This window comes from Devosia sp. Root685 (genome assembly GCF_001427875.1).
Classification (GTDB): Bacteria; Pseudomonadota; Alphaproteobacteria; order Rhizobiales; family Devosiaceae; genus Devosia.
In genome coordinates, this window is the sequence record NZ_LMHK01000001.1 from 114347 (window position 1) to 172017 (window position 57671).

The following is a 57671-nucleotide window of genomic DNA, read 5'->3' on the forward strand; positions in this document are numbered from 1 at the left end:
GGTGCGGTAGCGGTCGAGGTCGGCTGGGGTCATGGCTGTGCGATAGCGTTCGAAGGGCATGATTGAGGCTTCGATGATGCAGCCGGGAATGGCGGCAATGCTTTGAATATCCTCAGGTTTGCTGGTTGAGGCGAGGGCCGGCATGGGGCGGAGGCGGGACTGCAGCAGGTGGGGTTGCAGGTGGTCGATGTAGACGTTGAAGCCTTCGAAGCCGAGGTCGGCTAGGGCGTCCATTTCTTCAGCGGTCGGGACAGTTTCCTGGCCGGCCATGACGAGGAGGGGGCAGCCGAGTTTGGCGAGTTGTTCGAAGAAGGGGCGCTCTTGTTCGAACGTGCCGAAGGTGGTGCCGGTGGCGCGGTGGTAGGCGTTTAGGTGGGTTTTTAGGGCATAGGCGCCGCCGTCGAGGGCTGCCTTGGCGAGGTCGAGATCGTGGCGGGCTAGGGACACGATGACGGGGTATGCGCCGGAGGTAAGGGCTTGATAGAACTCGGTTTTTTTGTAGGTCATTGGATGCGGAGGCCCGTGGCGGCTTCGAAGAGGTGGATTGCGTTCATGTCGGGGCGGACGTGGATTGTGTCGCCGGGGCGGGCGGCGATGCGCTCGCGGAAGACGCCGGTTATGGTGTGGCCGCCGAGGGTCATGGTGACTTGAGTTTCGGACCCCATGGGTTCGATCAGGGCGATTTTTGCGGGCAGACCATCGGCGGCGAGGGTGAGGTGTTCGGGGCGGATTCCGTAGGTCGCTTTGGTGCCGATAGGGGCCGAGTTGGTTAGCGGAAGGGTAACATCGAGCGCAGCGAACCCCTCGTTCGTGACAACACCCTCGATAAAGTTCATGGACGGCGAGCCGATGAAGCCGGCGACGAAGAGATTGGCGGGTCGATCGTAGAGATCGAGCGGGGCGCCGACCTGTTCCACCTTGCCGCCATTCATCACGACGATGCGGTCGGCCATTGTCATGGCTTCGACCTGGTCGTGGGTGACGTAGACGGTGGTGACGCCGAGGCGCTGGTGGAGCCCCTTGATCTCGCCGCGCATGACGACGCGGAGTTTGGCGTCGAGGTTGGACAGGGGTTCGTCGAAGAGGAAGACCTGCGGATTGCGCACGATGGCACGACCCATGGCTACGCGCTGACGCTGGCCGCCGGAGAGCTGGCCGGGGTAGCGGTCAAGGAGGTGGGTGAGGCCGAGAATGCCGGCGGCCCATTGAACGCGCTCGGCGATTTCGGCTTTCGAGCCGCCGCGGTGTTCGAGCGAGAAGCCCATATTGGTCGCGACGGTCATGTGCGGATAGAGCGCATAGTTCTGGAAGACCATGGCGATGTCGCGGTCTTTGGGCTCAAGGTCATTGACGACGCGGCCACCGATCTCGATGGCGCCGCCGGTGATGGTTTCGAGGCCGGCGATCATGCGGAGAAGAGTGGACTTGCCGCAGCCGGAGGGGCCGACGAGGACGACGAATTCGCCATCGGTAATGTCGATATCGATGCCATGCAGCACGGGCGTGGCGCCATAGCTCTTGGTGACGGATTTGAGGGTAACGGGAGCCATGGGGTCAGCCTTTCAGCCCGGTATGGGCGAGCCCTTCGACGAACTGCTTCTGCGCCACGATGAAGACCAGCAAAACGGGGATGGCGGTCATGGTGGCAGCGGCGAGCTGGATGTTCCACATGGCCCCGCCATAGGCGTCGGTGAACTGGGTCAGGGCCTGGGGCAGGGTGAACATCTGGGTCGAAGAGAGGAATACGATGGGTTCGAGATAGAGGTTCCACGAGTGGAGGAAGGTGAAGATGGCCACGGCGCCGAGGGCGGGTTTTGCCAGCGGCAGGGCGATGGTCCAGAAAATCTTGAACCGGCCGAGGCCATCGACGCGGGCTGCTTCCTCGAGCTCGACGGGGAGCGCGATGAAGAATTGGCGCATGACGAAGGTGGCGAAAACCGAGGGCGCGCCGAAGATGGGCACGAGGATCAGCGGCCAATGGGTGTTGATCATGCCCCAGCCGAGAAAGATCTGGAACAGCGGCACGATGGTGACTTCGGACGGAATAAGCAGGCCCAGGAGCACGACCATAAAGATGGCATTGCTGAAGGGGAATTTGATCCGCGCGAAGGCGTAGCCGGCCATGGAGGAGATCACCATGGTGCCGCCGGTGACGAGGGCGGCGATATAGGCCGAGTTCCAGTATTGCCGGGCGAAGGGCTGCAATTCGAAGACCTGTGCATAGGTCGAGAAATCGAAGCGGCGCGGCCAGAGGTCTGGCGGGAAGGCGAAGATGTCGCTGATCGGTTTGACCGACGAGGTGATCATCCACCAGGTGGGGAAGACGAAGGGGATGAGCAGCACGCACATCAGCCCATAGAGGGCAGTCTTCATGCGGGGGCTGAGATCAGTTTTCATAGAAGACGATCCGCTTGCGCAGCTGCCACTGGGCGAAAGTGAGCAGCGCGACGATGACGAAGAGCAGGATCGACAGGGTCGAGCCATAGCCGAAGAAGTGGAACTGGAAGGCCTGCTGGTAGAGGTAATAGACCAAGACGGTCGTGGTCATGCCAGGGCCGCCCTGGGTGAGAACGGCGATCTGGGCGAAGACTTGCAGCGAGCCGACGATGGTGATGATCGAGGTCAGCAGGATGGTGGGCGAGATCATGGGCAGGGTGATGCGGCGGAACTGCTTGAAACCGCTGGCGCCATCGACCCGCGCGGCCTCGTAGAGTTCCTTGGGCACGCCCTGAAGGGCGGCGAGGAACAGGATCATGTTGAGGCCGACATTCTTGAAGACCTGCACGACGACGACGGAGATCATGGCCGTGGTGGGGGTGCGGAGCCAATTGGGGCCTTCCACGCCGATCATGGCGAGCATGCCGTTGATGCCGCCATTGTTCTGGAGGAGGAAGCTCCAGACGATGGTCCAGGCGACGAGGGAGACGACCACCGGCGAGAAGAACAGGGTGCGGAAGACAACCATGCCTTTGAGCTTCTGATCGAGGAGGACCGCGAGAAGGAGGGCAAGCGTCATGTTGAGGATGACGAGGCCGGCCGAGAAGATGGCGGAGGCGACGAGCACCTGGGGGAGGTTGGGGTCGGCCAGCAGCATCTGGTAATTGGCGGCGCCGACGAAATTGAAGCTGGCGGCCAGGACGTTCCACTCGTGGAGCGAATACCAGAAGACGAGGCCGAGCGGCACGAGCACGAAGGTGATGATGCCGATGAGCTGGGGCGCGATGAAGACATAGCCTGCCGCCGCGTCGCGCCGGGCGATGGTCCAGAAGGGCGGCTTTGGGTTTGGCGAGGCCGAGGCACTCATAGGTTTGGTTCCTTCGTCTCCCTCCTCCTTGTGGGGAGGGATCAAGGGTGGGGGGGCTCCAGGCGCCGGAGCGTGTGGAGAGAAACCCCCACCCTGCTCGATCACGGACTTAGCAAGCTAAGTCCTATCTCGCTTCCCTCCCCACAAGGGGGAGGGTGGGTGCGGTGGTTTGGGCGAGATCGTGCCAAAAGCTCGATCCGGCACCTCCCCCTTGATGGGGGAGGTTGGGAGGGGGTGTTGGCTGGGCGAGATGCCCAAGCCAGCCCTTCCGCCTAGCGTGCCAGCAGCGGGCTGACGCTGGAACACACGTTTGCGAGTACGGCGGCGACGTCGGCTTCCGGTACCCAGAGGGCGTCGAGGCCGGCGCGGATGGTTTGCTGGATCTGGGCGAAGTTGGTGTGGCCCGGCAGCACCGTGCCGTTGGCGATGCCTGCGATCACGACGGTTTCGATCTGCTCGGGAGAGAGCAGGGGATTGGTCGAGGCGAGGGTTTCGGCATTGAGGAGGCTGGCGCGGGCCGGCGGGAAGAACTGGGCCAGCTTTTTGGAATTTTCCGCATTGGTCATATAGCCGAGGAATTCGACGGCGACGTCCTTGTTGGCGCCCTTGGCGAAGGCGCCGACGCCGGCCTGACCGACGACGGAATATTCGCCGGCAGGGCCGGCCGGGAGCGGCACAAGGTCCCAGTCGAAGGGGTTTTCCTTGGGCAACAGCGAGGCGCGGCTGATCTGGGTGATGGTCATGCCGGTTTCGCCAGCGAAGAAGTCGATATCTTCGCCGGGGCCGGGCATGGCCTTATCGGTGAAGACGGCCTTGTGGATGGCGGTCAGCGCATCGACCATCGCGGGTTCGGTGAACGTGCAGGTCTTGCCATCGGCGCTCCAGGGTGTGGCGCCCCAGCCATTCCAGATGGAGGCGAGGTTCTGCCAGGTCTGGAACTTGAAATCGCGGACGACGAGGCCGGTCTTGCCGGACTGGCCGACAGTGGCGGCGGAGGCGAAGGCGTTGTCCCAGGTCCATTCGCCGGCGGCGATCAGCTCGGCAGGGGTTTTGGCGCCAGCGGCCTTGAGCACATCATTGTTCGCGAAGATGGCGAAGGGCGAGGTGGAGAAGGGGTAGGCGTAGAGCTGGCCGTCCTTGGTCCAAAGAGCCGTGGCCTTTTCCGAGACGTCGGCGAGGTCATAGCCTTCGGTTGCGGCAAAGGCGTCGGTCAGCGGGGCGAGGGCGCCGGAATTGACGAAGTCGGCGGCGGTGGTTTCGAGAATCCAGGCGAGATCAGGCGGGTTGCCGCCGGCGATCTGGGTGGTCAGGGTCGTCGTGTAGCTGTCGAAGGGCAGCGGTTCGAAGGTTACCGAGACGTTGGGGTGGGTGGTTTTGAAGCCCTCGGCGATCTCGTTGAACATGGCCAGATGCGCCTCGTTGGCGCTCCAGATGGTCATGCGCAGATTGACCGCGTCCTGAGCCCAGGCCGTGCCGGCGGCGGCAAGGCCCAGGATGATGCCGGCGGATGCGGCCGTGGTTTTGAGTAGATGCTTTGTCATTGGTTCCTCCCTGGATGACATGAGTTGGTTAGTAGCCACGCACGTCGGGCCAGCGGATTTCGATGCCTTCCGCATAGAGACGTGACTGGAAATCGGTGAGCAGGGCGTCGTCGGCCTGCACCTGGTGCGGCGTGAGCCCGTGGTTGAGGCAGTGAGCGGCGAGGAGGCCGGCGACTTCGCCGACGTTCCACTCGACCGGATGCAGGCGGTAGCAGCCATTGGTGATGTGGGTGGTGCCCATGTTCTTACCGCCCGCAAGCAGGTTTTTGACGCGGCGCGGCAGGAGCGAGCCGAGCGGGATTTCGAAGGGTGCGGATTCGACGTCGACGTAGTTGTCGCCGCCCGTAGAGGGGTGGAGGTCGATGCGGTACATGCCGATGCCGACGCTGTCGCGGTAGTGCCTGGAGAGCGCATTGCCGTGGATGACCATCGACACGTCCTGCTCGACGATGCGGGTGACGGGCAGAATGCGGCGGCTTTCGCGGATATAGGGGGCCATGGCGAGGCCATGGTCGGTGCCGGTGATGTCGCCGCGGAGGCGGAGGCCCGGAAAACCCTGGCCGCCATCGACGCGGGGGGCTTCGGTCTGGAGCCAATAAAAGACGGAATAGGAGAGGTCGGCGGCCGATTTAAGGTGCGCGGCCTTTTCCTCTTCGGAGACGTCGATGATGGTGCCGAGCATGTAGTCGATCATCGGCCAGTTCACGAGGCAGATGTCGGAGCCATAGGCGCCAGAGACGAAATTGCGGCGGGCGGCGATGCGGCGGAAGGTCCAGAGATTGCCGTCGCCGGGATTGCGGCGCTGATCGGCGTCGACCAGCAGCGGATCGTCATCGGGATTGGGGGTGAAGCTACGCTCGGTGATTTCGAGGGTGCGCGGATGGGGCGCCTTGAAGCCGAGGAGCGGGCCGCCCCAGAAATCGGGCTGGTACTTGCGCCAAAAATCGTAATTGGCTGGCTTGTCGATGACCTGATTGCCATCGACGTGATCGATGGCGAAGCAGACGGAGACGGCCTGGACGTTGTCGGGCTGGGCGGTTTCGGGGGCGCTGGGCTCGCCGGTGTCGGAGCGGGCCTCGAAACCCTTGGCGTATTCGGTGCCCGTGAGGGGCAGGAGGTCGCCGAGTTCGGTGGCGTCGACGACGTAGGGGGCGGAGACGGTGATTTCGGCGCCGGTGTCGCGATGGCGGAGGGTGACGGCGCGGACGGTGTCGCCCTGCACATCGGCGGCGACGGGCAGATAGGGTTTTAGGACACGGAGTTGGCCGCCGCCGCGCCAGGGGGCGAGCATGGCTTCGATGACGGCGAGGCCGGTGCGCGGCTCGGCGCAGAGGCGGCTGACCCAGCCGGCGCCGGGGTTTAGATCGCCCCAGGCGCGGCTTTCTGCCGTCAGCGGATAGTGGTCGCGATAGTATTGGCGGATGCCGTTGCGGAGGTGGCGATAGGAGCGGGCGACGCCGAACTGTTCCACCCAGGAATGCTCATCGGGCGGCACGGCCTGGCTCGTGAGCTGGCCGCCGAGCCAGTCGAATTCCTCGGTGAGAATGACGGTGCGGCCCGAACGGAGGGCGCCCAAAGCTGCGGCGACGCCACCGAGGCCACCACCCACGACAAGGAGATCAGCGGAAAGTTCTTTGGTCATTTGGTCTTCTTGATTTTGGAGGAGGGAGCGCCGAGGGTGTCACCCTCGAGTGGCTCGCAATGGAGGAGGAGCTGTTCCACGGGGGCATCATGCTCGACGCGGCGGACCAGCATTTCGGTGGCGGCGCGGGCCATGGCCTCGCGCGGGATGGCGAAGGAGGTGAAGCGGCGGCCGGGTTCTTCGGCGCGGATGTGATTGCCGAGGACGACGATGGAGAGATCGTCGGGAATGGAGAGGCCGCGGGTGCGGGCGGCATGTTCGATGGCGATGGCGTCGGCGAGTTCGGTGACGAAGACGCAGGTGGCGCCGGCCGAGAGGAGAATGTCGAGGACTTCGTTGGGCGGGCGGCCGACTTCGAAGATCGAGGTGACGAGTTCGGCTTCGCCGACGGAGCGGGAAAAGCCGTACCAGCGGTCGACGGTGGATTCGGCGCCTTCGTTGAGGCCGACATAGGCGATGCGGCGGTGGCCGTAGGATTTGGCGCGCTCGACAAGGGCCGAGGTGGCGGGGGCATAGTCGCCGCCGACATAGGGGACGGGGCCGCCGGCATCGTCGCGGCGGCCGACGGCGACGAACGGGAAGTCGCCGGCGACGAGCCGGGCAAGCTCGGTATTGTCGAACTTGCGGCCGAGAATGACGCAGCCATCGGCGAGGCGAAGGCGGACATTGTCGCCGAAAATCTTGCGTTGCTGGCCGGCGCCGGTGAGGAGGAGAAGATCGTAGCCGAGGCTCTGGGCGGCTTCTTCGATGCCGAAGAGGAAGGGCGTGAAGAAATCGGCCTGGCCGGAGGGGAAGGCTGGTTCGTAGGTGAAGACGCCGAGGATGCGGTTGAGGCCTTTTACCATTTTCCGGGCGACGGGATCGGCGACGTAGCCGGTGTCGCGGATGACCTTTTCGACGCGTTCGCGGGTTTCGGTGGGAATGCGCGAGCGGCTGAGGGGCGTGCCGTTGAGGACGAGCGAGACAGTGGCCTGGCTGACGCCGGCCAGCTGGGCAATGTCCCGTTGTGTCAGTCGCTTTACGGCGGCCAAATCTCCCTCCCAGAAGTGCTAATGCGTATTAGCAGATAATACGTATTAGCAATGTGGGGAGAACGGAGTCAAGCGGGGTGGGCGCGGATGAAATGCGGGGTTGTGGACACCGCGAGGGCGGGGTGGCTTGAAGTTGCTGGGCGGCCGGGGTATTTTGGAGGACGGTCTGCAGTTCACCGAGGCGTCGCCGTCCCATAAGGGAAGCTAAACCTGCCCTATAAATTACCGACAGGAACGTCCTCGTGCCTCGTCGAAAGCCGGTGACCATCGACACCGCCGAACAGGCGGTTGAGGCATGTACAAGGATGTGACATGTCGCGAGAAATTCACGCACTGACTATTGCCGATGTTTCGGCTTTTGCCCGCGCCCTGCGGGAGGCCCTGGCGCAACGCGAGGCGCCGGGCGAGCGCATTGCGCCGCTGGGGCATGTGGAGATGCTCAATATTCTGAGCAAATCGGCCGGGTACAAGAATTACCAGCATTTCCGGGCCGACAGCGATGCGGCGGAGCCGGTGGTGGTGACGCCGAAGCCTGATTCCGAGTTGATCGAGCGGGTGGCGCGGCATTTCGATGAGCGGGGTGTGCTCATGCGCTGGCCGGCCAAGAACAGTTTGCAGCCGCTTTGCCTCTGGGCGCTGTGGAGCCGGATGGAGGCGGGGCGGGTCTATTCGGATGCGGAAATGACGACGCTACTCAATGCCTGGGCGAGCTTTGACGACCATGCGCTGCTGCGGCGGGCGCTGGTGTCGCTGGGTTATGCCGTGCGGAGCAAGGATGGGCGGATTTATCAGCGGATCGAGCAGAAGCCGCCGGCGGAGCTGTCGCCGTTGTTGCGGCGCGTGAGGCGGGCGGAGGAAACGGCCTAAGGTTTGGGGATTCGGTGATGACGGGCCGCAAACGACGATCTTCTGCGTTTGAGGTGCTCACGTACCCAAACGTACGTTGCGCTCCGGGTCTCGAAGATCACGAGTTTCGCGCCGTCCTGACATGAAGCCCCTCACACCTTAGGCCTTCTTGTTCACGCTGCGCTGGTGGGCCACCTTGGCGACGATATTGCCCATGCCTTGCGCTTCGGACACCTTTATCGAGACCAGGCCATTGGCCTGGCTGCTTTGCGCTTGCATCTGCGCATAGGCGTCCTTCCGCCTGGCGCGGTAGTAGTTCATCTGGTCATGGCGCGACATGCTGGCGATGGTGCTAAGTTTTCCCATGAGAAAAACATGGCAAGAAATGGTTAGCTGCTTGTTAATGCTGCAGGACGACTAGACCCGCCGCCGTGGCCATCATGGCGCCGGCAGTCTTGTTCAGGCGGCCGAGGGCTTTTTCGCTCTTGAACATTTCGCGGGCGGCGGAGGCGAGCCAGGCATAACCGCAGCCGATCAGCAGGAGGACGATGACCACGATGGCGGTCAACTCGATGAAGGCGACGGGGTTCATCTGGTCGAGCGGAATCACCGTGGGCAGGATGGCGAGATAGAAGACGATGGTTTTCGGATTGCCCATGGTGAGGGAGAAGCCGGCGAGGAAGGTTTTCCAGGGGTCTTCGTTTTTGGGCTTCATCTGCTCGGCGCCGGGCTTTGCCGTCCAGAACTTCCAGGCGATGTAGAGCAGGTACGCCGCGCCGGCCCAGCGGACGATGACGAAGACCGGGCCGAACAGGCTCGCAATGGCGGCGAGGCCGAAGACGGCGAAGACGAAATAGACGAGATCGCCGGCCAGAATGCCGAGGACCATGGGGAAAGCGCCCTTGAAGCCGCCGCCGAGGGCGCGGGCGACCACTGCGGCTACGCCGGGGCCGGGCACGAGCACGGCGATGGCATAGGCGAGCGTGAAGGCGGCGAGGGTGAAGAGATCCATGGTGGGCAATCCGCTGAAGAGAGGCGGGACACTACTCCCGGGTTGGAGGATTTGCCAGAGGGCGGTTGACGCTGGCCGCCGCTGCGCTATTTATGGGGCACCGTAACTCGACCGGATGGTGCCTGATGGAACGCTTCTCCAACGCAATGCCGACCTGCTTTGCTCTTGGAGAATTCTCGATCCATGCCTGTTTCCGTAACGATTTCGCATCTTTCCTATACCGGTCCTGACGGCCACAAACTCTTTTCCGACCTCGATCTGACCTTTGGCCCGGGCCGCACAGGCCTTGTGGGGCGCAATGGCGTGGGCAAGACCACGCTGCTGCGGCTGATCGCTGGCGAACTGACGCCGAGTGGTGGCGGAATCAGCGGTATGGGCCGTATGGGCGTGCTGCGGCAACAGGTGCAGCCGGGCGAGGGCGAGACCATTGCCGATCTCTTTGGGGTTCGCGATGGGCTGGTTCTGCTGGCCAAGGCGCTGAGCGGGGAGGCCAGTGTCGATGAACTGGCCGAGGCTGACTGGACGCTCGAGGCGCGGCTTGAGGAGGCGCTGGCGCAGTTGGGGCTGCCGGTGACGCCGGAGACGCTGCTTTCAACATTGTCGGGTGGGCAACGGACGCGGGCGGCGCTGGCGGCTTTGGTGTTTGCCGAGCCGGACCTGATCCTTCTTGATGAACCGACGAATAATCTCGATGCCGACGGGCGCGCGGCAGTGGCGGAGCTGCTGGCCGGGTGGCGTGGCGCGGCCATTGTCGTGAGTCATGATCGCGGCTTGCTCGAACAAGTTGATGCAATCGTTGAACTGACGACGCTGGGCGCGAAGACCTATGGCGGTGGGTGGAGTTTTTATCGCGAGCGCAAGGCGCTGGAATTGCAGGCGGCGGAGCGTGATCGCGACGTGGCCGAGCGGCAGGTGCGCGAGGTGGCGCGGAAGGCCCAGGAGGCGCGGGAAAAACAGGCGCAGCGCGATGCTGGGGGACGGCGGAAGGGCGCCAAGGGGGATATGCCCAAGATCGTCATGGGTGGGTTGAAGCGGCGGGCCGAGGAGACTGCGGGCGGGCTCGATAATCTGGCGGAGAAGCAGGCGAGTGCGGCTGGTGAACAGGCGCGGGCGGCGCGGGAGCGGATCGAGGTTCTTACCCCGTTTGCGGTGAAGCTGGCGCCGAGTGGGCTCCATGCCGGGAAGGTGGTGTTGCGGGCGAGCGGGCTGACGGGCGGCTATGATGAAGCGGCGCCGACGATCCGGAATTTCGATCTCGAAATTATCGGGCCGGAGCGGGTGGCGGTGACGGGGCCCAATGGGGCCGGGAAGACGACGCTGATCAAACTTCTTACTGGGCAATTGGCGCCGTTTGCGGGGTCGGTGCAGATCGGTGGGCCGATGGCGCTGCTCGATCAGCAGGTGGGGTTGCTGGATCGGGGCGAGAGCATTGTCGGGAATTTCCGGCGGCTTAATCCCGAGAGTTCGGAGAATGATTGCAGGTCGCTGTTGGCGGCGTTCAGTTTTCGGGCCGATGCGGCATTGCAGAGGGTTGGGACGTTGAGCGGCGGGGAGATGCTGCGGGCGGGGCTGGCTTGCGCGGTGGGTGGGAAGACGCCGCCGATGTTGCTGGTGCTCGATGAGCCGACCAATCATCTCGATGTCGAGGCGGTGGAGAAGATCGAGGCGGGGCTGCGGGCGTTTGATGGGGCGATCCTGGTGATCAGCCATGATCGGGCGTTTTTGGAGAATATTGGGGTGATGCGGGAGGTGGGGCTGGGGTGAGGCTGGTGCGCGTGGCTCCACCCCCTCCCAGCCTCCCCCATCAAGGGGGAGGTGCCCTATCGAGTTTTGGGGTGCAGCCGGTGGCCTAGCCGTAGATCAAGGCAAACGCGCCAGGCGTTCGGTGAGGAGCTGGTAAAAACCTTCGGCGTTGCCGTGGCGGAGGTAGGTGGCGTTGTGGGGTTTGCCGGTGACTTGCCAATAGTCGGTGACGGTCATGCCGACGGTGAGTTCGCTCGCGGTTTCGATGGTCACGTTGCATTCGCGGCCTTCGAAGAGGGTGGGGTCGATGAGGTAGGCGATGACGGTGGGGTCGTGGAGCGGGGCGCCTTCCCATCCGTATTTCTTGAGGTCGAACCCTTCCGAGAAGGTCAGCATGTCGTAGACGGCTTGGCCGGAGCGGTTGCCGAGGGCCTTTATGGCGTTTAGGCGGGCCGGGGTGGACTGGATTTGATGAGTCACATCAAGCGGTAGGACGGTGATCTTGATGCCGCTTTTGAAGACGATGTCGGCGGCTTCGGGATCGACATAGATGTTGAATTCGGCAGCCGGGGTGATGTTGCCGACTTCGAAATAGGCGCCGCCCATCATGACGATTTCGGCGACGCGCTCGGCGATTTTTGGCTCTTTGACGAGAGCCATGCCGATATTGGTCAGTGGCCCTAGGGTGCAGAGAGTGATGGTTTTCGGCTCGGCGGTAAGAAGGGTTTCGATGATGTAGTCGACGCCGTGCTGGGGTTGCAGCGCGATTTTTGGCGCGGGCAGATCGGGGCCGTTGAGGCCGGTGTCGCCATGGACGTGCTCGGCGGTGACGAGGGTGCGGCGCATAGGGCGGGCGCAGCCGGCATAGACGGGGACGTCCGGGCGGCCGGCGAGTTCGACGATCTTGCGCGCATTGTTGGCGTTGTGGTGAAGGCCGACATTGCCGGCAACGGCGACGACGCCGAGGACATCGAAATCCTCGGGGGAGGCAAGCGCCAGAAGGATGGCGACGGCGTCGTCCTGACCGGGGTCGGTGTCGATGATGATCTTGCGCGGCATGGATAGTCCCTGGAAACCGGATGAAAACGGCGGGACTTTAGCGAGGCGCGACGCGGCGGTCGACTGGGGTGCGCGGGTATTCAGGTGATGCCTGGCTGCAAACGGCACGTTTCTCCGCTTCCGGTCCTCACGTACCAAACGTACGCTCCGCCATAGCCCTGCGAGCGCAGCTCTCCGGGCGTTCTTCGCGGCAAAGGTCCACTGGACCTTTGCTAAGGCGCTCATCACTTCTCGAAAAGCACCGTTTTCGCTCAGTCCTGACCTGAATCCCCACACACCCTCGGCAACGCGCCAAAGGAACGCTCATTGTCAGTCAACGTTGTAGGGGGAGCGTCACCGAGCCCGAAAGCCACCATGAAAGCCCCTTCTGCGCCCGAGGATATGAATGAAAGTCAGTTCGAGCGGGTGCTCGACAACGCCGCGCGGCTCTCGGTGGTGGCGATCGGGGCTGTGGTCCTGCTCTTTGTGCTACAGGCGGGCCAGGTGTTTCTGGCGCCGGTTACGCTTGCCATCGTCATTGGCTTGATGTTCGGGCCGGTGGCTGACCGGTTGGAAGCGGTGGGCGTGCCGCCGGCGCTTTCGGCGGCCGTTGTTGTGCTGTTGCTGCTCGGCGTCATTGGAGCGGGGATCGTCGCCTTTGCCTTGCCGCTCAGCGAGTGGGTGGCGCGCGCGCCGCTGATCTGGGAGAAATTGCAGGGGCAATTGGCCAATCTCAAGGAGCCGCTTGAGACCTTTTCGCAATTTCAATCGCAGTTGAGCGAGGTTTTCGGAGGCGGCTCGGCGGCGATGAACGTCAATGTCGAGGATAGTAGCGCGGTGACCAGCGTTGCGATGCTGGCGCCGGCATTGCTGGCGCAAATCCTGATTTTTCTCGCCAGCCTCTATTTCTTCGTCGCAACGCGCGATCACATCCGTATTTCGGTGTTGTCGCTGTGCGTGACGCGGCGGATGCGCTGGCGCACGGCGCATGTGTTTCGCGATGTCGAGGCCAAGGTTAGCCGCTTTTTGCTGTCCATCACCTTTATCAATTGTTGTGTCGGTGTGGCGGTGACGCTGGTGATGTGGGCGATCGGCATGCCGTCGCCAATCCTCTGGGGGGCGCTGGCGGCGGTGCTCAATTATATTCCCTATGTGGGGCAGGGCACGATGATCCTCATCCTGCTTGCGGTGGGGCTGGGGACGCAGACGCGGATCGAGCAAATCTTGCTGCCGGCGCTATGCTATATGGGCGTCAACTTCATCGAAGGGCAGATCGTTACGCCGCATTTCATCGGCCGGACGATGACGCTCAATCCCTTCATGATTTTTCTCTCCATCACCTTCTGGCTTTGGGCGTGGGGGCCGATAGGCGGGCTTGTGGCCGTGCCGACGCTGCTTATCGCGACCTCCATTCTGACCCATACGCTGCCGAGCAAGCCTGTCATGCCGAAGCGGCCGGTTCGGCGTACGGCCAGGATGACGGATCGGGACGCCCTGTTGGCGAATGCGGCGCAGGCGATCAAGGAGCAGAGGCAGGACGCCGAGGACATTGAGGGGAAGCGCAAACAGGGGCGGCTGGAGCCGCCCGAGGGGACGGCGCCGACCGGGGTGGAAACCTCCAGTTAGTGCCATCGTCGCGCGGGGCACCCTTGCAGTTCCAAGCCTTGACGGAAAGCGCATCTGCCGACCAGTGTCGTTCTGACCAGGACGAGACGGGGAATACGAATCATGGCCGCAGAAGCTGTCATCCATGCCGCCGAGGCCGCGCATAGCGGCGTCGATCTGGTTCCCGTCGTGGCCCTGCTGGCGGCCGGTGTCGTCGCGGTGCCGCTGTTTCGACGGATCGGGCTTGGGTCTGTGCTCGGCTATCTGGCCGCGGGGCTATTGTTGGGTCCCTCGGGGATCGGGCTGATTGCCGATCCGAGTTCGGTGCTGCATCTGGCCGAGCTGGGCGTCGTGCTGTTTCTCTTCATCATCGGGCTCGAAATGGAGCCGAGCAAGCTCTGGGCCCTGCGCAAGCAAATTTTTGGGCTGGGTGTCATTCAGGTCGCGTGCTGCGGGGTGTTGTTGACCGGGGTGGGGTTGCTGCTCGGTTTTGCGCCTGTCGTGGCGTTTATTTTCGGCATGGGTTTCGTGCTGACCTCGACGGCGATCGTCATGCAAATCCTGGCGGAGCGCGGCGAGCTGGCTTCGGAGAGCGGGCAGAAGATGGTGTCCATCCTGCTGCTCGAAGACCTCGCCATCGTGCCGCTGCTGGCGGTCGTGGCGTTTCTGGCGCCGGCGGCGGAAGACCAGTCGGTGGTGACGCGTTTGCTCGGTTTTGGCACGGCCATTGGCGCCATTTTGCTGCTGATCGTCTTGGGGCGGCGGGTGATGAACCCGTTCTTTGCCATTCTCGCCTCGTCGAAGGCGCGCGAGGTGATGACGGCGGCGGCGCTGCTGGTGGTGCTGGGCGCGGCTTTGCTGTTCCAGGTGAGCGGGCTTTCCATGGCCATGGGCGCGTTTCTCGCCGGTGTGCTGCTGTCTACCTCGACCTTCCGGCATCAGATCGAAGCGGATATCGAGCCGTTTCGTGGGCTTTTGCTCGGGCTGTTCTTTCTGGCCGTGGGCATGTCGCTCGATCTGGCGATCGTGGGCGAGAACTGGCAGATCATCGTGATCAGCGTTGTCGCCTTCATGCTGGTCAAGGCGGTGGCGATCTATGTGATTGCGCGCATGTTGCGATCGGGGCACGGGGAGGCGCTGGAGCGCGCCGTGCTGATGGGGCAGGGCGGCGAATTCGCTTTCGTGCTCTATACGACTGCCGTTGCGGCAGGGCTCATCGATGGGCCGAGCAATGCGATCTTTACGGCCACGGTGATCATTTCCATGGTGCTGACGCCGTTCGCCATGATTGGCCTGCGCTATGTCATGCCCAAGCGCGTCGAGTCCATGGATGGTGTCGAGGCGGTGGAGGGGCTGAATAGCCGGGTGCTGATCATCGGCTTCGGGCGCTTCGGCCAGATCGCCAGCCAGCCGCTGTTGGCCATGCGGCACTCGGTTTCGATCATCGACAATGACACGGATATGATCCGCGCTGCAGCGCAGATCGGGTTCAAGGTCTATTACGGCGATGGGACACGGCTCGATATTCTGCGCGCTGCGGGCGCGACGACGGCAGACCTGATCCTGATCTGTACCGACCAGCGCGAACAGACGACGCGCATTGCCGAACTGCTGCGCGATGAATTTCCGCTGGCGCGCGTCGTGGCGCGTGCCTTCGATCGTCCGCATGGCATCGAGCTGATCCGGGCGGGTGTCGAATTCCAGCTGCGCGAGACTTTCGAATCGGCGCTGATCTTCGGTGGCGAGGCCATCACCATGCTTGGGGCGAGCGCGGAAGAGGCCAGTGAAATAATCGAAGGCGTGCGCGAGCGCGACCGGCAGCGGTTCGAACTGCAACTGGGCGGCGAGGACTGGCGCAACCTCAACAGGCTCTTGATCAGCAACGCTCAGGACCAGGCGCGCGAGAGCGGCGTATCGGTTTCCGAAGAGCGCGCCGAGGACGCCGTAGCCCATTCGGTACCCTCTCAGGGGACCTGATCCGCACCTCTCGAAGGGGGCTTTCCGATGCACAAATTAAGTGCAAGAGTGAGCACATTAGAGGGGAACATCGTCATGAACACTGGATTGCGATATGCCGCAAAAGCCGATCGTCTACGATGCTCCTACGCCCGAGCCCCGTGCGACAACTGTTGAAGCCCTTCAGGCGGAAATCCTTGAAAAGCTGATCTATTCGGTCGGTAAGGACCCGATCGTCGCGCGTCCCCATGATTGGCTGCGCGCCACTATCCTGGCGGTGCGCGACCGTATCATGGATCGCTGGATGGAGAGTTCGCGCGAGACCTGGCGTACGTCCAACAAGCGCGTCTATTATCTCAGCCTCGAATTCCTGATCGGCCGGCTCATGCGCGATGCGATGAGCAATGTCGGCCTGATGGAGCCGGTGCAGCAGGCGCTCAGGAATCTCAATGTCGATCTGGGCGACCTGATCAATCTTGAGCCCGACGCGGCGCTGGGCAATGGCGGTCTTGGGCGGCTGGCGGCGTGTTTTCTCGAATCCATGTCTTCGGTGAAAATTCCGGCTTATGGCTATGGTATTCGCTATGTGCACGGGCTGTTTCGCCAGGAAATGAGCGAGGGCTGGCAGGTGGAACTGCCGGAAGACTGGCTCGCCCATGGCAATCCGTGGGAGTTCGAACGTCGCGAAAGCGCCTATGAGGTGGGCTTTGGCGGCCATGTCGAGCCGATTACCGATCCCGATGGGACGGTGCGGCACGAATGGCGGCCGAACGAACACCTGCTCGCGGTGGCTTATGATACGCCGATCGTGGGGTGGCGGGGCAGTCGCGTGAATACGCTGCGGCTCTGGAGCGCGCAGCCGATCGATCCGATCCTCCTCGACAAGTTCAATGCCGGCGATCACATCGGCGCGCTGGAAGAAAGCGCCAAGGCAGGGGCGATCACGCGGGTGCTCTATCCCGCCGATTCAACGCCCGCCGGGCAGGAACTGCGCTTGCGGCAGGAGTTTTTCTTCTCCTCGGCATCGCTGCAGGACATCGTGCGGCGGCATTTGCAGCAATATGGCGATCTCGGCTCGCTGCCGGACAAGGTGGCGATCCAGCTCAACGACACGCATCCGGCCATTTCGGTGGCCGAACTCATCCGCATCCTGATGGATGACAATGGAATGAGCTGGGACGAGGCGTGGAAGCTGACCAAGGGCACGTTCGGCTATACCAACCATACGCTCTTGCCGGAGGCGCTTGAAAGCTGGCCGGTGGCGCTGCTCGAGCGGCTGCTGCCGCGGCATATGCAGATCGTCTACCAAATCAACGCCGATGTGCTGACGGAAGCGCGCGAGTCCGCGAAATTCACCGACCAGCAGGTCGCGGCGGTGTCGCTGATCGACGAGAATGGCGGGCGCCGCGTGCGCATGGGGCAGTTGGCGTTTGCGGGATCGCATTCGATCAACGGGGTTTCGGCTCTTCACACTGAACTGATGAAGCAGACGGTGTTTGCGGACCTCCACAAGCTCTATCCCGAGCGCATCAACAACAAGACTAACGGCATTACGCCGCGGCGCTGGTTGATGCAGTGCAATCCGGGGCTGACCAAGCTGATCAGCGACCGGATCGGGCCCGATTTCCTCGACGATATCGAAAAGCTTCATGGTCTTGGCGCACATGCCGAGGATCCGAATTTCCAGAAGCAGTTTGCGGCGGTCAAGCGCGCCAACAAGGAGCGGCTGGTCAAGCTGATCAAGGAGCGGGTCAATGTGGCGGTGTCGCCGGACGCGCTCTTTGACGTGCAGATCAAGCGCATCCACGAATACAAGCGGCAATTGCTCAACATTATCCATGCCGTGGCGCTTTATGACGAAATTCGCGCCCATCCCGAGAAAAACTGGGTGCCGCGCGTCAAGATTTTCGCGGGCAAGGCAGCGCCGAGTTACTGGAACGCCAAGCTGATCATCAAGCTGATCAATGACGTCGCCAAGGTGATCAATCACGACCCGGCTGTACGGGGTCTCCTCAAGGTGGTGTTCCTGCCCAACTATAATGTCAGCCTTGCCGAAATGATCGTGCCGGCGGCCGATCTTTCCGAGCAAATCTCGACGGCGGGCATGGAGGCCTCGGGAACCGGCAACATGAAGTTCATGGCCAATGGCGCAATCACCATCGGGACCATGGATGGCGCCAATGTCGAGATGCACACGGAAGTGGGCGACGACAATATCGTTATCTTCGGTCTGACGACGGAGGAGGTCGAAGAGAAACGTGGCCGCAGCGAAGTGCCGCGCGGGGCGATCGACAAATCGCCGCGATTGCGTGAGGCGCTGGAAGCGATTTCTTCGGGCGTGTTCTCGCCAGACGATCCGAACCGGTATCGGGACCTGATCGGTGGTCTTTATGACCATGACTGGTTCATGGTGGCGCGCGATTTCGACGCCTATTGGGCGGCGCAGGCCAAGGTCGAAAAGATCTGGCAGGACCGGTCGCGCTGGGACGCGATGGCCATTCGCAATACGGCCAATGTCGGCTTCTTCTCGTCGGACAGGACGATCAGGCAATATGCTGCCGACATCTGGAACGTGCAGACTGCATAAGAAAAACACGAGCGGTCGCGGATCGAATTGGGGTCCGCGACCATTCCGAATTGCGACCACCGACATTCAATCGGTTGGTTATGGGGGGATATGAGGCGTGAGCAGGGAAACTTGGCAGGCCGATAGCCGTGACGTCGAAGAGATCGTGGCCGGTCGCCACAGGGATGCTTTCGGCGTGCTTGGCTTACACGAGATCGACGGGCAGTGGGTGCTGCGCGCCTTCATTCCGCATGCGGAATCGGTGGCGGCCTTTACGCTCGATGGGCGGGAATTAGGGATTCTCTACCCCCGGCACGCCGGGGGCGTGTTCGAGGGGAAGGTGGAAATCGACCGGCGGCAGCCGATCCGCTTCCTCGCCAAGAATGCGGGCGGGGAATGGGAGGTGTTCGACCCCTATTCCTTCGGGCCGGTGCTGGGGCCGATGGACGATTATTTCATCGGCGAAGGCAGCCATCTCAGGCTGTTCGACAAGCTTGGCGCCCATGAAATGGAGTTCGAGGGTATCCACGGCACGCATTTTGCGGTCTGGGCCCCCAATGCGCTGCGCGTCTCGGTGGTTGGTGCGTTCAACCAGTGGGACGGCCGGCGCAATCCGATGCGCAACCGTAACGGCATCTGGGAAGTGTTCATTCCGGTGCTCGGCACGGGGACGATCTATAAGTATGAAATCGTCGGGCCCGACGGCGTGGTGCTGCCGCTCAAGGCCGATCCGTTTGCCCGGCAGGCGGAACTGCGGCCGCGTTCGGCTTCGGTGGTGCCCGATCCGACCCCGTTCACCTGGACCGACCAGAAATATATGGAAGAGCGCGCCACCCATGATTGGCGGCGCACGCCTATGTCCATCTATGAGGTGCATCTTGGCTCGTGGCGGCGACGGCCGGATGGGTCATTCCTCTCCTATGACCAATTGGCCGAGCAGCTCGTGCCCTATGCGGCTGATATGGGGTACACCCATCTCGAATTTTTGCCGGTTTCCGAGCATCCATTCGATCCGAGCTGGGGCTATCAGCCGACGGGACTTTTTGCGCCGACATCGCGGCACGGCGACCCGGCCGGCTTTGCCCGGCTGGTGAATGCGGCGCATGAGGCGGGGCTCGGGGTTATCCTCGACTGGGTGCCTGCGCATTTTCCGACCGATGAATTCGGGCTCGCTCATTTCGATGGCACGGCGCTCTATGAGCATGCTGATCCCAGGCAGGGCTATCATCCGGACTGGAACACGGCGATCTACAATTTCGGGCGCAAGGAGGTTTCGTCCTTCCTGACCAATAGCGCGCTCTACTGGTTCGAGGTGTTCCATATCGATGGGCTGCGCGTCGATGCCGTGGCCTCGATGCTCTATCTCGACTATTCGCGCCAGCCGGGGCAATGGGTGCCCAACAAGCATGGCGGCAACGAAAATCTGGAAGCTGTCGCCTTCCTGCAGCGGGTGAATGCTGAGGTTTATCGGCAGTTTCCGGGCGCCTTCATGATCGCCGAAGAGTCGACTTCGTGGCCGGGTGTCAGTCACCCGACCTATAATGGCGGGCTCGGGTTCGGCTTCAAGTGGAACATGGGCTTCATGAACGACACGTTGCGTTTCATGAGCCGCAATCCCATTCATCGGCGCTTTCACCACAACGACATGACCTTCGGGTTGATCTACGCATTCTCGGAAAATTTCGTGCTGCCGCTGAGCCATGACGAAGTGGTGCATGGCAAGGGTTCGCTGCTGGAGAAAATGCCGGGCGATGACTGGCAGCAATTTGCCAATCTGCGTGCGTACCTGGCCTTCATGTGGGGGCATCCGGGCAAGAAGCTGTTGTTCATGGGCCAGGAATTTGCCCAGCGCGAGGAATGGGCGGAAAGCCGGGGGCTCGACTGGTGGCTGCTCGACGCTGCCCCGCATGAGGGCATGCGGCGGCTGGTGGCCGATCTCAACGCCGCCTACCGCAGCCTGCCGGCTTTGCATGAGCACGATTGCGAGCCTGAGGGCTTTGAGTGGCTGATCGGCAATGATCAGACCAATACGGTCTACGCGTGGGTGCGAAAGGCGGGGGACGCCGATCCGGTGATCGTCATCTCCAATTTCACGCCAGTGCCACGCAGCGGGTACAAGGTGCCGGTGCCCCTCGTGGGGCGCTGGGTGGAGCGGATCAATACGGATGCCGGCTGGTATTCCGGGGGCAATACGGGGAACCAGGGGGCGGTGATCGCGCACGCCGTCGAGGGACGGCACATGCCGGCGGAGTTGGAACTCTATTTGCCGCCGCTGGCGACGCTGTTCCTGAAATATGAGCCGGAATGATCGGTATCGAGTGAATACGTCCCGCGGAAATGCGGGCAGGTGTGGAGGGAAATGAATGGCTGACTATCGAGTACCGTCTCCATTGGCGCGTGAAGCCATGGCCTATGTGCTTGCCGGGGGGCGCGGCACGCGTTTGATGGAATTGACCGACCGGCGCGCCAAGCCTGCGGTCTACTTTGGGGGCAAGTCGCGCATTATCGACTTCGCGCTGTCCAATGCCATCAATTCGGGCATTCGCCGTATTTCGGTGGCGACGCAATATCAGGCGCACAGCCTGATCCGCCACCTGCAGCGCGGCTGGAATTTTTTGCGCACGGAACGCAACGAGAGCTTTGACGTGCTGCCGGCGAGCCAGCGCGTGAAAGAGGACATGTGGTATGCGGGCACCGCCGATGCCGTCTACCAGAACATGGACATCATCGAGGATTACGGCGCGCGCTATATCGTGCTGCTGGCTGGCGACCATATCTACAAGATGGACTACGAAATCATGCTTCGGCAGCATGTGGACACGGGCGCCGATGTGACCATTGGTTGTCTCGAAGTGCCGCGCATGGAAGCCACCGGCTTTGGCGTGATGCATGTCGATGGGCGCGACCGGGTGGTCGATTTCGTCGAAAAGCCCAAGGATCCGCCGGGGATTCCCGACAAGCCGGATATGGCTCTGGCCTCGATGGGTATCTATGTGTTCGAGACGCGCTTCCTGATGGAACAGCTGCGTCGTGACGCAGCGACCGAGGGCTCCAGCCGCGATTTCGGCAAGGATATCATCCCCTATATCGTCAAGAACGGCACAGCCTGGGCGCATCGTTTCCCGCGCTCCTGCGTGCGGTCCAGTAATGAGACGGTTTCCTATTGGCGCGATGTGGGTACGGTCGACGCTTATTGGAGGGCCAGTATCGATCTGACCGATATCAACCCCCAGCTCGATCTCTATGATCGCGACTGGCCGATCTGGACCTATGCGGAGATTACGCCGCCGGCCAAGTTCGTGCACGATTTCGATGGGCGACGTGGCTCCGCGGTCAATTCGCTGGTGTCGGGCGATTGCATCATTTCGGGTGGTCATTTGCAGCGCACGCTGCTCTCGACCGGCTCCAGGGTGCATTCCTATTCGGTGCTCGAAGAGGCGGTGGTGCTGCCCTATTGCGATATCGGGCGCAATGCGCGACTGAAAAAGGTCGTCATCGATCGCGGTGTGTCCATCCCCGAGGGGCTGGTGGTCGGCGAGGATCCTGAATTCGACGCCAAGTGGTTCAGGCGGACGGAAGATGGCGTAACGCTTGTTACCCAAGCCATGGTCAATCGGTATCTGGCTGATCGATGATCGAGGTTCTATCCGTCGCTTCGGAAGTCTATCCGCTGATCAAGACCGGGGGGCTGGCCGACGTGGCCGGCGCCCTGCCTGCCGCGCTCGCCAAGAACGGCGTCGCCATGCGCACGCTGGTGCCGGGCTATCCGGCGGTCATGGCGAAGCTCGGGCAATCGCGCGAGGTCTATTATTTCAGCGATCTGTTCGGCGTGACCGGAAGGCTGATTGCCGGGCGGGCCGAAGGGCTCGACTTGATCGTGCTCGATGCGCCGGCGCTCTATGATCGGCCGGGAAACCCCTATATGGGGCCCGATGGCTGGGACTGGCCGGACAACTGGAAGCGGTTTGCGGCGCTTTCCTGGGTGGCGGCGGAACTGGGGCTTGGGTTGGTCGAGGGCTATCGGCCGCAGGTTATTCACGCGCATGACTGGCAGGCGGGGCTTGTGGCGGCCTATGTGAAATATGGGCCGTCGGCGACGCTGAAGACGGTTGTCACCGTGCACAACATGGCCTTTCAGGGCACGTATGGGGCGGATATCTTTGCGCAATTGCGCTTGCCGGCGCATGCGTTTTCAGTGGAAGGCGTCGAGTATTTTGGGGGTGTCGGCTATCTCAAGGCCGGTGTGGAATGCGCCGATGTGGTGACCACCGTGTCGCCAACCTATTCGGCTGAGATCCGGACCCCGGCTTTTGGCATGGGGCTTGAAGGCTTGCTCAACAACCGCTCCGGCACAGTCTTTGGGGTGCTCAACGGCATCGACATGGATGCCTGGAACCCGGCGACCGATCAGCACTTGAGTACGACTTATACGGCCAATTCGCTTGGTAGCCGCGCCACCAACAAGGCGGCGGTGCAGGAGGCGTTTGCGCTGGAGCCATCGAACGGGCCGCTGTTTGCGGTGGTCAGCCGATTGACCTGGCAGAAGGGCATCGACCTCCTCGTCGGCTGCATCGACATGATGGTGGAAGCGGGGGCGCAGCTTGCAGTGCTGGGTTCTGGCGAGGCAGAGCTCGAGAACGCCGTGCGCGGCGCGGCGATGCGGCATCCGGGGCGGGTGGGCCTGGTGACCGGATACAACGAGCAGTTGAGCCATCTGGTGCAGGGCGGGGCCGACGTGATGATGGTGCCCTCGCGCTTCGAGCCGTGCGGCCTGACGCAGCTTTATGCGCTGCGTTACGGGTGTATTCCGCTGGTCAGCCGGGTCGGTGGGCTCAATGACACGGTGATCGACGCCAATGTTGCCGCATTGCAGGCCGAGGTAGCGACGGGGGTGCAATTTGCGCCGCCAAGCGAGGAGGCGCTGGCCAATGCCATCAGGCGGACGCTTGAACTCTACGCTGACGAAAAAAGCTGGAAGAAGATGCAGAGGCGCGGGATGAAATCGGATGTGAGCTGGGAAGCCAGCGCCGCTCGATATGCCCAGATCTATGCATCGCTGATTGGACTGAAAGCCGATGACGATACAGACCATTAAAACGACGCCTTATGCCGACCAGAAGCCGGGCACTTCGGGCCTGCGGAAGCGCGTGCCGGTTTTCCAGCAACCCAACTATCTCGAAAATTTCGTTCAGGCGATTTTCGATAGTCTCGAAGGCTTGGTTGGCCAGACGCTGGTGATCGGCGGGGACGGGCGCTTTTACAATGACGTCGCCATTCAGAAGGCGATCCGCATTGCAGCGGCCAATGGCTTTGGCAAGGTTCTGGTCGGGCAGGGCGGTCTGCTCTCGACGCCGGCGGCGAGCAATATCATTCGCCATTACAAGGCTTTCGGCGGACTTGTTCTGTCGGCGAGTCACAATCCGGGCGGGCCGGATGGTGACTTTGGCATCAAGTACAATATCGGCAATGGCGGGCCGGCGCCCGAGAAGATCACCGACGCGGTTTTTGCCCGGACGCAGGTGATCGACAGTTTCAAGACGCTCGATACGCCCGATATCGATCTCGGGAAGATCGGGACGCAGCAGGTTGGTGACATGGTGGTCGAGGTGATCGATCCCGTGACGGACTATGCGGCGCTGATGGAGACGCTGTTCGATTTCGACGCGATCCGCGGGCTGTTCGCGTCGGGCTTCACCATGACGTTCGACTCGATGCACGCGATCACCGGGCCCTATGCCAAGGCGATCCTCGAAGGGATGCTTGGGGCGCCGGCTGGTACGGTGAAGAACGGCGTGCCATCGCCGACGTTCAATCATGGGCATCCCGATCCCAACCTCGTTTATTGCAAGGACATGTACGACCTGCTGATGACCGAGGCAGGGCCGGATTTCGGCGCGGCTTCCGATGGCGACGGGGATCGCAATCTCATTATCGGCAAGAACCGGTTCGTGACGCCTTCGGACTCGCTGGCGCTCCTGGCGGCCAATGCGCATCTGGCGCCGGGTTATAAAGCGGGGATCGCGGGGATCGCCCGTTCCATGCCGACCAGTGCTGCGGCTGATCGCGTGGCGGAAAAGCTCGGCATTGAAATGCACGAGACGCCGACGGGCTGGAAGTTCTTCGGCAATCTGCTCGATGCCGGCCGGGTGACCATTTGCGGCGAGGAAAGCGCGGGCACGGGTTCGAACCATGTGCGCGAAAAGGACGGTCTCTGGGCTGTGCTGCTGTGGCTCAATATTCTTGCCGTGCGCAAGGAAAGCGTCGATGCCATCGTGCGCGAGCACTGGGCGACCTATGGGCGGAATTACTATACGCGCCATGACTATGAGGAAGTGGACAGCGCCATTGCCAATGCGCTGGTCGACGATCTGCGCGGGCGGCTTTCGGCGCTGCCGGGGCAGGTGCTCAACGGGCTCGAAGTCAGCTATGCGGATGATTTTACCTACCATGATCCGGTAGATGGCTCGACCAGCGCGAAGCAGGGCATTCGCATCGGGTTCAAGGACGGTTCGCGAATAGTCCTCAGGCTCTCAGGAACTGGCACGGTAGGCGCAACGTTGCGGGTCTACCTCGAACAGTATGAGCCCCCCAATGGAAACCACGATCTCGACACCCAGCGTGCCCTCGAGCGTCTTATCGGGATCACAGAAGACCTCGCCGGCATCAAGGCCCGGACAGGCCGCGCCGAACCCAGCGTTATCACTTGAGCGCACTCCAGTGACCGGACCACAACTTGTTCCCGGCGCCGGGAGCATCGAAAAGCTCGGCGCCACGATCACGCCCGATGGCGTCAATTTCGCTGTTTATTCGGAGTCGGCGAGCGCCATCTGGGTGTCGCTCTATGACGAGCAGGACCAGGAAATCGAGCGGTTCGAGCTCGATGTGCATGCGGACAATATCCGCGCCGGGCTGATTGCCGGCATCGGGGCGGGTGCGCGCTATGGCCTCAGGGCCGATGGGCGCTATGACCCGGATCAGGGCTATTTCTTCGATCCCCACAAGCTGCTGGTCGATCCTTATGCGCGCCGGTTGGATCGCGTGTTCGTGCGTTCACCGCGGCTGCGGTTGCCGCGTGAAGAGGCGGTCGATACGGCGCCGCTCATCCCCAAGGCGATCGTGGTGGGGGATGGCAATGAAAACATCATGCCGCGCAAGAAGGCGCCGAGCCTTTTCTACGAACTCAATGTGCGCGGCTTTTCGATGCGCCATCCGAGCGTACAGGGGCCGTTGCGCGGCACGATTGCGGGGCTGACCACCAAGTGGGTGGTCGACCATTTCAAGCATATGGGCGTCGATACGATCCAGCTGATGCCGACGGCGGCCTGGATCGATGAGGGGCATTTGCCGGCTCTCGGGCTGACCAATGCCTGGGGCTATAATCCGGTGGCTTACTTTGCCATCGACCCCCGGCTGGCGCCGCGCGGGCCGCAGGAATTGCGGGTGATGACCGATCTATACCGCAAGAACGGCATCTCGGTGATCCTCGATGTGGTCTATAATCATACCGGCGAGAGCGACGCGCAGGGCCCGATGCTGAGCATGATGGGGCTCGATGCGCACACCTATTATCGCTTCGTCGAAGTCGATGGGAAACAGCACCTCGTCAATGATACGGGCACCGGCAATACGCTACGCTGCGATCATCCGGCGGTGCAGCGGCTGGTGATCGAAAGCCTGCGCTATTGGGTCGAGGAAATGGGTGTTTCCGGTTTCCGTTTTGACCTCGCGACGGTTTTGGGTCGCGAACCGGGGTTCAATCCGGAAGCGGAGATGCTGAAAAAGATCAAGGCCGATCCGGTGTTGAGCAAGTGCATCCTCGTGGCCGAACCTTGGGATCCGGGTCCGGGGGGCTATGCTCTGGGGAAATTCGGCAAGGAATTCCAGGAGCACAACGATACGTTCCGCGACGAAGTGCGGGCCTTCTGGAAGGGCGAGCCGGCCAAGATCGGCTCACTAGCCGGCAAGGTTTCGGGCTCGGCGGAAATCTTCAACTTTGCCGGCCGCAAGCCACACCATGGCGTCAATATGCTCGCCGTGCACGACGGTTTTACCCTGCGCGATCTCGTGAGCTATCACGACAAGCACAATGAGGCGAACGGCGAGAACAACCGCGACGGGCATAGCAATAACCAGTCGTGGAATTGCGGTGTCGAAGGCGAGACCGACGATCCGGCGATCAATGCGGCGCGCAAGCGCGATGTGCGGGCGCTGCTGGCGACGCTGTTTTTGTCTCGTGGGACGCCGTTGATCCAGCAGGGCGACGAGATGTATCGGACGCAGCAGGGCAATAATAACGCCTATGCGCAGGACAACGAAATCACCTGGGTCGACTGGGAAGGCGCCGACGGGGCGCTGGTGGATTTCGTCGCGGCGATCAACAATTTCCGCAAGGCGCATCCGGCGGTGAGCCACGACCACTTTCTCACCGGTCAGGAGAGGCATGGCGTTCGCGATGTCGTCTGGTTGCATCCGGACGGCCGAGAAATGAACGATGCCGACTGGAACGACGGCGGCGCCTCGGTGCTGGGGATGGACCTCAAGCACAAGGACGACGAAGTGCTGGTCTGGTTCAATCGTCGGATCGATGCGGTGGATGCCAAATTGCCCGAAGGGGAGTGGGCGGTAGGTGTCGATTCCGACCCGGATGCCGCCATCACTATTGCGGACGGCAAGGTGCAGATTGGCGCCCGGTCGGTGCTGGCGCTGGTTCGGCCGCAGCCGCAGGGGTGAGGGTGAGACATTCACCGTGAGGTGGTAGATGCCCGCGGGCTGTCGTCCCGGCGAAGGCCGGGACCCATGCTGAGATTTGGGGATGGGCCCCGGCCTTCGCAGGGGTGACAATCGGGGGTGAGGCGGCTTTAGTGCGGCTCTACCGGGACCATGCCGTGGCGCTGATAGAAGCGCTGGGCGGCGGTGTTGGAGGTTTCTACTTTAAGATCGACATGGGGCGCGCCGCGATGGCGGAACTGCGCGAATGCGGTGTTGAGGAGATGGGCGCCGAGACCCCGGTCGCGCCAGGCGGGGGCCACAACGATGTCCTTGATGAAATTGCTGGTCCAGCATTGGACGAGGCCAGCCGGCTGGCCTTGGGCAGTTGCGATTATGACAAGGGCGGGGTCGAATTCTTGGTCTTCGACAAGGGGCCACCACCATTGATCGAAATCGGGCACGGCACCGCCGCCGCCGGCATAGGCGGCGCGAAGGAGGGCGTGCAGTTCCGCGGGTTTCGTCTGCCAGAGTGGCGTGATGGCGATGCCTGCGGGAAGTGCCGGAAGAGAGACAGGCCCGTCGAGCGGTCGGCGGAGGCGGATGTGGTCAGCCAAGGTTATTCCGCAGCCACAGCCTGGAAGCCGCCGTGCTTCTCGATGAAGGTGATGATCTCGTCGAGGCTTTCGCGGCGCAGGAGGTCGGTGAAGACATAGGGCCGGCCTTCGCGGACTTTCTGGGTGTCGCTTTCCATCACCTCGAGGCTGGCGCCGACATAGGGCGCGAGGTCGGTGTGGGTGATGACCAAGAGGTCCGAGCGCGAGATAGCGGGGCCGCCCTTGCGGGGGACTTTTTCGCCTTGGGCGACCGAGATCACGTAGATGGTGAGATCGGCGAGATCGGGGGAGAAGGTGGCCGCGAGATTGTCGCCGCCGCTTTCGATCAGGACAATGTCGAGATCGGGAAATTTGCGGTTGAGATCGTCGATGGCGGCGAGGTTCAACGAGGCGTCTTCGCGGATGGCGGTATGTGGGCAGCCGCCGGTTTCGACGCCGACGATGCGGTCTTCGGAAATGGCCTGGACGCGGGCGAGGATCAGCGCGTCTTCCTGGGTATAGATGTCATTGGTGACCACGGCCATGGAATAGCGATCGCGCATGGCCTTGAGCAGCATTTCACAGAGGGTGGTCTTGCCTGACCCGACGGGGCCGCCAATGCCGATGCGGAGCGGTCCATTGAGGCTTTTGGTCATGGCAAGTTTCCTTTTTCAGAGAAAGCGGAAGACGACGAGGGCGACAAAGCCGAGGCCGAGGGCAAGGCAGAGCGGGGAATAGACTCTGATATCGTTAAGGCGGAAATTCGGTTCCGGCGTCAGGCCCTTCCACCAGGTGGTGTAGCCGGCAATGCCGCGGGCGAGGAAGACGGCGGCAAACGCGAGGCCGCCGAGATTGAGCCAGATGCCGCCGCTATCGTGATCAGCCAGCGCCAGGGCGTAAATGCCAGCGGCAATGGTGGCGACGGCGATGGCGAAAGAGGCCAGGCGCGGGGGCATGCGCTCGATGTCCTTAAAACCCACGACGGTCTGAGCGAGCAGCTTTTCGTTGCGGATCGGCCAGGTGCGTCCCATCGACCAGAGGAAGTGCGCCAGCGACACGGCGAGGAGGGCGATGAACATCATGGACGCGATGAACATGTTCATGAACGGAAGATCCTTGTGGGCAGCGTTTCGTGCTGCATCTGGGCGATATCGGCGCCATAGGCGACGCTGCCGATTTCGTCCAGTGTGGCATGCTGGCACAGAGCGGCCAGTTTCGCGATATCGGGTTCCAATGCAGCCATGATGGCGAGGCCGTCGGTCTGTCCGATGGGCACGAGACGGACGGCGACGGACACCTGGCTGTGGACCGTGGCGGTGAGAAAAGCGAGGAGCGTATCGAAGAGCGCTATGCCGTGTGCGCCGGCGATTGCGCCGACGGCGATCGGATAGGGGCAGGGGTGCGGCAGCTCTAGCGGCGGATCGACGGGCCAGGCGGCGGCGGCGGTTGCAAAGGCGTTACCGGTTGCGGTGGTTTCGGCGGCGCGCTCGCGGGCGGGCGTCAGGGCGAGGCAGAGGTCGGCCAGATCGCGCAGCTTTTCGGGGGAGCGGGACGATCTGTGGGCGTGCGCGAGAAGAATGGCGTCGGTGCGCAGGCTGCCGTGGAGTAGGGCGCCGGAGATCCAGTCTTCGGCTGTTTTTCGGTCGTGCACGAGACGGGTGACGATGGCGGTTTCGAGGCCGGCAGACCAGGCGAAAGCGCCCACGGGAAAGGCGGGGGAGAGCCAGGTCAGCAGCTTTTGCAGGTCGCTGGTCACTGGGTGAAATCTACCTTGGGCCGAAATAGTCAGTAGCCCTCATGGTGAGGTGCTTTGCGAAGCAAAGCCTCGAACCACGGGGGCGGTGCCACGACCTCGTCCTTCGAGGCTCCGCTGCGCTCCGCACCTCAGGATGAGGTCTACTACTGTTGTCGTGCGACAGTGCAGATGTCATCTTGCGAGAAGGGCGTGGGCCGGTTCGGCGTGGTTGTGGCTGTGATAGGCGCCGTGTTCGGCAAAGAAGGGTTCGGTTACGTCGGCGACCGTGGCGCCGAGGCCTTCGAGCATGGTTTTGAGCACGTGGTCGCGCTTGATGAGGATGCGGCCGGCATCGAGCTGGGCCGGGGTGTGGCGATTGCCGATATGCCAGGCGAGGCGCAGGAGGTGGGCGGCGTCGTTGGCGGTGACGGCGTAGAGGATTTCCCTGGCGGCGAGGATTTCAAACAGGCGGCCGTCTTCGAGTTCTAGTGCCCCTTCGTGGTCGAGCGTGACCGTATTGGGAAAGTCGACCAGGACTTCCGTGCCATTCCTGCCGGTAAGGAGCTTGCGGCGCAGGCGCCTCTCGTCGTGGGCGAGGGTGATGCTGTCTATGGCGGCGCCACGGCCGTGATGGGCGGGCAGATGGGCGACGGCACGAAGCATGTTGGCGTCAAGTCCTTGAGTCAGTGGGTCGTATTGAAGAAGCGCGCGATTAGGTAGAACTGGTAGACGATATGCAGTCCGACCACAAACAAATGCACGCGCCGATCGGACGAGCGCCAGGCGATGACGCATAGAACGAGGCCGACCGGCACCTGGATGAAATAGGACAGATCGAAGCGCGCCAGGTGCGTGCCGCCCTTTATGATCGTGTCGACGGTATCGAGCACGAACGTGGTGGCGAGCAACCCGAAGAACCAGGGCCGGCGCCTGAGGAAGAAATCCTCATAGCCCTTGTATTCGGAGATATTGTCGGGGCAGAGCAGCGCCGCCATCATGAACAGGGTCACGGCATAGGTGATGATGAAGAAGGCGATGCCGAAGGTCCAGTTTGCTAGCTGGAAGAGCGAGAATTCCCACCACCAGAAGAGGATGAGTTCGAGCAGGATCGAACCCATCCAAAGCAGGTGCAAATAGGAGCGGCCGGGCCGGTCCGGATGTTGCACCATGCCGGCGAAAGTCATCAGCAGGCGGGTTATGCCCAGGCCGACCACCGTCCCCATGACGATGCGGATATGGGGGAATATCTCTGGATGGGCTACTGGCTCCATGGCGACCTATGGTGCGTTGCCGGCCGCGAGGCAGGTGGCGAGTGGGGGCTCGTCTTCGCCCGAGCGGAGGTCGCGCAGGGTGGCTTCATCGCCGGTGTCCCACCACTCATAGGGGCCCGAGACATAGCGGGCGCCGGAGGCGGAAAGGGTGGTGGCGAAAATATGCGTTTCGCCTTCCACCGGCACGATGGCGAGGAAGTTGGGGGCCGCGTTGATATATTGCACGCGGAAACCATCGCCATTGTCGCACTGGTAGACGACCGTGCGGCGCTCGATGTCGCTGGTCGCATCGAGGGTCAGGGTCAGCGTCGCGGTGACGGTTGGCAGCACGGGCGGCGTCGCCGATGCTTCGGCAGGCGCGGCGGCGTCCTGTGCCGATGCGGCGCCGGCGGCGAGCAGAAGAATACCGCCCGCGAGAAGGCTCCTCAAATCGATCATGGCTTTTCCTCGATTTCGTTGGAAACAGTGCGAAGCACCCAGGAGTCTGTCTCCACAATCATGGTGATTGATTGTTCTGGCAAGGTGTCAGCGTGATGAAATCCAGAAGTCTCCGAGGTTTGGGAGGATGATTTCTTCGGTTGGCGCCGCCCGCTGGCCGCATCAGAACAGGAAATATCGCTGCGCCATGGGCAGCACTGTGGCTGGCTCGCAGGTGAGAAGTATGCCATCGGCGCGCACTTCGTAGGTTTCGGGGTGCACTTCGATATTGGGAGTGGCGGAATTGAGCTTCATCGCTGCCTTGCCGATGCCGCCGCGGGTATTGCTGACTGGGACCAACTGCTTGTCGACGCCGAGGCGGTCGCGAAGGCCGGCGTCGTGGGCCGCTTGGGAGATGAAGGTGACCGAGGAGCGGCTGACGAGCTTGCCATAGGCGCCGAACATCGGGCGGTAGTGCATCGGCTGGGGCGTCGGGATCGAGGCGTTCGGATCGCCCATAGGGGCGGCGGCGATGGAGCCGCCGATCAACACCATATCCGGCTTTACGCCGAAAAAGGCGGGGCTCCAGAGGACGAGATCGGCGCGCTTGCCGACTTCAATGGAGCCGATGTGCTGGCTCATGCCTTGGGCGATGGCGGGGTTGATGGTGTATTTGGCGATGTAACGGCGGACGCGGAAATTGTCGTTGTCGCCGGTTTCCTCGGCCAGTTTGCCGCGCTGGCGTTTCATCTTGTCGGCGGTCTGCCAGGTGCGGATGAGAACTTCGCCGACGCGGCCCATGGCCTGGCTGTCTGACGAGATGATCGAGAGCGCGCCCATGTCGTGGAGAATGTCCTCGGCCGCGATGGTTTCCTTGCGGATGCGGCTTTCGGCGAAGGCGACGTCTTCGGGGATCGACTGATCGAGGTGGTGGCAAACCATGAGCATGTCGAGATGCTCGGCGATGGTGTTGACCGTGTAGGGGCGGGTCGGATTGGTCGAAGAGGGGATGACGTTGGGGAGGCCCGCAACTTTCAGAATATCGGGGGCATGGCCGCCGCCGGCGCCCTCGGTATGGAAGGCGTGGATGGTGCGGCCCTTAAAGGCGCCTACGGTGTCTTCGACGAAGCCTGATTCATTGAGCGTGTCGGTGTGGATCATCACCTGCACGTCGTAGTCGTCGGCGACCGAGAGGCAATTGTCGATGGTGGCGGGGGTGGTGCCCCAATCTTCGTGGAGTTTGAGGGCCGAGGCGCCGGCGAGGATCATTTCTTCGAGCGGGGCGGGGAGGGCGGCATTGCCCTTGCCGGCTAGGGCGAGGTTCATCGGAAAGGCGTCAAAACTCTCGATCATGCGCTCGATGTGCCAGGCGCCGGTGCAGGTGGTGGCAAGGGTGCCATGGGCCGGGCCGGAGCCGCCGCCGAGCATGGTGGTCATGCCACTCATCAGCGCTTCTTCGATCTGCTGGGGGCAGATGAAATGGATATGGGCGTCCATGCCGCCGGCGGTGAGGATTTTGCCTTCGCCGGCGATGGCTTCGGTCGAGGGGCCGATGATGATATCGACGCCCGATTGGGTGTCGGGATTGCCGGCTTTGCCGATGCCAGCGATGCGGCCATTCTTGAGGCCGATATCGGCCTTGTAGATGCCGGTATGATCGACGACCAGGGCATTGGTGATAACGGTATCGACGGCGCCTTCAGCGCGCGTGCGCTGGGACTGGCCCATGCCATCGCGGATGACCTTGCCGCCGCCGAATTTCACCTCTTCGCCATAGGTGGTGAAATCCTTTTCCACCTCGATGAACAGTTCGGTATCGGCCAGACGCACCTTGTCGCCGGTGGTGGGGCCGTACATGTCGGCATAGGTGGCGCGGGAAATGCGGGCGGGCATGGCGAGGCTCCGGAAATCAGGAGAGGCGTTGAATGGGTGCGGCAAACGCGAAAAGCGCCCGGCCCGGGAGGGCCGTGCGTGCGGTCGCGCTGCGAGGATAGTTTTTAGGGGAGGCTAGTTGAGCTTGACGGGGTTCAGCGAGCGATAGACCGACACCGAATGGTCGATGAGGCTGTCGAGAATTTTCTCGCCCTGGGCCAGTTGCTGGTCGGCGCGCATGGTGCCCGATATCAGCGACATGGCGAGCGCCTGGATGGCATAGGCGTGCTTGGTCTTGCCCGCCTCGTGATATTCGTTGCCGCGCTGCTGGAAGACTTTGAGCAGGTCGTTGTAGACCTGCGGGGTGATCACCGACTTGGCGGAGGACCAAGATTTTTGCTGCAGGTTTCCGCAAAGGTCGCTGGCGAGATGGCCGATCAACGCCATGGCTTCGCCATCCTCGGCTGCCGTATCCTGCAGGTCGGTCAGCACGGCGACGAAGCGCTGCTTGAATTCGGCATTGCGGACTTCTGTGGTCGGGGCTTCGGCAGTCATGATCATCCAGGCAAAGGCAGTTCTCTGTGGCGGGGGTTAAACCACCATTTTGCTGCGATTGCCATGGCGTGAGCCAAGATTTGCCGAAGCGTGCCCTCATGGTCACAGCGATCCCATGACCTGCTGGCGGAAGCCGTAAACCTTGCGATCGCCACCAATGGGAATGAGACGCACTTCGCGGCTTTGGCCGGGCTCGAAGCGGACGGCGGTGCCGGCGGCGATATCGAGGCGCATGCCGCGTGCCTGTTCGCGATCAAAGCTCAGGCCGGCATTGGTTTCATAGAAGTGGTAGTGGGAGCCGACCTGGATCGGCCGGTCTCCCGTGTTGGCGACTTCGATGGTTATTTGGTCGAGCCCGACATTGAGCTCGATGGTGCCGGCGGCTGGAATGACTTGGCCCGGGATCATGGCTTGCCTCACGCGCCGAAGGCGAGCCAGAGGCCGCCGAGGGCGGTCGCGGCGCCGGCGATCCGGGAGAGGGCCTTGCCACCGAAACGGCCGAGAGCGAGGCCAAGGCCGATACCGACGGCGTGGAGGACGCCCGTCGCGATGATGAAGCCGATAGCAAATTGCCAGGCGCCGGCTTCGCCGAGTTCACCCCCATGGGCGTGGCCATGGAAGAAGGCAAAGAAGCCGACCATGGCGGCGACGGCACCGGTCGGTACGGGCAGGGCCAACGCGATGGCGATGCCGATGAAGATCACCGAGGCGAGGATGACCGGCTCGACGAAGGGCAAGGGTACGCCCGCAATGGCGGCGGCGAAGCCGACAGCCATGGTGCCGACAAAGGCGGCGGGGACGATCCAGACGGCGCGGCCGCCCTGCATGGCGGCCCAGAGACCGACGGCGACCATGGCGAGGATATGATCGAGGCCGAAGAGCGGGTGACTGAAGCCAGCGGCAAAGGAGCCGTGCTCGCTGGGGTCGAGATGGGCGAAGGCCGGCATGGTGGCGGCAGCGAGGATGGAAAGGGCGATCAGCGTGCGCTTGAACATGGTGCCTCCTTAGCGGATGGGTTGGTGGACGGTGACGAGTTTCGTCCCATCGGGGAAAGTGGCTTCGACCTGCACGTCGTGGATCATTTCGGCGATGCCTTCCATGACCTGCGCGCGGGTGACGACGTGGGCACCTGCCTCCATCAGCTCGGAGACGGGGCGGCCATCGCGAGCGCCTTCGACGACGAAATCGGTGATGAGGGCAATGGCCTCGGGGTGGTTGAGTTTGACGCCGCGTTCGAGACGTTTGCGTGCGACAATGGCGGCCATGGCGATGAGCAGCTTGTCTTTTTCGCGGGGGGTGAGGTTCATCGGCCGTTTTCCTAGAGATGCCACAGGCGCGGCAGGGAGCCAGCGCCGGTCAGTTCGATGAGAGTTGGAACCAGAAGTTTGCGCAGGGCAAGCCCGGTGCGCGCCATGGCCCGGATGACGAGGCGTTCGCCGTTGGCGCTGGCGGCGATCAGACCAGTGGCCGGATAAAGGGCGCGGACGCGGCCGAGGAGTTGCTCGGCTTTATCGGCGCTTGCGGCCACGTGGAGGATGGACGCAAAAGCGCGGCAACCGCGCAGGAGCGACAGGCCATCGCGCTCGCTGCCATCGCCGGTGAGGCGGGTTGCCTCGGCGTGGATGAGGCGGTCGCCGCGATAGATGCGCCAGGTGTCGGAGAATTGCGCGTCGCGCGCTTCTTCGCCCATGGCATCGCGCCCGAGCAGGACAGCCTCGAGGGCGGTCAACGTTGCGCCTTCCTCGAGGCGAATGGTCAGGCGGCGATCGAGCTTGCTGGCGGCAAAGAGAATGGTTTCCTGGGGGAGCCAATCGAGATGGGCGCCGGCGCCGACGGTAATGTCGGCTTCGACATGGGCCGTGTCGCCCGTCGAGCGATAGCTGCGCTCGCAAGCCTGGGTGGTGATAACGAGCCGGCCCGCGGGCGCAACGTCGGCGCCCCAGCGCAAATGGTCGCCGCCCGTAATGCCGCCCGCAGTATTGATAAAGACGGCTTCAAGTGCAGATGAATGGGTGCGCGGCAGGCGGATCTTGCCGCACCCTTCCTGGAAAAGCGTTTGGATACAGGTATTTCCGTCACGTTGCTTGGTGCTGATATGCGCGACACCCCGTGCTCGCTGCAGCGCAGGGCGAGGTGAAAACGCCTCCAAAACCGGCAAAACGGCGAAATTCATTGCAACGATCCTGCGATCATCTCGTTGTCTAGGCGAGCAAGCGCTCTTTCATAGAGAATTTTCAAGAGGTTATAGAAATGACCATCAAATCTGTTTTGTCTGTTGCTGCAATTACCGTCGCTCTGTCGGGTGCTGCCTTTGCACAGGGTATGACGATCAATGGTGCCGCCGTTTCCGAAACCGATATGCCGGCCGTTCAGGAACGCTGCGACATGCTGGCCACTGCCGATAGCACTCAGGCGCTTTCGACTGGTTCGGAAACCGATACCAACGATAACGCTTCGGCTGACGATGACAGCGCGACCACGGAAAAAACGCCGGGGGTCAACGAGAGCGCCAATGCAACGTCGACAATCGATCTTGAAACGATCGACCTGCAGGCTTGCGTCGATGGCGGCTTCGTCACTCAATAATCGGTCGCTTTCAGCGGCTAAGAAAGGCATCTGGCTTCGGTCAGGTGCCTTTTTTCATACCATAAGGTGCTTGCGCACGTCCGGCCGGTCGAGATCGCTCGCCGGGCCTTGGTGCATGATTTCGCCGCGGTCCATGACGTAGATATCGTCCGAGATTTCGCGGCAGAAATCGAGGAATTGCTCGACCAAGAGGATCGTCATGCCCTTTTCGTCGCGCAGGAATTGCAGGGCGCGGCCGATGTCCTTGATGATCGAGGGCTGGATACCTTCGGTTGGTTCATCGAGGACCAGAACTTTGGGTCGGGTGACCAGAGCGCGGCCGATTGCAAGCTGCTGCTGCTGGCCACCCGAGAGATCGCCGCCCCGCCGCCCAAGCATGGATTCTAGGACCGGGAACAGCTCGAAGATGTAATTGGGGATGTTTCTTTCGCTGCGCGCGAGCCCGGCATAGCCGGTTTCGAGGTTTTCCTTGACCGTCAGCAGCGGGAATATCTCGCGACCCTGCGGGACATAGCCGAGGCCCATACGCGCGCGCTTATAGGGTGGCGTTTTTTTGAGCACGTCGCTGCCAAAAGTTATGGCACCGGACGAGATGTGGTTGATGCCGGTGATGGCGCGAAGGGTCGAGGATTTGCCGACACCATTGCGGCCGAGCACGGCGGTGATTTTTCCGGGCTGGCAGTCGATAGAGACGCCCTTCAGCGCTTGTGCGGCGCCATAGTGGAGGTCGATGGAACTGATCGAGAGGGCTGCGGTCATCGTCCAAGGTACCTTTCGATCACGGCGGGATTGGCGCTGACCTGATCGAGGGTGCCTTCGGCTAGCACGGCGCCTTCGGCGAGGCACACGACGCGCGAACCCAGTTCGCGTACAAAGCTCATGTCGTGTTCGACGACGACGACAGATCGGGTCTGGGCGATTTCGCGTAGCAGTTTCGCAGTCTCCTCGGTCTCGCTGTCGGTCATGCCGGCGACGGGTTCATCGACGAGCAGGAGCTTGGGATCTTGTGCAAGCAGCATGCCAATTTCGAGCCATTGCTTTTGGCCATGGCTGAGATTGGCGGCGAACTCGTCCTTGCGGTGGAGAAGGCGGACGGTTTCGAGGATTTCGGTGATGCGCGCCACGTCGTCGTCGCTGGCGGTGTAAAAGAGCGTGGCGAAAATGCCGCGCGGCTTTTTCAGCGCCATTTCGAGATTGTCCCAGATCGTGTGGCTCTCAAAGACAGTCGGCTTCTGGAATTTGCGGCCGATGCCGAGATTGGCGATCGTGGCTTCGTCGAGCTTGGTGAGGTCTGTGCGGCCATCGAACATGACTTCGCCAGCATCGGGGCGGGTCTTGCCGGTGATGATGTCCATCATCGTGGTCTTGCCCGCGCCATTGGGGCCGATGATGGCCAGCATTTCGGTGGGGCGGACAATGATCGAGAGATTGTTGATGGCCCTAAAACCGTCGAAGGCGACGGACACGCCATTGAGGTAGAGCATCGTGTCTTGAACTTTGCTCATGGGTTTACTCCGCCGGCCGAGGTTGGGGATTGTCGAAAGTCGATGGATCTTCACCGCGCTCGATGTCGGCGGATTGGGCCGGGCTCGGCGTCGCCGGTTCTTCAACTTTCTTGCGGCGGGCGCCGAAGACTTGTTTCCAGAGGCCGACAATGCCTTTGGGGAGGAAGAGGGTGACGAAGATGAAGAGCGCGCCGAGAGCAAAGAGCCAGAACTCGGGGAGGGCGCTGGTGAACCAGGATTTGCCGAGATTGACGACGATGGCGCCGATGATGGGGCCGATCAGCGTGCCGCGGCCGCCGACGGCGGTCCAGATAACAACCTCGATGGAATTACCGGGCTCGAATTCGCCGGGATTGATGATGCCGACCTGTGGCACATAGAGCGCGCCGGCAATGCCCGCCATGATGGCCGATACGGTGAAGGCGAAGAGTTTTACGTATTCGACGCGGTAGCCAATGAAACGCGTGCGGCTTTCGGCGTCGCGGACGGCGACCATGACTTTTCCAAGCTTGGAATTGACGATCATCGAGCAGACGAGGACCGAGAGGGCAAGGGCGATGGCCGTTGAGGAGAAGAGGATGACGCGGGTGGTCTGGGCCTGGACGGGGGCGCCGAGGATGTCCTTGAAGTCGGTGAGGCCGTTATTGCCGCCAAAGCCCATGTCGTTGCGGAAGAAGGCGAGCAGCAGGGCGAAGGTCATCGCCTGGGTGATGATCGAGAGATAAACGCCGGTCACGCGGCTGCGGAACGCGAAGAAGCCGAAGATGAAGGCGAGGAGGCCGGGTACCACCACGACCATGGCCATGGCGAACCAGAAATTGTCGAAGCCGAGCCAGTACCAGGGCAGTTCCTTCCAATTGAGGAAGACCATGAAGTCGGGGAGCGTCGGATTGCCATAGACGCCGCGCGTGCCGATCTGGCGCATGAGATACATACCCATGGCATAGCCGCCGAGCGCGAAGAAGGCGCTGTGGCCGAGCGAAAGAATGCCGCAATAGCCCCAGACGAGATCGAGTGCCAAGGCGAGGATCGCGTAGCTGAGATATTTGCCGAGCAGCGAGACGAGGTAGGTCGGGACGTGGCCGAATTGGCCCGGGGGGATCAGGAGATTTGCCACGGGCACGTAGACGGCTACGGCGAGGAAAATGCCGATGACCCAGACGGCCTTCTTATCGAGCGCGCGGAACAGGGCTTGGGTCAGCATGGGCAGGCTCCAGTCTTGGGAAGAATCCCCCTCATCCGGCGCTGCGCGCCACCTTCTCCCCAAGAGGGAGAAGAATAAGAGGTGGGCACCATTCCTCTCCCACTTGGGGAGAGGGTGGATCGGGCGCAGCCCGAGACGGGTGAGGGGGCATTCACCATCATTGTTCGATCGCCCTTCCCTTGAGGGCGAACAGCCCTCTTGGACGGCGCTGGATGAAGAGGATGATCAGCACCAGGATCAGGATCTTGCCCAGAACCGCCCCGGCATAGGGTTCGAGGAATTTGTTGGCGATGCCGAGCGTCAGGGCGCCGACGAAGGTGCCCCAGAGATTGCCGACGCCGCCGAAGACCACGACCATAAAACTGTCGATGATGTAGTTCTGGCCGAGGTTGGGGGAGATGTTGTCGATCTGGGTGAGCGCAACACCGGCAAGGCCGGCAATGCCGGAGCCGAGGCCGAAGGTCATGGCGTCGACAAAGGGGGTGCGGATGCCCATGGCGGAGGCCATGCGGCGGTTTTGGGTGACGGCGCGCATCTGGAGGCCAAGCGGGGTGCGGTTGAGGATCAGCAGGAGCATGAAGAAGACGATCAGTGCGAAGATGACGATCCAGAAGCGGTTGTAGGTGATGGCGAGGCCGAAGAAGTCGGTGGAGCCCGACATCCAGGTGGGGGCGATGACCATCTGGTTGGTGGGGCCGAAAATCGAGCGCACGGTTTGTTGCAGGATGAGCGACAAGCCCCAGGTGGCGAGGAGGGTTTCGAGGGGGCGGCCATAGAGCCAGCGGATGATGCCGCGCTCGATGCCGACACCGATGGCGCCCGTGACGAGGAATGCGACGGGCAGGGCGATGAGCAGGGAATAATCGAGCAGGCCCGGGAAGCTCTGCCGGATGACGAGTTGCGTGAGGAAGGTTGTGTAGGCGCCGAGCATGACCATTTCGCCGTGGGCCATGTTGATGACGCCCATGACGCCGAAGGTGATGGCAAGGCCAATGGCGGCGAGGAGGAGAACCGAGCCGAGCGAGACGCCGAACCAGACGTTTTGTAGCGCACCCCAGACGGCGCGGCCCTGTTCGAGGCCGGAAATGGCGGATTGGATGGTTGGTTTTACGGGGTCGGGGGCGGAGGCGAGGGCGCCGGTGAGGATGGTGATGGCGTTGCGGCTGGCGCCGGCGACGATCTGCGGCACGGCGGCGGTTTTGTCCTCGACGCTGGCGTCTTCGCTGCCGAGAACGGTCACGGCGCGGGCGGTCTGCATGGCGCTCAAGACGGTCGCGTCGGTTTCGGCTGAGATAGCCTCGTCGAGCAAGGGCAGGTTGGCGGCGTCGGGCTTGGCAAGGAAGCCCTGGGCGGCGGCGAGGCGCGTGCGGGGATTGTCGCTCATCAGCGTCATACCGGCGAGGGCGGCGGAAATATCGCGCCGGAGGCTGTTGTTGACGCGGATGCGGGAAAGGTCAGCTTCGGCGCCGAGATCGACGGTTTCGCCGGTCAGCGGATCGGTGACGGTGGAACCGGTCTGGATGAGGACGCGACCGGAGGTTTTGTCGGCATAAAGATTGCCATCGGCGAGGGCGGTGAGGACGGGGACGACGCTGTTGTCGCCGGTAGAGGCGAGATCGACGACGATCTGGGTGAGTTCCTTGAGGCTTGCCTCGCCCATGGCGGCGATCTGGGCCGGGATGTCCACGGCGGTGTCTTGTGCGCGAGCGATTTGGGCGGGGAGGAGAAGCGACAGGGTGAGCAGCGCCAGGCGGAGAAGGTGAGTCAGCATCGCTTGGGAAGTCCTTGTCGTTCTTTGGGAATTGGAGGGAGTAGTGATTGCCGCCACCCCCTCCCATCCTCCCCCATCAAGGGGGAGGTGCTGTATCGAGTTTGGGGCAGGTTGCTTGCCCAATACGCTGGCCCGACACCTCCCCCTTGATGGGGGAGGCTGGGAGGGGGTGATTGGCGGGGGCAGTTTATGCCGAGCCCGCCGTGGCCCCTTACTGCGCAGCGGCGCCGCAGGTTTTGGTTTCGGTGTTGTAATTGCCGCAGTTGATTGGGGCGGTCCAATCGGCTTCGAGCATCTTGGATTCCGGCAGGTAGTCGGACCATGCGTCGCCGGGGACGAGGTCTTCGGTTTCCCAGACCACGAAGAACTGGCCGTCATCCTGGATTTCGCCGATCAGCACGGGCTTGGTGATGTGGTGGTTAGGGAGCATTTTGGCGACGCCGCCGGTCAGGTTCGGGGTTTCGAGGCCGACGATGGAGTCGATCACGGCGTCGGCTTCGGTCGAGCCGGCAGCTTCCACGGCCTTCACCCAGAGGTTGAAGCCGATCATGTGGGCTTCCATCGGGTCATTGGTGACGCGCGTGTCGGAGCCGATGAATTTTTGCCAATCGGCGATGAAAGCAGCGTTTTCGGGGGTATCGACCGACATGAAGTAGTTCCAGGCGGCGAGGTGGCCCACGAGCGGGGTGGTGTCGAAGCCGGAGAGTTCTTCTTCGCCGACCGAGAAGGCGACGACCGGGATGTCTTCGGCCTTGATGCCCTGGTTGCCCAGTTCACGATAGAACGGCACGTTGGCGTCGCCGTTGATGGTCGAAACCACGGCGGTCTTCTTGCCGGCCGAACCAAAAGCCTTGATGTCGGAGACGATGGTCTGCCAATCGGAATGACCGAAGGGCGTGTAGTTGATCATGATGTCTTCTTTGGCGACGCCCTTGTCGAGCAGGTACTGCTCGAGAATCTTGTTGGTCGTCTGCGGATAGACATAGTCGGTGCCGGCGAGGACCCAGCGCTCGACGCCTTCTTCATTGGCGAGGTAGTCGACGGCCGGGATGGCCTGTTGGTTCGGGGAGGCGCCGGTGTAGAAGACGTTGCGCTGGGATTCTTCGCCTTCGTACTGGACGGGGTAGAAGAGCAGCGAATTCAGTTCTTCAAAGACCGGCAGCACGGACTTGCGGCAGACCGAGGTCCAGCAGCCGAAAACCACGTCGACGTCATCGACTTCGATCAACTGGCGGGCGAGTTCGGCGGCCAGCGGCCAATCGGAGGCAATGTCGACCACGACGGGTTCGAGCTTTTTGCCGAGAACGCCGCCCTTGGCGTTTTGCTGTTCGATCAGGAACAGCATGGTGTCCTTGAGGGTGGTTTCCGAAATCGCCATCGTGCCCGAGAGCGAATGGAGGATACCGACCTTGATGGTGTCGTCCTGCGCCATGGCCGGAACCATGGGCAGGGTAAGGCTGCCGGCGAGAGCCGCAGCGAGCAGGGCGCTTTTGGCGCGCGAGAAGTTCATGTGTTCGTCCCTCTAGTTTGTTTGACCCCAGGAGACAGCCAAGGGAGGCGCCTCGATGGGGGCACCTGAGACGATTTTTTTGCCTCCCCCTATACGTCGATTGACGTAACTGGCTGAGGGGCAGATTCCGCCTGCCGCCGGAAGCACCTGAAAAACCGCGTGATTTTACGAAAATCCATGCTAAGACTGGCATGGCGAAAATTTGTGCAGCGCGACGGATTGGTTAAGGCTTGAGCGGATAATGGCGCGGCAACGGATCATTCCCATCAGGCGTGAATACAATCGCTGGGTCGCCAATCAGACGCTGGAAGACTATGCGCTGCGCTTTACGGCCAAGTCGGCGCGGCGCTTTTCCAATGACCGAATCTCGCAGACGGCGATCGGCGCGATCTCGTTTCTGGCGCTCGAAGCGATCGGCGGGGCGATCACGCTCAGCTATGGGACCACCAATGCACTGATCGCCATTCTCGTCGCGTCCATCGCCATTCTGCTCGTCGGTGTACCGATTTCACGCTACGCGACGCGGCACGGGGTGGACGTCGATCTGCTGACGCGGGGCGCTAGTTTTGGCTATATTGGCTCAACGGTGACCTCGCTGATCTATGCGAGTTTCACCTTCATCCTCTTCGCCATCGAAGCTTCGATCATGTCGAGCGCGCTGCAGCTGGCGTTCGGCATTCCGCTCTGGATAGGCCACATCATTTCGGCGCTGATCGTCATTCCGCTGGTGACGCATGGCATAAGGATGATTTCGAGCTTTCAGATGCTGACGCAGCCGATTTGGCTGGTGCTCAATATTTTGCCGTTCTTCTTCATCGCCTTTCTCGATTGGGAAAAGTTTGACCTGTGGCGGGCCTTTGCCGGGCTGGGGCAGCCGGAGGGCGCGGCGGGGACGATATCGCCGTTCGATGTGGCCAAGTTCGGCGCGGCTTCGGCGGTGATCCTGGCGCTGATGACGCAGATCGGCGAGCAGGTCGATTTTCTGCGGTTTTTGCCGGCGGAAGGCGCGCCGAAGTGGCGGCATAAGGTCGGGATTTTTCTGGCTGGGGCGGGCTGGGTTGTCGTCGGCGCGCCGAAGTTGATTGCGGGGTCGTTCCTCGCCTATCTGGCGCTGTCGGCGGGTGTTTCGCCCGAGCATGCGTCAGAGCCGGGTTACATGTATGCCGTGGCCTTTGGCTACATGATCCCCAATGAGTTCATCGCCCTGATGCTGATGGCCGTTTTCGTGGTGGTCAGCCAGCTCAAGATCAATGTGATGAACGCCTATGCGGGATCGCTGGCCTGGTCGAATTTCTTCTCGCGGCTGACCCATAGCCATCCGGGGCGGGTTGTCTGGCTGCTGTTCAATGTTGCCATTGCGCTGCTGCTGATGGAGCTTGGCATCTATCGGCTGCTCGAAGAGACGCTCGGCATCTTTTCCATTATCGCCATGGCCTGGCTGTGTTCTATCTCGGCTGATCTCTTCGTCAACAAGCCGCTGGGCCTGTCGCCGCCGGGGATCGAGTTCAAGCGGGCGCATCTTTATGATATCAACCCGGTCGGTGTCGGCTCGATGCTGCTCTCGGTGATCATTGCGCTGGCGGCGCATTTTGGCGCCTTTGGCGAAATGGCGGCGGCGTTGGCGCCCTATATCGCGTTGGTTGTCTGTTTCATCGCTTCGCCTGCCATCGCATGGGTGACCAAGGGCAAATATTACCTCGCGCGGAAACCGCGAAAGCAGTGGCAGTTGCGGACCTCACTGACGTGTTCGATCTGCGAGCATCCGTTCGAGCCCGAGGACATGGCCTGGTGCCCGGCCTATGCGGCGCCGATTTGTTCGCTCTGCTGTTCGCTCGATGCGCGATGCCATGATATGTGCAAGCCGCATGCGCATTTCCGGGCCCAGACGCATGCGGTGGCGTCGAGTATCCTGCCGCAATGGGCCATCGCCAAATTGCAGACCCGGCTTGGGCGCTATGGCATGTCCATGGGTATCGCGACGGCGATCCTCGGGGGGATTCTGGGGCTCATCTATTATTTCGCCAGCCAATCGGCGCCGCACACGGCCGATGTGGTGGGCGGAACCTTGCTCGTCGTGTTCTTTGTCTTTGCGGTGGCCGCGGGGATCATGACGTGGTTCCTCGTTTTGGCGCATGACAGCCGGCTGGTGGCCGAGGAGGAGAGCACGCGGCAAAATACGTTGCTGCTCAAGGAAATCGACGCGCACGGCAATACCGACGCTGAATTGCAGCGCGCCAAGGAAAAGGCCGAGGCGGCGAACCAGGCCAAGAGCCGCTATGTCGTCGGCCTCAGCCACGAATTGCGCACGCCGCTCAATGCCGTGATGGGTTATGCGCAAATCCTCGAGCGCGATCCGGACGTGCCGGAAAATCGCCGCGGCTCGGTGCAGGTGATCCGCCGGAGCGCGGAGCATCTTTCGGGGCTGATTGATGGTCTGCTCGATATTTCCAAGATTGAGGCAGGGCGGTTGCACGTCTATTCCAACGAGATCAACATCCAGGATTTCCTCGATCAGATCGTTGATATGTTCAGGCTGCAGGCCGGCGCCAAGGGGCTCGAATTCCGACACTCGCGCGCCAAGGCGCTGCCGATCTATGTGCGGACGGACGAGAAGCGGTTGCGGCAGATTTTGGTCAATCTGCTCTCCAATGCGATCAAGTTCACCGAGGCGGGTCATGTGAGTTTCGATGTCGGCTACCGCATGCAGGTGGCGACGTTTGCGATCACCGACACGGGTAGCGGCATTTCGGCTGGCGATCTCGACCACATCTATGAGCCCTTCGTGCGCGGGGAGGCGGAGCACAATCGCTTCACGCCGGGGCTGGGGCTGGGGCTGACGATCACGAAGCTTCTTACGGAAACGCTGGGCGGGGAAATTACCGTCACGAGCGAGGTGGGCGCTGGAACGCGATTCACCGCGCGGCTCATGCTGTCGAAGGTCGAGCGGCCGGTCGAGCGCCGCGTCGATCCGCGCCGCATCGTCGGCTATGCGGGGCCGAGCCGGACGCTAATGGTGGTCGATGACAATCAGGATCATCGCGGACTGATGCGCGAAATGCTGGCGCCGCTTGGTTTTATTATTCTGACCGCGGGAGATGGTCCGACGTGCCTCGATCTCGTGGCCGCGGCAAAGCCTGACATGTTCTTTGTCGATATTCGTATGCCGGGTATGAGCGGGTGGGATCTGGTTGCGGCCTTGCGCGATTGCGGCGTTGCCGAACCGATCGTGATGCTCTCGGCCAATATCGGGGATGGGGCGGGGCCAGCGAGCCGCGATGCCGGGCATAGCGATACCCTCGCCAAGCCTTTTGAACTATCGCAACTGCTCGACAAGCTATCGGCGCACCTGGCGCTCGAATGGACTTATGCCGAGGCTGCTGCCACCAGGTCTGCCCCAAAGAAAAAGCTGCGCTCGCCCGGCGTCGAGCACTTGCGCGAATTGGCCAATCTGGGGCAAATCGGCCATATCAGGGGGATCCAGGCGAAATTGACCGAGCTGGCCGGTAATCCGGACAATGAGCCTTTGGTGACCGCATTGCGCGGGCATATGGAAAGCTTCGATTTCGATTCCTATGCCGAACTCATCGAGCGGGTCAGCCATGAGCCGGATTGAAAGGGATCAAGACATCGTCCTCCTCGTGGACGACTCTCCGGAGTCGCTGGGCTTTCTCACCCTGGCGCTGGAGCAGGCTGGCGTAACGGTGCTGGTGGCGCGGAGCGGCGAGGCGGCGCTCAATATAGTGCAGCGCGTGGTGCCCGATGTGGTGCTGATGGATGCCGTGATGCCCGGCCTCGATGGTTTCGAGACGTGCCGACAGCTCAAAGCCATGGCGCCGCTGACGCATGTGCCTGTCATCTTCATGACCGGGCTGACCGAGACCGAGCACATTGTCCATGCGCTCGAAAGCGGCGGGGTCGACTATCTCTCAAAACCCATCAATGTCGATGAACTGCGGGCGCGCATTCGCGTGCACCTCGCCAATGCGCGGCGGGCGCAGAGTGCCCGGATCGCGCTCGATGCGGCGGGGCGGCACCTGGTAGCCTTCGGCGCTGATGCCGCGGTGCTGTGGTCGACGCCGCAGGCCAATAAATTGCTCGAACGCTCAAGCGTGGATGCCGGAAGGCAGGCCGAGATGTCAGGCGGGTTCTCGCGCTGGCGCCTCGACCATGCCGATGCGGCGCCGGGCAGCGGGTTTGAGCTGAACTTGCTGGGTACGCCGGGGCTGCAATTCGCGTTTCTCGGCGTTGTCGGTGGCGATGAATATCTCTTTCGTCTGACCGGCGCGCAGCAAGAAGGGCAGGAGGATAATCTCCGCCAGCACTTTGGCCTGACCCAGCGCGAGAGCGAAGTCTTGCTCTGGATCGCGCGCGGCAAATCCAATCGCGATATCGGGGATATCCTGGGCCTCAGTCCGCGCACTGTGAACAAGCACCTCGAACAGGTCTATGCCAAACTCGGCGTCGAGAACCGCGCCTCGGCTGCCATCAAGGCCATTCAGGCGATGCAAGCGAGCTTCGAGCTTTAGGACATTCCCTTACTTGGAGGCCCTAAACGCGCCTAGTGCGCATGAAACGCATATTATCGGCCTCGGCGATTGCCCGGAACAGCTCCCTCGGGTTTTCTCGTGAGTGTCAAAACCGACATGTTTTCAAGGGAGTAACGTGTATGAAAACCGCAATCGCACTTTCCGTCGTGGCTGCCATGGCGATGACTTCGGGCGCTCATGCTGGCGGATTCTTCGCCAAGCGCACCAACAATGTCCTCAGCAACATCACCGGCCTCGTTTCCACGGTGGCTGATGTCGTCGATGTGGGCAATATCAACGTTCTCAACGGCAATACCGTCGCTGTCGGCAACAATAGCAGCATTCTTTCGGGCATCCTGAGCGGCAACAACACCGCCAACGGCACGTCCATTCTCAATGGTGTGTTGAACGGCAGTGGCATTCTGGGCATCGGTGGCCAGAACCAGACCAAGAAATACGGCTGGTAGCTCCTGCGGCGGGGAGTTGCCTCCAACCCGCCACGGACGCCAAGACCCGCGCCGGAGCCCCCCGGCGCGGGTTCTTTATGTCCTGCGAAGCGGCAGTGGCTCAGGATGCGGGAGCCAGTTGCCGCCAGAGGGTGAGGGAATGGCGCTCCCCTTCATCGGGCGTCAGCCTGATCTCTTCGAACCGGATTTCCTTACCTTCGAGACCAGTCGCCTCGCGAAAGCTCGGCTCCACGAGGCAAAGGCGGGTGCCGACGACGGTGTGGATGGTCTTGGTAATGATGGCGCACCAATCGCGGCCATTCTCCACGAAGGGAATGGTGATCTTGAGGCTGACGACGCCCGCCGGCCGCGCCAGCACTTCGCAGAAGCGGGCATGGGCCGGCGCGAAGGCGGGGTTTTTCAGCGGATCGATCACCCAGCCGAAGCGCTCGAGCGGGCCGGGCGAGAGTTTGAGCGGCTTGCTGCGGGCGATGATGGTGTGGGTGGCATCCATCAGCAGCAGGTTCTGATGCGACTCTTCCACGAAGTAGCGCAGGGCGACGAGCGGATCGGCCTCGGGGCCCCAGATCAGGCGGCGGATGGCTTCGATATTGTAGGGGCGGGGCGCATCCCGGCCGCTTTCCCAACGGCTGACCTGGCTCTGAGTGACGCCGAGGCTTTTGGCGACGGCATCCTGTTGCAGGCGGGCACGGATGCGCCAATTGCGCAGGGCGGTGCAAAGTTCACTCGGTTTTGGCATGGCCAGCTCCTTTTGAGTGGAGCCAAAATCCCGGAGCGGGGCTGAAGATCATAGTTAACAGACTACTTACAGCGCCGACTTCCCGCGTTAACGCTTAATCTCAACGCTGTTTGGGCGCGTAAATATACTGATCTTCTACGTGAAATGTTGGTTACTGAACCATGAGCATTCTTGTCTCGGGCTCTGCCGGAGGTTGAGATGCGATGGTTTTCTTGCGTTGCGGTGTGGGTATTCGGTGCTTCCGCAGTCGTTGGTGAGGATGCTTTTGCGCTCAAGAGCACTGTCGAGACGGGCTGGACCAGCAATGCGACGGAAACGACCGACGGACCGTCCGACCTCTTTGTCGAGCACGAGCATGAATTGTCCCTGACCGGCGCCATCGGCGCTTTGTCACTGCGAGGGACGCTGCTGTTCGAGCAGACGCGCTTTGCCACCATCTCAGTCGAAGATGATATGTCGGCCGCAGCGGGGGTGGAGGCCACTTTGGAGCTCGACAAGGGCATGGCGCTGCGCGCCGGCTATGCGGTGACGCGCGACTGGATTGGCGAGGGGCTGCCGCTGGACGGCACGCTGATCGGCATTGCCGGCGGAAAGGTGACCCATGAAACCATGCTGGAACTGGCGGTCGCGGGGGCCGACCAGCAGGTCAGCATGACGGTGAATGGTAGTTGGCGCTACCCCGAGAAGTCGGTGATTTCCGGGCTGCCCATCGTGCTCCCGCCGGTTCGGCTCGACCCTGAAGTGGGCGTCGTCGGGGTGGGGGTGAACTGGGAGAAAGCTGTCAGCAGCACCATGGCCGTGCTCGGCCGGCTCAAGGGTGATTTTTCCAATGTTCCCGAAGATGACCAGATCGACTATGTCCGCCTGCCGGGAACGGCGGGGACTGCCGCTGGCGGCATTCGCGCTAAAGAGGGTAATCTTTTCGTCGAGTTTCTGGCCGGAGCCACGATGGTTTGGCCATTGATCGATCCGGCACTGCGGGAGGTTCTGCCCTATCTGGCGATGCAGTCCGAAATTGCCTTGAGCGAGCGGTGGAGTGTGGCCTTGCGGGCCGAGAAAAGGGTCGAGCTGGATGATCCGCTTGATCCGGTCGCCAGCGGCGTGAGCGAGGTCGAGCTTTCGGCGCGATATCGCATGACGGATGCCATTTCGCTTTCGGCTGCCATCAGCCGCAGTGACGAGGCGGGGATTTTCGATCCCAGCCAGACCCGCCAGGTTCAGTCCGCCAGCCTGCGCCTCGACTATGTCATCGCAGATCAGGCGAGCCTGTCACTGGCCGCCTTGCGGAAATGGGTGGAGGCGTCAGATGGCGACTATGCTGTTGACCGCTACACCCTTGCCATCAATACGCAATTTTAGTGCCGTTGCCGATGTGAACGGCTTTTGGGGAACTCCTGCGGAAATGGGTCGTTGTGCAGACGAACCACAGTTTTGCTGTGGTAAGCCACGCGGCGGTCCCGGGAGGGAATCAGCCCGATAAGTCGGCGGTGGCAGGAAGGCTGACGCTCCTTTGCTGTAGCCCCGATGGGGCGCGGAACTTCGGTTCCGCGCCTTTTTTGTTTGTGGTGACAATTGGTTAATTTGCGTCAAGATTTATGTATTGATCAATTTTTTACCAGTTCACGAAACCGTCAATCTGAATTGAAACTCAAGGCTGCTTTCGACCGTCACTCCATTGCGGCAATTTGTCGCATAGATGGAGATGAGTTATGAAAAGAAAATTGCTTTCTATTCTTCCTCTGGTCTTTATCGCAAGCGTTGCTGCGCCCGCTCAGGCGCAGAACCTGCTTGGAATCATCGGCGGAAGTGGCGAGGAGGCTTTGATCACCCTTGGTTCGGGTGATGCCTCGAATTCGGGCCTGGTCAATATCGGGCTCGGCGGTGAAAACCAGCTGGTCGATGCACAGATCGGCGGCAGCTCGAATCTCGCCAATGCCACGGTCGGCGCTGGCGGCGGCAGTGTGCTGGATGCCAATGTCGGCCTGCTCAACGGGACCGTCGGCGTTGATGCCACCGTGGGCGGCGGCAGTCTTGCCAATGTCGGCGTGACGATCGGCCGACCCGGCACGCCGGGAAATCCTGGGAACCCGGGCAACCCTGGAAACCCTGGTAATCCAGGCAATCCCGGTAATCCCGGCAATCCTGGTGGCCCCGGTGTGTTCTCGGCCTCCAATGGTGGCGGGGCTCCGTCCTGCGCTGGTGTCAACCCGCGCGAGGTGGAGCGCTTGATCCAGGGAACGCAGATCAGCGGAGCATGGCAGCGCGCCAGCAATGTCCAGATCCGTCGCCTCGATCTCTGCCCGGAACTGCGGACCTGGCTGGCGGCTGCGCTGTCCAATTCGGGCTTGGGCAATTCGCTGCGTTCGGCAATCAATGGCGATAGTCTGCTGAGCGCGTCGATCGAGCGGTCTTCCTATAGTTCGAACCGTGTCTTTGCGGTCCAGCAGCGCGGCAATCAGTTGACGGTCTTCGTCTACTAAAGCCCGGAGGCTAGCTTGCACCTCGTTTAAGCAAGCTTTGGCCCCAATATCGCGGCATGTCGCCTATAATTTAGGCGACATGCCAAAATGACCTCTTAATGATCAGTTTTTGCTTGCGTCCCGAAAAAGGCTGCGCTTGTCTTGGCGTCGCAATTCATTTTTGGGGACATTATTCATGCTAAACCGCAGGCATTTCACTGCCGCCATCCTGCTGGGTTCGCTGGCTTTTGCCGCGCCGGCACTGGCGCAGACCGATATCAAGCTTACGCTCGACTGGCGCTTCGAGGGGCCTGCGGCTGGTTTCCTTCTCGCCGCAGACAAGGGCTATTTCGCCGAAGAGGGGCTCAACGTCACTATCGACACCGGCAACGGCTCGGTGGAGGCGATCCCGCGCGTGGCGACCGGCGCCTATCAGTTCGGTTTTGGCGATATCAACTCGCTGATCAAGTTCCTCGACGAAGACAATACCCAACCGGTCAAGGCCATCATGATGGTCTATGATAAGCCGGTGTTTTCGGTCATCGGGCGCAAGTCGCTTGGCATCACCGACGATCCGAAATCGCTTGAAGGCAAGAAGCTCGGTGCGCCGCCGCCGGATGGTGCATTCGCCCAGTGGCCGGCATTTGTGGAAGCCGCTGGTATCGACACTTCGGGCATCACGCTCGAATCCATCGGCTTTCCGGTGCGTGAGCCCATGCTGGCTTCGGGCGATGTCGATGGCGTCTTCGGCTTTGCCTTCTCGGTGATCCTCAATCTCAAGGCCAATGGCGTGCCGGATGATGATATCGCCACCATTCTCTTCGCCGATCATGGTCTCAACCTTTATGGCAATGCCATCATGGTCAACGAGGCTTTTGCCGATGAAAACCCCGAGGCGGTGAAGGGTTTTCTCCGCGCCCTCGCCAAGGGTTTTGCTGATGCGGTCAGCGATCCGGCTGCCGGCGCTGCTGCGGTCCTCGCCCGCAACGAAACGCTCAATATCGATACCGAAACCGAGCGCCTGACCATGGCGAACGAGATGAACATCAAGACGCCCTATGTCATCGAAAACGGCTTTGGCGGCGTCGATGAGGCGCGCCTCGCCGCCTCCATCGAAACCCTGAAAATCTCGATGGGCCTCAAGGGTAACGTGACGGCTGCCGATATTTTCGACGCGCAATATCTCGCGCCTGCCGCAGAACGCATGCTGCCTTAGGGGACAAGTTCGCGATTTTCCCTAACGGGAAAACGCGGAAATCTCGGGCGATAAGGGCGCCCGGGTTATCCGCCCCGAACCGTTCTTCCGAGGGAACGGGAATGGTTTGGGGCGGACCTTCTTTCTTTGCTGGGGTTTGGGCATGGCATCACCGCTGGTTTCCATCGAAAATGTCGACATGCGTTATGGTGGGCCGAGCGGCACGCTGGCCGTGAGCGGGCTCAATCTCAAAATCAATCGCGGCGAGTTCGTTGCCGTGGTGGGGCCTTCGGGCTGCGGAAAATCCACGCTGATGAAGCTGACGACGGGGCTCCATATCCCGCAGACCGGTGCTGTCATCGTTGCCAATCAACAGGTGACGAAGCCCGTTTCCATCGTGGGTATGGCATTCCAGAACCCGACCATGCTGCCCTGGCGGACGACGCTCGAAAATATTCTCCTGCCGCTGGAGATCGTTGAAAGGCACCGGCACCGTTTGCGGGCTCATAAGGCGGAATATGTCGCCAAGGCCGAGAAGCTTCTGGAGACGGTGGGACTGAAAGGCTTTGGCGATAAATTTCCCTGGCAACTCTCCGGCGGTATGCAGCAGCGCGCCAATCTTTGCCGGGCGCTGATCCACGAGCCGGAACTGCTGATGCTCGACGAGCCGTTTGGGGCGCTCGACGCCTTCACCCGGGAAGAACTCTGGTGCGTCATCCGCGATCTGCATGCGAGCCAGGATGTCACCATCGTTCTGGTAACGCATGATCTGCGCGAAAGCGTGTTTCTCGCCGACAAGGTGGTGGTGATGTCGGCGCGGCCGGGCAGGGTGGTTGCCGAGCATGACGTGCCGTTCGAACGGCCACGGCAGCTCGAATTGCTCTATGAGCCAGCGTTCAACGAAATGGTGCAGAAGCTGCACGGGGAAATCGCCACCGCGAGGGCTGCCGCATGACGACGCTCGATACGTCAACGCCTGTCGCGGTGCCGCCAAAGCCGGCCTTTACGGTCAATTGGGTCCGGCTCGCGCCGTTTCTTTATACCATTGGCCTGTTCGTCATCTGGGAAATTGGTGTCCGTATTTCCGGCTTGCCGCATACCATCCTGCCGACGCCGACGCGGGTCTTCGAAGCGATCATTCAGTACTGGTCGCCCATCTGGAAGAATTCGCTTCAGACGCTCTATACGACTGTGCTCGGTTTCCTCATCGCCGTCGTCGCGGGGCTTGGTATTGGCCTCTTCATCGGCTGGTCCAAAACCATCTATGCCGGGCTTTATCCGATCATGGTCGGTTTCAACGCTGTGCCCAAGGTCGCGCTGGTGCCCATCCTTGTCATCTGGTTCGGCATTGGCACCGTGCCGGCGGTGCTGACGGCGTTCCTGATTTCGTTCTTCCCTATCGTCGTGAACGTCGCGACGGGCCTTGCGACCATCGAGCCGGAAACCGAGGACGTTTTGCGCGCGCTTGGGGCCAAGAAGATGGACATCATGCTCAAGGTGGGCATTCCGCGCTCGATGCCCTATTTCTTCGGCTCGCTGAAGGTGTCGATCACGCTGGCCTTTGTCGGCTCGGTGGTGAGCGAAACGGTGGCCTCCAATTCCGGCCTCGGCAATATGATGGCTTCGGCACAGTCCAACTTCAACGTGCCGCTAGTGTTCGCGGGCCTCCTGATGTTGGCCTTCGAAGGCATCGTCATGTACGCGCTGATGGCCTGGTTCGAGCAGCGCATGACCGGTTGGGCGCATCGCAGCACCATGGCTAACTAAGACTGTCACAAAAGTGCAATCCTGGTGTGGCCAATGGTGCCGCACCCGGAGGGCTTGCCGTGAACGACTTCGACCAAAACGCGCGCTTTGAACAATTCGAGGCGGAACTGAACCGCATTCGCGAAGAGATTACCGACAGTTTTGACGAAGAACTGGAGCTGCAATTCGAGGACGATCAGCTCGAAGCGCTGGCCGAAGAGGGCGAGCGGGAAGGGCGGGAGTCAATCGACCGCAATGTCTATTTTCGCGAACTCTTCCGCCTGCAGCACGAACTCGTGCGACTACAGGACTGGATTGTCCATAATAAACTGAAGGTTGCAGTGGTTTTCGAAGGCCGCGATTCCGCCGGCAAGGGTGGGGCCATCAAGCGCATCACCCAGCGGCTCAATCCGCGCGTCTGCCGTGTCGTCGCCTTGCCTGCCCCTTCTGACCGCGAAAAGACCCAGTGGTATTTTCAGCGCTATGTGCCCCATCTGCCGGCGGCGGGCGAAATGGTGCTGTTCGATCGCTCCTGGTACAATCGGGCCGGCGTCGAGCGCGTGATGGGGTTTTGCTCGCCCGACGAGCTGGAAGAATTCTTCCGCACGGTTCCGGAATTTGAAAAAATGCTGGTTCGCTCGGGCATTATCCTCATCAAATTCTGGTTCTCGATCACCAATGAAGAGCAGGAATTTCGCTTCCGCATGCGCATTCAGGACCCTCTGAAGCAGTGGAAACTGTCGCCCATGGACATGGAAAGCCGCAGGCACTGGGAAGATTATACCAAGGCCAAGGAAGACATGCTGGCGCGCACGCATATCACCGACTCGCCCTGGTGGGTGGTGCAGGCCGACGACAAGAAGCGGGCGCGGCTCAACTGCATCGCGCATCTCCTCGCCGCCATTCCCTATGACGAAGTGCCCAAGCCCGAAGTCGTGCTGCCGGAGCGCATCCGCCACCCCGATTACCATCGCGGGCCTGTGCCACAGGAGATGTATGTGAAGGCGGTCTATTGACCGGCTTCTAGGCTTGCCTGCGCCGCGTCATGAGCCGACAATGACAGCGCAGCAAGTCGGAGTTTGGCCTTGGCCGATACCAGTAACATCGTGGGCGGCGGCCCCAAGAAAGTGCTCTATACCCTTGCCACCATCGGCAAGATGGGCGTGGGCAAGGCCGCCAAGGCGCTGACGGCCAAGAATACCTGCAAGGCCTGTGCCTATGGCATGGGCGGCCAGCATGGCGGCATGACCAATGAACTCGATGAGTTTCCCTCGGTCTGCAACAAATCGGTGCAGGCGCAGTCGACCGATATCCAGCCGCCGATTCCCGAGCCGATCTTCGAGCACACCATTGCCGAATTGAGCGAGCTTTCGGGCCGCGAAATGGAGCGGCTGGGCCGCCTCGGCACACCGCTCTTCCGCCGGGCCGGTTCGGATCGCTTCGAGCCGCTCGATTGGGACACTGCGCTCGATCATGCCGCGCATAGGCTGGCTGAGACCGATCCGCGCCGGAGCTTTTTCTATTCGTCGGGGCGTTCTTCGAACGAGGCGGGGTTCCTGTTCCAGTTGCTGGCCCGGGCCTATGGCACCAACAACGTCAACAACTGCTCCTATTATTGCCATCAGGCGACGAGCGAGGGCCTGGCCACGACCATCGGCAAGGGCACGGCAACCGTCGAGCTTGAAGACCTGACCGGGGCCGACCTGATCTTCGTCATCGGCGCTAATCCCTCGTCCAACCATCCGCGCTTCATTCACATGCTGAAAAACTGCCGCGAGCGGGGCGGACAGGTGATCGTCATCAACCCGGCCAAGGAACCGGGGCTGGTCAAGTTCGCGGTGCCGAAATCGCCGCTGTCCATGCTCAAGGGCGGTAGCGATATTGCCTCGGACTATCTGCAGCCGCGGATCGGCTCTGATATCGCCGTGTTCAAGGGTCTTGCAAAAGCGGTGCTGGAGCAGGGGACCGAGGACCGCGCCTTCATCGCCGCTTATGGCGCCGATTTCGAGGCTTTCCGTAACGATCTTGATACGCTTGGCTGGGGTGAAATCACCGAGGCCTGTGGTCTGTCGCGCGAGGAGATTTCGCGCGTGGCGGAGGCTTATGGGCGCTCACAGCACGCGGTTTTTGCCTGGGGCATGGGCATGACGCACCATGTGCACGGCACGGCAAATGTCGAAGCCATTGCCAATCTGGCGCTGGTGCGCGGCATGATCGGCAAGCGTTTTTCCGGGCTCCTGCCACTGCGGGGGCATTCCAATGTGCAGGGCATAGGCACAATCGGGGTCAAGCCGGTGCTGGCGCGCGATGTGCTCAAACGCATGGAAGAAGTTTTTGGGGTTACTTTTCCGGAAGAGAAGGGCCTCGACACCATGGCCTGCCTCAAGCGGGCCGAGGCGGGTGAGATCGATGCCGCCGTTATCATGGGCGGCAATCTCTGGGCGGCGACGCCCGATACGGCATTTTCGAGCCGCGCCATGGGCGCCATTGGCTTCAAGCTTTTCCTGACGACGACGCTCAACCAGGGCCACGTGCATGGCCTCGGCGATGACGAGGTTCTCATTCTCCCGGTCACGGCGCGCGACGAAGAATGGGAGCCGACGACGCAGGAATCGATGTTCAACTTCGTCCGGCTGTCCGATGGCGGTATCGAGCGCATTTCCACAGTGCGGCCGGAAAGCTGGATCCTCGGGCAGATCGGCAAGCGCGTGCTGCCAGACTCGCCCGTGGATTTTGACGCCTTTTCCGGCCATGCGAAATTGCGCGATGCGATTGCCGCCATCGTGCCGGGCATGGAGGAACTGGCCGATATCGATGTCGCCAAGCGCGAATTCCATATCCGCAATCGCGTGCTGCATGTGCCCGAATTCGGCACGCTGGACGGCAAGGCGCATTTCGTCGTTACGCCGATCCCGAGCCTTGAAAAAGGTAAGCTCATGCTCGCTTCGGTGCGCAGCGAAGGGCAGTTCAACTCCATCATCTATGAAGAAACCGACAGCTATCGCGGCAAGGCGGGGCGCTATTCGATTTTCCTCAGCGCGGCCGACATGGCCGAACGCGGCCTGAGCGAAGGGCAGCGGGTTCGCGTGCGCTCGGCGGTCGGCGAGATGGAGGGCGTTGCGACGAGCTTCGACCTCCCGTCCGGCTCGGTGCTTGCCTATTATCCGGAGGCCAATGTGCTGATCCCAACCGAAGTTGATCCGCGCAGCAAGACGCCGGCGTTCAAGTCGGTGCCGGTGGACGTGGCTGCGGCATAGTTGCTCTTGGCGACGGCTTTGCCCCCGTTGCCCCGGCCTGCGCCATGGCCTACATAGGCGCCAACTCACGAAACCCGTCGAAGAGGTCTCTCGCCCATGGCGCGCCAGTTCATTTATCACATGCACGGAATGTCGAAGTCCTATGCGGGCGGCAAGAAGGTGCTGGATAACATCCATCTGTCCTTCTATCCCGACGCCAAGATCGGCGTGCTCGGCCCCAATGGCTCCGGTAAATCGACGCTGCTGAAAATCATGGCCGGCATCGACACCGAATTTCAGGGCGAAGCCTGGGCCGACAAGGGCGCCAAGGTCGGCTACCTGAGCCAGGAACCGGAACTGGATCCGGCGCTGAACGTCCTCGGCAACGTTATGACCGGCGTCAAAGAGAAGAAGGCCATCATCGATCGTTACAACGAGTTGATGATGGAATATTCGGACGAGACCGCCGACGAAGCCAGCAAGCTGCAGGATCAGATCGACGCGGAAAACCTGTGGGATCTGGAATCACAGGTCGAAGTGGCCATGGAAGCGCTTGGCTGCCCTCCGGGCGATGCGGATGTGTCCAAGCTTTCGGGTGGCGAGCGCCGTCGTGTCGCGCTCTGCGCACTGCTGTTGTCCAAGCCCGACCTGTTGCTGCTCGACGAACCGACCAACCATCTCGACGCCGAAACCACGGCCTGGCTCGAACGGCACCTCCGCGAATTCGCCGGCGCCGTGCTGATCATCACCCACGATCGCTACTTCCTCGACAATGTGACGGGGTGGATTCTCGAGCTCGATCGCGGTCGCGGCGTCGCCTATGAAGGCAATTATTCCGCCTATCTCGGCGCCAAGGCCAAGCGCTTTGCCCAGGAAAAGAGCGAAGACGCGGCGCGCGCCAAGGTGCTGGAGCGCGAAAAGGAATGGATGGGTCAGTCTCCCCAGGCGCGCCAGTCCAAGTCCAAGGCGCGTCTCAAGGCCTATGACGAACTGGTCAAGATCAACGACGCTCGCACGCAATCGACGACGGCGCAGATCATCATTCCGCCCGGCGAACGTCTCGGCCACAATGTCATCGACGTTGAAGGGCTTTCAAAATCGTTTGGCGATCGTCTCCTCATCGACAATCTCACCTTCAAGCTGCCGCCGGGCGGCATTGTGGGCATTATCGGCCCCAATGGCGCGGGCAAGACGACGCTGTTCAAGATGCTGACGGGTCAGGAAAAGCCCGATAGCGGCTCGGTCACCGTCGCTGAAAACGTGCATCTCGGATATGTCGATCAGAGCCGCG

Annotated in this window: 51 protein-coding genes (2 of these 51 running past the window's edge); 22 read left to right on the forward strand and 29 right to left on the reverse strand. The window is 61.8% G+C overall.

Going from position 1 to position 57671, the window contains the following annotated elements; genetic code table 11:
* From ASD83_RS00575 to ASD83_RS00605, 7 genes are all read right to left on the reverse strand, one after another.
* Positions 1-507, reverse strand: partial view of a hypothetical protein gene (locus tag ASD83_RS00575; protein WP_056306946.1) — the 5' portion only. The gene continues 186 nt to the left of window position 1, outside the view; 507 of the gene's 693 nt are visible here — the first part of the coding sequence; the start codon lies at positions 505-507; its stop codon lies beyond the left edge, outside the window.
* On the reverse strand, positions 504-1550 hold the full coding sequence (locus tag ASD83_RS00580; protein ID WP_056306948.1) for an ABC transporter ATP-binding protein: 1047 nt from the start codon (positions 1548-1550) through the stop codon (positions 504-506). Before ASD83_RS00580 ends, ASD83_RS00575 begins: the two co-directional genes overlap by 4 nt.
* 4 nt (positions 1551-1554) lie before the next feature.
* Positions 1555-2397: a carbohydrate ABC transporter permease gene (locus ASD83_RS00585; protein WP_056306950.1), complete on the reverse strand. Its 843-nt coding sequence runs from the start codon at positions 2395-2397 to the stop codon at positions 1555-1557.
* A complete protein-coding gene (locus ASD83_RS00590) occupies positions 2387-3304 on the reverse strand; it encodes a carbohydrate ABC transporter permease (protein WP_056306952.1) in 918 nt (305 codons plus the stop codon). Before ASD83_RS00590 ends, ASD83_RS00585 begins: the two co-directional genes overlap by 11 nt.
* A 272-nt stretch (positions 3305-3576) precedes the next feature.
* A complete protein-coding gene (locus tag ASD83_RS00595) occupies positions 3577-4845 on the reverse strand; it encodes an ABC transporter substrate-binding protein (RefSeq protein ID WP_056306954.1) in 1269 nt (422 codons plus the stop codon).
* A 28-nt stretch (positions 4846-4873) separates the two neighbouring features.
* Positions 4874-6487 (reverse strand): FAD-dependent oxidoreductase, encoded by a 1614-nt coding sequence (locus ASD83_RS00600; RefSeq protein WP_056306956.1) that lies wholly within the window; start codon positions 6485-6487, stop codon positions 4874-4876.
* Positions 6484-7518 carry a LacI family DNA-binding transcriptional regulator gene (locus ASD83_RS00605; protein WP_056306958.1) on the reverse strand — a complete coding sequence of 345 codons (1035 nt, stop codon included), beginning with the start codon at positions 7516-7518 and terminating at the stop codon, positions 6484-6486. Before ASD83_RS00605 ends, ASD83_RS00600 begins: the two co-directional genes overlap by 4 nt.
* Before the next feature lie 312 nt (positions 7519-7830).
* Here ASD83_RS00605 and ASD83_RS00610 point away from each other — a divergent pair, with 312 nt between their 5' ends.
* On the forward strand, positions 7831-8385 hold the full coding sequence (locus ASD83_RS00610) for a DUF2087 domain-containing protein (protein ID WP_056306960.1): 555 nt from the start codon (positions 7831-7833) through the stop codon (positions 8383-8385).
* 138 nt (positions 8386-8523) lie between these two features.
* Here the strand turns inward: ASD83_RS00610 and ASD83_RS00615 are convergent, their stop codons facing one another.
* Positions 8524-8730: a hypothetical protein gene (locus tag ASD83_RS00615; RefSeq protein WP_056306962.1), complete on the reverse strand. Its 207-nt coding sequence runs from the start codon at positions 8728-8730 to the stop codon at positions 8524-8526.
* Between the two features lie 34 nt (positions 8731-8764).
* Positions 8765-9376 carry a LysE family translocator gene (locus tag ASD83_RS00620; RefSeq protein ID WP_056306964.1) on the reverse strand — a complete coding sequence of 204 codons (612 nt, stop codon included), beginning with the start codon at positions 9374-9376 and terminating at the stop codon, positions 8765-8767.
* Between the two features lie 183 nt (positions 9377-9559).
* On the opposite strand from ASD83_RS00620, the gene ASD83_RS00625 reads away from it, so the two are divergent.
* Positions 9560-11140 carry an ABC-F family ATP-binding cassette domain-containing protein gene (locus ASD83_RS00625; RefSeq protein ID WP_056306966.1) on the forward strand — a complete coding sequence of 527 codons (1581 nt, stop codon included), beginning with the start codon at positions 9560-9562 and terminating at the stop codon, positions 11138-11140.
* A 96-nt stretch (positions 11141-11236) separates the two neighbouring features.
* Here ASD83_RS00625 and ASD83_RS00630 read toward each other — a convergent pair whose 3' ends face one another.
* A complete protein-coding gene (locus ASD83_RS00630; RefSeq protein ID WP_056306968.1) occupies positions 11237-12178 on the reverse strand; it encodes a nucleoside hydrolase in 942 nt (313 codons plus the stop codon).
* Between the two features lie 354 nt (positions 12179-12532).
* On the opposite strand from ASD83_RS00630, the gene ASD83_RS00635 reads away from it, so the two are divergent.
* The 8 genes from ASD83_RS00635 (at position 12533) to glgX (ending at position 27014) form a co-directional block, all read left to right on the forward strand.
* Positions 12533-13783, forward strand: a complete 1251-nt coding sequence (locus tag ASD83_RS00635) for an AI-2E family transporter (protein ID WP_082560884.1) — start codon at positions 12533-12535, stop codon at positions 13781-13783.
* Positions 13784-13885: 102 nt separating this feature from the next.
* Complete coding sequence (locus ASD83_RS00640; protein WP_056306972.1) at positions 13886-15739, forward strand: monovalent cation:proton antiporter-2 (CPA2) family protein; 1854 nt, start codon at positions 13886-13888, stop codon at positions 15737-15739.
* A 94-nt stretch (positions 15740-15833) separates the two neighbouring features.
* Positions 15834-18305, forward strand: a complete 2472-nt coding sequence (locus ASD83_RS00645; RefSeq protein WP_056306974.1) for a glycogen/starch/alpha-glucan phosphorylase — start codon at positions 15834-15836, stop codon at positions 18303-18305.
* 97 nt (positions 18306-18402) lie between these two features.
* Positions 18403-20592 carry a 1,4-alpha-glucan branching protein GlgB gene (gene glgB / locus ASD83_RS00650; RefSeq protein ID WP_056306976.1) on the forward strand — a complete coding sequence of 730 codons (2190 nt, stop codon included), beginning with the start codon at positions 18403-18405 and terminating at the stop codon, positions 20590-20592.
* Positions 20593-20647: 55 nt separating this feature from the next.
* Entirely contained in the window at positions 20648-21919 is a 1272-nt protein-coding gene (glgC, locus tag ASD83_RS00655) for a glucose-1-phosphate adenylyltransferase (RefSeq protein WP_056306978.1), read from the forward strand.
* Positions 21919-23379 carry a glycogen synthase GlgA gene (glgA, locus tag ASD83_RS00660; protein ID WP_056309749.1) on the forward strand — a complete coding sequence of 487 codons (1461 nt, stop codon included), beginning with the start codon at positions 21919-21921 and terminating at the stop codon, positions 23377-23379. Before glgC ends, glgA begins: the two co-directional genes overlap by 1 nt.
* The gene (locus tag ASD83_RS00665; RefSeq protein ID WP_056306981.1) at positions 23360-24991 is read left to right on the forward strand and encodes an alpha-D-glucose phosphate-specific phosphoglucomutase; all 1632 of its coding nucleotides are present in this window, start codon (positions 23360-23362) and stop codon (positions 24989-24991) included. Before glgA ends, ASD83_RS00665 begins: the two co-directional genes overlap by 20 nt.
* 10 nt (positions 24992-25001) lie before the next feature.
* Positions 25002-27014 carry a glycogen debranching protein GlgX gene (glgX, locus tag ASD83_RS00670; RefSeq protein WP_244489072.1) on the forward strand — a complete coding sequence of 671 codons (2013 nt, stop codon included), beginning with the start codon at positions 25002-25004 and terminating at the stop codon, positions 27012-27014.
* A 128-nt stretch (positions 27015-27142) separates the two neighbouring features.
* On the opposite strand, the gene ASD83_RS00675 is transcribed toward glgX, so the two are convergent.
* From ASD83_RS00675 to ASD83_RS00735, 13 genes are all read right to left on the reverse strand, one after another.
* Positions 27143-27607 (reverse strand): GNAT family N-acetyltransferase, encoded by a 465-nt coding sequence (locus ASD83_RS00675; RefSeq protein WP_056306984.1) that lies wholly within the window; start codon positions 27605-27607, stop codon positions 27143-27145.
* Between the two features lie 2 nt (positions 27608-27609).
* The gene (gene ureG / locus ASD83_RS00680) at positions 27610-28242 is read right to left on the reverse strand and encodes an urease accessory protein UreG (protein WP_056306985.1); all 633 of its coding nucleotides are present in this window, start codon (positions 28240-28242) and stop codon (positions 27610-27612) included.
* A 15-nt stretch (positions 28243-28257) separates the two neighbouring features.
* The gene (locus tag ASD83_RS00685) at positions 28258-28689 is read right to left on the reverse strand and encodes a DUF3995 domain-containing protein (RefSeq protein WP_082560887.1); all 432 of its coding nucleotides are present in this window, start codon (positions 28687-28689) and stop codon (positions 28258-28260) included.
* The gene (locus tag ASD83_RS00690; protein ID WP_056306989.1) at positions 28686-29342 is read right to left on the reverse strand and encodes an urease accessory protein UreF; all 657 of its coding nucleotides are present in this window, start codon (positions 29340-29342) and stop codon (positions 28686-28688) included. The genes ASD83_RS00685 and ASD83_RS00690 overlap by 4 nt, the downstream gene beginning before the upstream one ends.
* A gap of 171 nt (positions 29343-29513) precedes the next feature.
* Positions 29514-29984 carry an urease accessory protein UreE gene (locus ASD83_RS00695; RefSeq protein WP_056306991.1) on the reverse strand — a complete coding sequence of 157 codons (471 nt, stop codon included), beginning with the start codon at positions 29982-29984 and terminating at the stop codon, positions 29514-29516.
* Positions 29985-30004: 20 nt separating this feature from the next.
* Complete coding sequence (locus ASD83_RS00700; RefSeq protein WP_056306993.1) at positions 30005-30592, reverse strand: hypothetical protein; 588 nt, start codon at positions 30590-30592, stop codon at positions 30005-30007.
* A gap of 6 nt (positions 30593-30598) precedes the next feature.
* Positions 30599-31030 carry an MliC family protein gene (locus ASD83_RS00705; RefSeq protein WP_056306995.1) on the reverse strand — a complete coding sequence of 144 codons (432 nt, stop codon included), beginning with the start codon at positions 31028-31030 and terminating at the stop codon, positions 30599-30601.
* Positions 31031-31192: 162 nt separating this feature from the next.
* On the reverse strand, positions 31193-32902 hold the full coding sequence (gene ureC, locus ASD83_RS00710; protein ID WP_056306997.1) for an urease subunit alpha: 1710 nt from the start codon (positions 32900-32902) through the stop codon (positions 31193-31195).
* A 114-nt stretch (positions 32903-33016) separates the two neighbouring features.
* Complete coding sequence (locus ASD83_RS00715) at positions 33017-33436, reverse strand: hypothetical protein (RefSeq protein ID WP_156385667.1); 420 nt, start codon at positions 33434-33436, stop codon at positions 33017-33019.
* A 102-nt stretch (positions 33437-33538) separates the two neighbouring features.
* Positions 33539-33844 (reverse strand): urease subunit beta, encoded by a 306-nt coding sequence (locus ASD83_RS00720; protein WP_056307001.1) that lies wholly within the window; start codon positions 33842-33844, stop codon positions 33539-33541.
* 8 nt (positions 33845-33852) lie between these two features.
* Entirely contained in the window at positions 33853-34431 is a 579-nt protein-coding gene (locus tag ASD83_RS00725; protein ID WP_056307003.1) for a HupE/UreJ family protein, read from the reverse strand.
* A 9-nt stretch (positions 34432-34440) separates the two neighbouring features.
* A complete protein-coding gene (locus tag ASD83_RS00730; RefSeq protein ID WP_056307006.1) occupies positions 34441-34743 on the reverse strand; it encodes an urease subunit gamma in 303 nt (100 codons plus the stop codon).
* Between the two features lie 11 nt (positions 34744-34754).
* Positions 34755-35609 carry an urease accessory protein UreD gene (locus ASD83_RS00735; RefSeq protein WP_056307009.1) on the reverse strand — a complete coding sequence of 285 codons (855 nt, stop codon included), beginning with the start codon at positions 35607-35609 and terminating at the stop codon, positions 34755-34757.
* Between the two features lie 77 nt (positions 35610-35686).
* Here ASD83_RS00735 and ASD83_RS00740 point away from each other — a divergent pair, with 77 nt between their 5' ends.
* Positions 35687-36022, forward strand: a complete 336-nt coding sequence (locus ASD83_RS00740) for a hypothetical protein (RefSeq protein ID WP_056307010.1) — start codon at positions 35687-35689, stop codon at positions 36020-36022.
* A 54-nt stretch (positions 36023-36076) separates the two neighbouring features.
* On the opposite strand, the gene urtE is transcribed toward ASD83_RS00740, so the two are convergent.
* The 5 genes from urtE to urtA form a co-directional block, all read right to left on the reverse strand.
* A complete protein-coding gene (urtE, locus tag ASD83_RS00745) occupies positions 36077-36781 on the reverse strand; it encodes an urea ABC transporter ATP-binding subunit UrtE (protein WP_056307013.1) in 705 nt (234 codons plus the stop codon).
* The gene (gene urtD / locus ASD83_RS00750) at positions 36778-37527 is read right to left on the reverse strand and encodes an urea ABC transporter ATP-binding protein UrtD (protein WP_056307015.1); all 750 of its coding nucleotides are present in this window, start codon (positions 37525-37527) and stop codon (positions 36778-36780) included. Before urtD ends, urtE begins: the two co-directional genes overlap by 4 nt.
* Positions 37528-37531: 4 nt before the next feature.
* Complete coding sequence (gene urtC, locus ASD83_RS00755; protein WP_082560888.1) at positions 37532-38731, reverse strand: urea ABC transporter permease subunit UrtC; 1200 nt, start codon at positions 38729-38731, stop codon at positions 37532-37534.
* Between the two features lie 157 nt (positions 38732-38888).
* Positions 38889-40502, reverse strand: a complete 1614-nt coding sequence (urtB, locus tag ASD83_RS00760) for an urea ABC transporter permease subunit UrtB (RefSeq protein WP_056307017.1) — start codon at positions 40500-40502, stop codon at positions 38889-38891.
* Positions 40503-40713: 211 nt separating this feature from the next.
* Positions 40714-42012 (reverse strand): urea ABC transporter substrate-binding protein, encoded by a 1299-nt coding sequence (gene urtA / locus ASD83_RS00765; RefSeq protein ID WP_056307019.1) that lies wholly within the window; start codon positions 42010-42012, stop codon positions 40714-40716.
* 238 nt (positions 42013-42250) lie between these two features.
* Between urtA and ASD83_RS00770 the strand changes: the two genes are divergently transcribed.
* From ASD83_RS00770 to ASD83_RS00780, 3 genes are all read left to right on the forward strand, one after another.
* Positions 42251-45625: an ATP-binding protein gene (locus tag ASD83_RS00770; RefSeq protein WP_056309752.1), complete on the forward strand. Its 3375-nt coding sequence runs from the start codon at positions 42251-42253 to the stop codon at positions 45623-45625.
* Entirely contained in the window at positions 45612-46538 is a 927-nt protein-coding gene (locus ASD83_RS00775; RefSeq protein ID WP_056307021.1) for a response regulator, read from the forward strand. The genes ASD83_RS00770 and ASD83_RS00775 overlap by 14 nt, the downstream gene beginning before the upstream one ends.
* 140 nt (positions 46539-46678) lie before the next feature.
* The gene (locus tag ASD83_RS00780; RefSeq protein ID WP_056307023.1) at positions 46679-47005 is read left to right on the forward strand and encodes a hypothetical protein; all 327 of its coding nucleotides are present in this window, start codon (positions 46679-46681) and stop codon (positions 47003-47005) included.
* Positions 47006-47105: 100 nt separating this feature from the next.
* Here ASD83_RS00780 and ASD83_RS00785 read toward each other — a convergent pair whose 3' ends face one another.
* Entirely contained in the window at positions 47106-47744 is a 639-nt protein-coding gene (locus ASD83_RS00785) for a helix-turn-helix domain-containing protein (RefSeq protein WP_056307025.1), read from the reverse strand.
* A 198-nt stretch (positions 47745-47942) separates the two neighbouring features.
* Here ASD83_RS00785 and ASD83_RS00790 point away from each other — a divergent pair, with 198 nt between their 5' ends.
* From ASD83_RS00790 to ettA, 8 genes are all read left to right on the forward strand, one after another.
* Positions 47943-49103, forward strand: a complete 1161-nt coding sequence (locus ASD83_RS00790) for a hypothetical protein (protein WP_156385668.1) — start codon at positions 47943-47945, stop codon at positions 49101-49103.
* 350 nt (positions 49104-49453) lie between these two features.
* Positions 49454-50224, forward strand: a complete 771-nt coding sequence (locus ASD83_RS00795) for a hypothetical protein (RefSeq protein ID WP_056307029.1) — start codon at positions 49454-49456, stop codon at positions 50222-50224.
* A gap of 175 nt (positions 50225-50399) precedes the next feature.
* A complete protein-coding gene (locus ASD83_RS00800; protein WP_056307031.1) occupies positions 50400-51419 on the forward strand; it encodes an ABC transporter substrate-binding protein in 1020 nt (339 codons plus the stop codon).
* Positions 51420-51561: 142 nt separating this feature from the next.
* Entirely contained in the window at positions 51562-52353 is a 792-nt protein-coding gene (locus ASD83_RS00805; protein WP_244489073.1) for an ABC transporter ATP-binding protein, read from the forward strand.
* Positions 52350-53165, forward strand: coding sequence for an ABC transporter permease (locus ASD83_RS00810; protein ID WP_056307033.1), 816 nt, complete (start codon positions 52350-52352; stop codon positions 53163-53165). The genes ASD83_RS00805 and ASD83_RS00810 overlap by 4 nt, the downstream gene beginning before the upstream one ends.
* Positions 53166-53224: 59 nt before the next feature.
* Positions 53225-54160: a polyphosphate kinase 2 gene (gene ppk2 / locus ASD83_RS00815; protein WP_056307034.1), complete on the forward strand. Its 936-nt coding sequence runs from the start codon at positions 53225-53227 to the stop codon at positions 54158-54160.
* A gap of 69 nt (positions 54161-54229) precedes the next feature.
* Complete coding sequence (locus ASD83_RS00820; RefSeq protein WP_056307036.1) at positions 54230-56401, forward strand: FdhF/YdeP family oxidoreductase; 2172 nt, start codon at positions 54230-54232, stop codon at positions 56399-56401.
* A 96-nt stretch (positions 56402-56497) separates the two neighbouring features.
* Positions 56498-57671, forward strand: partial view of an energy-dependent translational throttle protein EttA gene (gene ettA / locus ASD83_RS00825; protein WP_056307038.1) — the 5' portion only. The gene runs 482 nt beyond the window's last position; only the first 1174 of its 1656 coding nucleotides appear in the window; the start codon lies at positions 56498-56500; its stop codon lies beyond the right edge, outside the window.

Coding starts and splice junctions, on each gene's coding strand:
- ASD83_RS00580 (WP_056306948.1), bottom strand. CDS start 1,550: ATGGCTCCCGTTACCCTCAAATCCGTCACCAAGAGCTATGGCGCCACG.
- ASD83_RS00585 (WP_056306950.1), bottom strand. CDS start 2,397: ATGAAAACTGATCTCAGCCCCCGCATGAAGACTGCCCTCTATGGGCTG.
- ASD83_RS00590 (WP_056306952.1), bottom strand. CDS start 3,304: ATGAGTGCCTCGGCCTCGCCAAACCCAAAGCCGCCCTTCTGGACCATC.
- ASD83_RS00595 (WP_056306954.1), bottom strand. CDS start 4,845: ATGACAAAGCATCTACTCAAAACCACGGCCGCATCCGCCGGCATCATC.
- ASD83_RS00600 (WP_056306956.1), bottom strand. CDS start 6,487: ATGACCAAAGAACTTTCCGCTGATCTCCTTGTCGTGGGTGGTGGCCTC.
- ASD83_RS00610 (WP_056306960.1), top strand. CDS start 7,831: ATGTCGCGAGAAATTCACGCACTGACTATTGCCGATGTTTCGGCTTTT.
- ASD83_RS00615 (WP_056306962.1), bottom strand. CDS start 8,730: ATGGGAAAACTTAGCACCATCGCCAGCATGTCGCGCCATGACCAGATG.
- ASD83_RS00620 (WP_056306964.1), bottom strand. CDS start 9,376: ATGGATCTCTTCACCCTCGCCGCCTTCACGCTCGCCTATGCCATCGCC.
- ASD83_RS00625 (WP_056306966.1), top strand. CDS start 9,560: ATGCCTGTTTCCGTAACGATTTCGCATCTTTCCTATACCGGTCCTGAC.
- ASD83_RS00630 (WP_056306968.1), bottom strand. CDS start 12,178: ATGCCGCGCAAGATCATCATCGACACCGACCCCGGTCAGGACGACGCC.
- ASD83_RS00635 (WP_082560884.1), top strand. CDS start 12,533: ATGAAAGCCCCTTCTGCGCCCGAGGATATGAATGAAAGTCAGTTCGAG.
- ASD83_RS00640 (WP_056306972.1), top strand. CDS start 13,886: ATGGCCGCAGAAGCTGTCATCCATGCCGCCGAGGCCGCGCATAGCGGC.
- ASD83_RS00645 (WP_056306974.1), top strand. CDS start 15,834: ATGCCGCAAAAGCCGATCGTCTACGATGCTCCTACGCCCGAGCCCCGT.
- glgC (WP_056306978.1), top strand. CDS start 20,648: ATGGCTGACTATCGAGTACCGTCTCCATTGGCGCGTGAAGCCATGGCC.
- ASD83_RS00665 (WP_056306981.1), top strand. CDS start 23,360: ATGACGATACAGACCATTAAAACGACGCCTTATGCCGACCAGAAGCCG.
- ureG (WP_056306985.1), bottom strand. CDS start 28,242: ATGACCAAAAGCCTCAATGGACCGCTCCGCATCGGCATTGGCGGCCCC.
- ASD83_RS00685 (WP_082560887.1), bottom strand. CDS start 28,689: ATGAACATGTTCATCGCGTCCATGATGTTCATCGCCCTCCTCGCCGTG.
- ASD83_RS00695 (WP_056306991.1), bottom strand. CDS start 29,984: ATGCTTCGTGCCGTCGCCCATCTGCCCGCCCATCACGGCCGTGGCGCC.
- ASD83_RS00700 (WP_056306993.1), bottom strand. CDS start 30,592: ATGGAGCCAGTAGCCCATCCAGAGATATTCCCCCATATCCGCATCGTC.
- ASD83_RS00705 (WP_056306995.1), bottom strand. CDS start 31,030: ATGATCGATTTGAGGAGCCTTCTCGCGGGCGGTATTCTTCTGCTCGCC.
- ureC (WP_056306997.1), bottom strand. CDS start 32,902: ATGCCCGCCCGCATTTCCCGCGCCACCTATGCCGACATGTACGGCCCC.
- ASD83_RS00715 (WP_156385667.1), bottom strand. CDS start 33,436: ATGACTGCCGAAGCCCCGACCACAGAAGTCCGCAATGCCGAATTCAAG.
- ASD83_RS00720 (WP_056307001.1), bottom strand. CDS start 33,844: ATGATCCCGGGCCAAGTCATTCCAGCCGCCGGCACCATCGAGCTCAAT.
- ASD83_RS00725 (WP_056307003.1), bottom strand. CDS start 34,431: ATGTTCAAGCGCACGCTGATCGCCCTTTCCATCCTCGCTGCCGCCACC.
- ASD83_RS00730 (WP_056307006.1), bottom strand. CDS start 34,743: ATGAACCTCACCCCCCGCGAAAAAGACAAGCTGCTCATCGCCATGGCC.
- ASD83_RS00735 (WP_056307009.1), bottom strand. CDS start 35,609: ATGAATTTCGCCGTTTTGCCGGTTTTGGAGGCGTTTTCACCTCGCCCT.
- ASD83_RS00740 (WP_056307010.1), top strand. CDS start 35,687: ATGACCATCAAATCTGTTTTGTCTGTTGCTGCAATTACCGTCGCTCTG.
- urtE (WP_056307013.1), bottom strand. CDS start 36,781: ATGACCGCAGCCCTCTCGATCAGTTCCATCGACCTCCACTATGGCGCC.
- urtD (WP_056307015.1), bottom strand. CDS start 37,527: ATGAGCAAAGTTCAAGACACGATGCTCTACCTCAATGGCGTGTCCGTC.
- urtC (WP_082560888.1), bottom strand. CDS start 38,731: ATGCTGACCCAAGCCCTGTTCCGCGCGCTCGATAAGAAGGCCGTCTGG.
- urtB (WP_056307017.1), bottom strand. CDS start 40,502: ATGCTGACTCACCTTCTCCGCCTGGCGCTGCTCACCCTGTCGCTTCTC.
- urtA (WP_056307019.1), bottom strand. CDS start 42,012: ATGAACTTCTCGCGCGCCAAAAGCGCCCTGCTCGCTGCGGCTCTCGCC.
- ASD83_RS00775 (WP_056307021.1), top strand. CDS start 45,612: ATGAGCCGGATTGAAAGGGATCAAGACATCGTCCTCCTCGTGGACGAC.
- ASD83_RS00780 (WP_056307023.1), top strand. CDS start 46,679: ATGAAAACCGCAATCGCACTTTCCGTCGTGGCTGCCATGGCGATGACT.
- ASD83_RS00785 (WP_056307025.1), bottom strand. CDS start 47,744: ATGCCAAAACCGAGTGAACTTTGCACCGCCCTGCGCAATTGGCGCATC.
- ASD83_RS00790 (WP_156385668.1), top strand. CDS start 47,943: ATGCGATGGTTTTCTTGCGTTGCGGTGTGGGTATTCGGTGCTTCCGCA.
- ASD83_RS00795 (WP_056307029.1), top strand. CDS start 49,454: ATGAAAAGAAAATTGCTTTCTATTCTTCCTCTGGTCTTTATCGCAAGC.
- ASD83_RS00800 (WP_056307031.1), top strand. CDS start 50,400: ATGCTAAACCGCAGGCATTTCACTGCCGCCATCCTGCTGGGTTCGCTG.
- ASD83_RS00805 (WP_244489073.1), top strand. CDS start 51,562: ATGGCATCACCGCTGGTTTCCATCGAAAATGTCGACATGCGTTATGGT.
- ASD83_RS00810 (WP_056307033.1), top strand. CDS start 52,350: ATGACGACGCTCGATACGTCAACGCCTGTCGCGGTGCCGCCAAAGCCG.